General features: G+C 64.0%; 44 protein-coding genes and 1 pseudogene. 29 read left to right on the top strand and 16 right to left on the bottom strand.

Annotation, left to right across the window (positions count from 1 at the left end):
* Positions 1-76: 76 nt before the first annotated feature.
* Together BMW49_RS13050 and BMW49_RS13045 are read right to left on the bottom strand one after the other, a co-directional pair.
* On the bottom strand, positions 77-4,225 hold the full coding sequence (locus tag BMW49_RS13050) for a sensor domain-containing protein (RefSeq protein WP_069519916.1): 4,149 nt from the start codon (positions 4,223-4,225) through the stop codon (positions 77-79).
* 378 nt (positions 4,226-4,603) lie between these two features.
* Positions 4,604-5,560, bottom strand: coding sequence for a LysR substrate-binding domain-containing protein (locus BMW49_RS13045; RefSeq protein ID WP_069519866.1), 957 nt, complete (start codon positions 5,558-5,560; stop codon positions 4,604-4,606).
* Between the two features lie 243 nt (positions 5,561-5,803).
* Here BMW49_RS13045 and BMW49_RS13040 point away from each other — a divergent pair, with 243 nt between their 5' ends.
* From BMW49_RS13040 to siaD, 10 genes are all read left to right on the top strand, one after another.
* Complete coding sequence (locus tag BMW49_RS13040; protein WP_069519865.1) at positions 5,804-6,652, top strand: transporter substrate-binding domain-containing protein; 849 nt, start codon at positions 5,804-5,806, stop codon at positions 6,650-6,652.
* Between the two features lie 74 nt (positions 6,653-6,726).
* Positions 6,727-7,680, top strand: a complete 954-nt coding sequence (gene speB / locus BMW49_RS13035; protein ID WP_069519864.1) for an agmatinase — start codon at positions 6,727-6,729, stop codon at positions 7,678-7,680.
* Positions 7,681-7,682: 2 nt separating this feature from the next.
* Positions 7,683-8,333: an amino acid ABC transporter permease gene (locus BMW49_RS13030; protein WP_069519863.1), complete on the top strand. Its 651-nt coding sequence runs from the start codon at positions 7,683-7,685 to the stop codon at positions 8,331-8,333.
* Between the two features lie 9 nt (positions 8,334-8,342).
* A complete protein-coding gene (locus tag BMW49_RS13025) occupies positions 8,343-9,002 on the top strand; it encodes an amino acid ABC transporter permease (RefSeq protein ID WP_069519862.1) in 660 nt (219 codons plus the stop codon).
* 15 nt (positions 9,003-9,017) lie between these two features.
* Positions 9,018-9,812 (top strand): amino acid ABC transporter ATP-binding protein, encoded by a 795-nt coding sequence (locus tag BMW49_RS13020; RefSeq protein ID WP_069519861.1) that lies wholly within the window; start codon positions 9,018-9,020, stop codon positions 9,810-9,812.
* 201 nt (positions 9,813-10,013) lie between these two features.
* Complete coding sequence (gene ettA, locus BMW49_RS13015; protein ID WP_069519860.1) at positions 10,014-11,681, top strand: energy-dependent translational throttle protein EttA; 1,668 nt, start codon at positions 10,014-10,016, stop codon at positions 11,679-11,681.
* A gap of 164 nt (positions 11,682-11,845) precedes the next feature.
* Positions 11,846-13,837, top strand: coding sequence for a biofilm regulation protein phosphatase SiaA (gene siaA / locus BMW49_RS13010; RefSeq protein ID WP_069519859.1), 1,992 nt, complete (start codon positions 11,846-11,848; stop codon positions 13,835-13,837).
* 29 nt (positions 13,838-13,866) lie between these two features.
* Positions 13,867-14,409, top strand: a complete 543-nt coding sequence (gene siaB, locus BMW49_RS13005; protein ID WP_069519858.1) for a biofilm regulation protein kinase SiaB — start codon at positions 13,867-13,869, stop codon at positions 14,407-14,409.
* Positions 14,410-14,431: 22 nt separating this feature from the next.
* Complete coding sequence (gene siaC / locus BMW49_RS13000) at positions 14,432-14,809, top strand: biofilm regulation phosphoprotein SiaC (protein ID WP_069519857.1); 378 nt, start codon at positions 14,432-14,434, stop codon at positions 14,807-14,809.
* An 11-nt stretch (positions 14,810-14,820) separates the two neighbouring features.
* Positions 14,821-15,621, top strand: coding sequence for a biofilm regulation diguanylate cyclase SiaD (gene siaD / locus BMW49_RS12995; protein ID WP_090390965.1), 801 nt, complete (start codon positions 14,821-14,823; stop codon positions 15,619-15,621).
* A 153-nt stretch (positions 15,622-15,774) separates the two neighbouring features.
* On the opposite strand, the gene BMW49_RS12990 is transcribed toward siaD, so the two are convergent.
* Positions 15,775-17,631, bottom strand: coding sequence for an Lnb N-terminal periplasmic domain-containing protein (locus BMW49_RS12990; RefSeq protein ID WP_069519856.1), 1,857 nt, complete (start codon positions 17,629-17,631; stop codon positions 15,775-15,777).
* A 224-nt stretch (positions 17,632-17,855) separates the two neighbouring features.
* On the opposite strand from BMW49_RS12990, the gene BMW49_RS12985 reads away from it, so the two are divergent.
* The 7 genes from BMW49_RS12985 (at position 17,856) to bamJ (ending at position 24,427) form a co-directional block, all read left to right on the top strand.
* Positions 17,856-20,339: a Lon protease family protein gene (locus tag BMW49_RS12985; protein ID WP_069519855.1), complete on the top strand. Its 2,484-nt coding sequence runs from the start codon at positions 17,856-17,858 to the stop codon at positions 20,337-20,339.
* A 166-nt stretch (positions 20,340-20,505) separates the two neighbouring features.
* Positions 20,506-20,847: a PA4575 family protein gene (locus BMW49_RS12980; RefSeq protein WP_069519854.1), complete on the top strand. Its 342-nt coding sequence runs from the start codon at positions 20,506-20,508 to the stop codon at positions 20,845-20,847.
* A 91-nt stretch (positions 20,848-20,938) separates the two neighbouring features.
* Positions 20,939-21,430, top strand: coding sequence for a TIGR00645 family protein (locus BMW49_RS12975; RefSeq protein ID WP_069519853.1), 492 nt, complete (start codon positions 20,939-20,941; stop codon positions 21,428-21,430).
* Positions 21,431-21,565: 135 nt separating this feature from the next.
* Positions 21,566-21,871, top strand: a complete 306-nt coding sequence (locus BMW49_RS12970) for a DUF6482 family protein (protein ID WP_069519852.1) — start codon at positions 21,566-21,568, stop codon at positions 21,869-21,871.
* Positions 21,872-21,879: 8 nt separating this feature from the next.
* The gene (locus tag BMW49_RS12965) at positions 21,880-23,418 is read left to right on the top strand and encodes a cryptochrome/photolyase family protein (RefSeq protein ID WP_069519851.1); all 1,539 of its coding nucleotides are present in this window, start codon (positions 21,880-21,882) and stop codon (positions 23,416-23,418) included.
* Between the two features lie 185 nt (positions 23,419-23,603).
* Positions 23,604-23,750 carry a DUF2256 domain-containing protein gene (locus tag BMW49_RS12960; RefSeq protein WP_069519850.1) on the top strand — a complete coding sequence of 49 codons (147 nt, stop codon included), beginning with the start codon at positions 23,604-23,606 and terminating at the stop codon, positions 23,748-23,750.
* A gap of 59 nt (positions 23,751-23,809) precedes the next feature.
* Positions 23,810-24,427, top strand: coding sequence for a BamJ family beta-barrel-assembly machinery protein (bamJ, locus tag BMW49_RS12955; protein ID WP_069519849.1), 618 nt, complete (start codon positions 23,810-23,812; stop codon positions 24,425-24,427).
* Between the two features lie 797 nt (positions 24,428-25,224).
* Here the strand turns inward: bamJ and ahr are convergent.
* Complete coding sequence (gene ahr, locus BMW49_RS12950; protein ID WP_069519848.1) at positions 25,225-26,256, bottom strand: NADPH-dependent aldehyde reductase Ahr; 1,032 nt, start codon at positions 26,254-26,256, stop codon at positions 25,225-25,227.
* Between the two features lie 204 nt (positions 26,257-26,460).
* Between ahr and BMW49_RS12945 the strand changes: the two genes are divergently transcribed.
* Positions 26,461-27,027: a pseudouridine synthase gene (locus BMW49_RS12945; RefSeq protein WP_069519847.1), complete on the top strand. Its 567-nt coding sequence runs from the start codon at positions 26,461-26,463 to the stop codon at positions 27,025-27,027.
* An 11-nt stretch (positions 27,028-27,038) separates the two neighbouring features.
* Here the strand turns inward: BMW49_RS12945 and BMW49_RS12940 are convergent, their stop codons facing one another.
* From BMW49_RS12940 to BMW49_RS12925, 4 genes are all read right to left on the bottom strand, one after another.
* Positions 27,039-27,242 (bottom strand): DUF2788 domain-containing protein, encoded by a 204-nt coding sequence (locus BMW49_RS12940; RefSeq protein WP_069519846.1) that lies wholly within the window; start codon positions 27,240-27,242, stop codon positions 27,039-27,041.
* 134 nt (positions 27,243-27,376) lie between these two features.
* Positions 27,377-27,856, bottom strand: a complete 480-nt coding sequence (locus tag BMW49_RS12935) for an Lrp/AsnC family transcriptional regulator (protein WP_069519845.1) — start codon at positions 27,854-27,856, stop codon at positions 27,377-27,379.
* A 474-nt stretch (positions 27,857-28,330) separates the two neighbouring features.
* Positions 28,331-29,215 carry a cation diffusion facilitator family transporter gene (locus BMW49_RS12930; protein ID WP_069519844.1) on the bottom strand — a complete coding sequence of 295 codons (885 nt, stop codon included), beginning with the start codon at positions 29,213-29,215 and terminating at the stop codon, positions 28,331-28,333.
* Entirely contained in the window at positions 29,215-29,634 is a 420-nt protein-coding gene (locus BMW49_RS12925) for a polyribonucleotide nucleotidyltransferase (protein ID WP_069519843.1), read from the bottom strand. Before BMW49_RS12925 ends, BMW49_RS12930 begins: the two co-directional genes overlap by 1 nt.
* A gap of 132 nt (positions 29,635-29,766) precedes the next feature.
* On the opposite strand from BMW49_RS12925, the gene hrpB reads away from it, so the two are divergent.
* Positions 29,767-32,316 (top strand): ATP-dependent helicase HrpB, encoded by a 2,550-nt coding sequence (gene hrpB, locus BMW49_RS12920; RefSeq protein ID WP_069519842.1) that lies wholly within the window; start codon positions 29,767-29,769, stop codon positions 32,314-32,316.
* 163 nt (positions 32,317-32,479) lie between these two features.
* On the top strand, positions 32,480-33,412 hold the full coding sequence (locus tag BMW49_RS12915; protein WP_244168336.1) for an AraC family transcriptional regulator: 933 nt from the start codon (positions 32,480-32,482) through the stop codon (positions 33,410-33,412).
* 164 nt (positions 33,413-33,576) lie between these two features.
* On the opposite strand, the gene BMW49_RS12910 is transcribed toward BMW49_RS12915, so the two are convergent.
* From BMW49_RS12910 to BMW49_RS12900, 3 genes are all read right to left on the bottom strand, one after another.
* The gene (locus BMW49_RS12910; protein ID WP_069519841.1) at positions 33,577-33,768 is read right to left on the bottom strand and encodes a hypothetical protein; all 192 of its coding nucleotides are present in this window, start codon (positions 33,766-33,768) and stop codon (positions 33,577-33,579) included.
* A 144-nt stretch (positions 33,769-33,912) separates the two neighbouring features.
* A complete protein-coding gene (locus BMW49_RS12905) occupies positions 33,913-35,097 on the bottom strand; it encodes an alpha/beta hydrolase (RefSeq protein ID WP_083251781.1) in 1,185 nt (394 codons plus the stop codon).
* Between the two features lie 80 nt (positions 35,098-35,177).
* On the bottom strand, positions 35,178-36,434 hold the full coding sequence (locus BMW49_RS12900; protein WP_069519840.1) for an OprD family porin: 1,257 nt from the start codon (positions 36,432-36,434) through the stop codon (positions 35,178-35,180).
* Positions 36,435-36,809: 375 nt separating this feature from the next.
* Between BMW49_RS12900 and BMW49_RS12895 the strand changes: the two genes are divergently transcribed.
* The 7 genes from BMW49_RS12895 to BMW49_RS12865 all read left to right on the top strand — a co-directional run bounded on the left by BMW49_RS12895 (position 36,810) and on the right by BMW49_RS12865 (position 46,121).
* The gene (locus tag BMW49_RS12895; protein WP_069519839.1) at positions 36,810-37,517 is read left to right on the top strand and encodes a heavy metal response regulator transcription factor; all 708 of its coding nucleotides are present in this window, start codon (positions 36,810-36,812) and stop codon (positions 37,515-37,517) included.
* Positions 37,514-38,887 (top strand): heavy metal sensor histidine kinase, encoded by a 1,374-nt coding sequence (locus tag BMW49_RS12890; protein WP_069519838.1) that lies wholly within the window; start codon positions 37,514-37,516, stop codon positions 38,885-38,887. Before BMW49_RS12895 ends, BMW49_RS12890 begins: the two co-directional genes overlap by 4 nt.
* Positions 38,888-39,016: 129 nt before the next feature.
* Positions 39,017-40,192 carry an efflux RND transporter periplasmic adaptor subunit gene (locus BMW49_RS12885; protein ID WP_083251780.1) on the top strand — a complete coding sequence of 392 codons (1,176 nt, stop codon included), beginning with the start codon at positions 39,017-39,019 and terminating at the stop codon, positions 40,190-40,192.
* A complete protein-coding gene (locus tag BMW49_RS12880; RefSeq protein WP_069519837.1) occupies positions 40,192-43,290 on the top strand; it encodes a multidrug efflux RND transporter permease subunit in 3,099 nt (1,032 codons plus the stop codon). Before BMW49_RS12885 ends, BMW49_RS12880 begins: the two co-directional genes overlap by 1 nt.
* Positions 43,287-44,675 carry an efflux transporter outer membrane subunit gene (locus BMW49_RS12875; protein ID WP_083251779.1) on the top strand — a complete coding sequence of 463 codons (1,389 nt, stop codon included), beginning with the start codon at positions 43,287-43,289 and terminating at the stop codon, positions 44,673-44,675. Before BMW49_RS12880 ends, BMW49_RS12875 begins: the two co-directional genes overlap by 4 nt.
* 144 nt (positions 44,676-44,819) lie before the next feature.
* Positions 44,820-45,083, top strand: a complete 264-nt coding sequence (locus tag BMW49_RS12870) for a DUF2790 domain-containing protein (RefSeq protein WP_069519834.1) — start codon at positions 44,820-44,822, stop codon at positions 45,081-45,083.
* Between the two features lie 198 nt (positions 45,084-45,281).
* Positions 45,282-46,121, top strand: a complete 840-nt coding sequence (locus BMW49_RS12865) for an SDR family oxidoreductase (RefSeq protein WP_069519833.1) — start codon at positions 45,282-45,284, stop codon at positions 46,119-46,121.
* Positions 46,122-46,320: 199 nt separating this feature from the next.
* Here BMW49_RS12865 and BMW49_RS12860 read toward each other — a convergent pair whose 3' ends face one another.
* From BMW49_RS12860 to BMW49_RS12845, 4 genes and pseudogenes are all read right to left on the bottom strand, one after another.
* Positions 46,321-46,575, bottom strand: a complete 255-nt coding sequence (locus tag BMW49_RS12860; RefSeq protein ID WP_090390962.1) for a DUF2214 family protein — start codon at positions 46,573-46,575, stop codon at positions 46,321-46,323.
* 218 nt (positions 46,576-46,793) lie between these two features.
* Positions 46,794-47,054 (bottom strand): annotated as a pseudogene (locus BMW49_RS12855) (DUF2214 family protein); the annotation flags it as partial.
* 22 nt (positions 47,055-47,076) lie between these two features.
* The gene (locus BMW49_RS12850; RefSeq protein ID WP_069519273.1) at positions 47,077-48,117 is read right to left on the bottom strand and encodes a sensor domain-containing diguanylate cyclase; all 1,041 of its coding nucleotides are present in this window, start codon (positions 48,115-48,117) and stop codon (positions 47,077-47,079) included.
* The gene (locus BMW49_RS12845; protein WP_069519272.1) at positions 48,114-49,472 is read right to left on the bottom strand and encodes an MATE family efflux transporter; all 1,359 of its coding nucleotides are present in this window, start codon (positions 49,470-49,472) and stop codon (positions 48,114-48,116) included. The genes BMW49_RS12850 and BMW49_RS12845 overlap by 4 nt, the downstream gene beginning before the upstream one ends.
* 110 nt (positions 49,473-49,582) lie before the next feature.
* Here BMW49_RS12845 and BMW49_RS12840 point away from each other — a divergent pair, with 110 nt between their 5' ends.
* On the top strand, positions 49,583-54,487 hold the full coding sequence (locus BMW49_RS12840; protein WP_069519271.1) for an alpha-2-macroglobulin family protein: 4,905 nt from the start codon (positions 49,583-49,585) through the stop codon (positions 54,485-54,487).
* Positions 54,488-54,696: 209 nt separating this feature from the next.
* On the opposite strand, the gene BMW49_RS12835 is transcribed toward BMW49_RS12840, so the two are convergent.
* Positions 54,697-54,990 carry a hypothetical protein gene (locus BMW49_RS12835; protein WP_069519270.1) on the bottom strand — a complete coding sequence of 98 codons (294 nt, stop codon included), beginning with the start codon at positions 54,988-54,990 and terminating at the stop codon, positions 54,697-54,699.
* A gap of 195 nt (positions 54,991-55,185) precedes the next feature.
* Between BMW49_RS12835 and pbpC the strand changes: the two genes are divergently transcribed.
* Positions 55,186-57,501 carry a peptidoglycan glycosyltransferase PbpC gene (gene pbpC, locus BMW49_RS12830; protein WP_069519277.1) on the top strand — a complete coding sequence of 772 codons (2,316 nt, stop codon included), beginning with the start codon at positions 55,186-55,188 and terminating at the stop codon, positions 57,499-57,501.
* Positions 57,502-57,671: the final 170 nt, after the last annotated feature.

The raw sequence follows: 57,671 nt of genomic DNA, 5'->3' as shown, positions 1-57,671 counted from the left end.
GAAAGAGGGTGCGAATTCTAACGCATCCCGCGGCGACAGGCATATGAAGGTTGATCATGCGCTGCACGAGCGGGCTTCAGCTGAGCATGAACAGCGCGGCGCCACTGAACTGAGCGGCGAACTGGTGAGCAGGCATCGGCCGCCCGAGCAGGAAGCCCTGTACCTCGTCGCAGCCGTGTTCGCGCAGGAAGTCCAGTTGTGCCTGGGTTTCCACACCTTCGGCGATAACCGAAAGGTTCAGGCTATGGGCCATGGCGATGATCGCGCGGGCGATCTGGCCATCTTGTTCGCCGTGGGGCAGGCCATCGACGAAGCTGCGGTCGATCTTCAGTACGTCGATGGGGAACTGTTTGAGGTAGTTGAGCGAAGAGTAGCCGGTGCCGAAGTCGTCGATGGCCAGGCACAGCCCCAGGTCCTTGAAGCCATTGAGCATGTTCAGGGCGCTGGCGACATCTTGCATGAGAATGCTTTCGGTCAGCTCCAGTTCGAGGCCTGCCGGGTCGATTCGGGTCTGTCGAATGATGCTGGCAATACGTTCTGCGAGATCGCCTTCGGCGAACTGGCGGGCCGAGAGGTTGACCGAAATCTTCGGCACACGCACGCCGTCCTCCAGCCAGTCAGCCAGTTGCTGGCAGGCCTCACGCAATACCCAGTGACCGACTTCAACGACCAGGCCGAGCTCTTCGAGTACCGGGATAAATGCTTCAGGCGAGACCAGGCCGCGGTAGGGGTGCTGCCAGCGCAACAAGGCCTCGACACCGGTCAGGCGCTTGCCGTCGCCGGAGAATTGCGGCTGATAGTGCAGCACGAACTCGCCCTGCTCGAGGGCATGGCGCAGATCGCTTTCCAGCTCCAGGCGTTCCAGGGCGCTGGCGTTCATGTCCGCCTGGTAGAACTGGAAGTTGTTCTTGCCGCGTTCCTTGGCGTGGTACATGGCGGTGTCGGCGTTCTTCATCAGTTGGCTCAGCTCGTTGCCGTCCTGGGGCGCCAGGGCAATACCGATACTGGCGGTGACGAAGAACTCGCGGCCCTCGAGGATGAACGGGCGGGCCAGGCTGCTAAGAATCTGCTCAGCGACATGGATGGCCCGCGTCAAAGCGGCTTCGCGGGTGCTGCGCGATTGCAGCAACAAGGTGAACTCGTCACCGCCCATGCGCGCGACCGTGTCCTCCTCGGCAACGCAGGCCGCCAGGCGTACCGCCACGTCCTTGAGCATGCGGTCGCCGGCCGCATGGCCGAGGGAGTCGTTGATCGGCTTGAAGCGGTCGAGGTCGAGGAACATCAGCACCACCCATTCGTGGTGCCGCTCAGCGAGTTGCAAGGCCGTGTGCAGGCGGTCCTGGAACAGGGTGCGGTTGGGCAAATGGGTAAGGGCATCGTAATAGGCCAGGCGGTGAATGCGCTGCTCACTGGCCTTGCGCTCGCTGATATCGCTGAAGAAGCACACGTAGCTGACCAGGTCGCCTTCTTCGTCCTGTACCGCGGTGATGCCGACCCAGGCCGGGAAGTTCTCGCCACTGCGTCGTTTCAACCAGACCTCACCCTCCCAGCTGCCGCTCTGGTTGAGCTGGCCGACGATAAATTTCAGGTGCGTCGCCTGCTGACGATCGGCCGTGAGCAGGCCGGGACGCTGATCGAGGACCTCGGCGGCGCTGTAGCCGCTGACACGGCTGAATGCCTCGTTGACCTGCACGATATAGCCGGCCGGGTCGGTGACCAGAATTGCGGCGGTCGAGTGCTCGAATACCGTGGCGGCCATGCGCAGTTCTTTTTCGGCGCGGCGCTGCTGGCTGATGTCACGGCCAACGCCGAGCAACCCTTCGAAGCGACCGATATCGTCCCACATGGGGATCAGGCGCAGGTCGACAGGGATCTTGCGGTCATCGCCACGCATGCAGTCGAAGACGAACAGTTGCGGCTCCAGGCCCTCGCGCAGGGCGCGCATTTGCGCCGGGTTACCCAGCGCATGGCGGATGCGTTCGAGCAGGGCATACAGGCCGGTGAGTTGTGCGGGGTTGCTGGCCATGCCTGCGAAGCCATTGATCAGCACCCATTCAGGGGTGTAACCGAGGGCGCTTTCGACCGACGGGCTGACGTAGTTGAGGCGCAGCTCGGGGTCGGTGGAAAAGATCACGTCGCTGGTGCTTTCGGCGAGCAGGCGGTAGCGCTGTTCGCTGTCGCGCAACGATTCGCTGCGCTCGATCTGCTCGGTGATGTCCTTGGCCACGCCGATCAGGCGTTCGACCCGGCCATTGGCGTCGCGCGACAGGGCCTGTTCACGGATGCTGAACCAGCGCCATTCGCCGTTCCTGTGACGCCAGCGCAACACCGACTCGAGCAGGGTGCCGTTGCCGACGACTTTCTGCAGGTTGCGGATGCGCCAGTAATAGTCGCTGTCGTCCGGGTGCAGCAGTTTCTCCCAGAAACTGTTGCCCATCTGCTTGAGCTCAGTGCTGCTGTAGCCCAGCTGAAGGCCCAGGTGATGGTTGCTGAACAGCACGCGCTGGCCACTGATGTCGTGGACATAGAGGGTGTCGGGCACGGCGCGTACCACCTCGGCCCAGAAGCGTTCGCGCTCGGTCAGCGACAGTTCGATGCGCTTGCGGCTGGTGATGTCGCTGAGGCTCAGGGTCACTGCGCGCAGGTCGTGGGCACTTTCCGGCAGGCGCATGACCAGCCACAGATGGCGTTCCTGACCATGGGCGTTGCTGATCCGGGTCTCCAGTTCGATCTGACTATTGCCTTCCAGCAAGGCGTTCAGGACCTGGGCACGGAAACCGTTGCTGCGCAGTGAGCCGGCACGCAGCAAGTAGCGTTTGACCTGTTCGGCGTCGTGTACGCCCAGCAGGCGCAAGGCCATCTGGTTGGCCTCGGTGAAGACCATGCGCTGTACCAGTTCATCCTGGCCGTTGGGGTGAGTCTGCAGCCACTGACCCAGGTCTCTGCTGTCATAGATATCCTGTTCCTGGAGGTACTGGTGCAGGCTGCACAGGTCCAGTACGCACAAGGCTATCCCTGTGTCCTCGAAGATATTCTGATAGCGCCTCCGGGCTTCTTTCAGTACCTGGGTAGCGTGTTGCGCCTCGGTCACGTCGCGCAGCACCCAGACGAACCCCAGGCGCTGGGTGTCGCCCAGGTCGCTGCGGGTGATATCGAACAAGCGCGGCTGCCCGTCCTGGCGAATTTCAACCAGGTCGCTTTCCCCGCCGCCCCGCAGGGTGGCGGTGTGCAGCAGCAGCGGGTCGAGACGAGGCAGCAGTTGCAGCAGGTGCCAGCTCTGCAGGTTCTGGTTGCGCAGGCCGAACAATGCCTCGGCCTGAGGGTTGAGGTAGCTGAGTTGACCCCGTGTATCGGTGACCAGAACGCATTCTTCGATCACCCCCAGCGCGCTGGCGGCCTGGAGCAGTGAGTGACGTGAGGCCGCATTGAGCGCATGCAGGGCGCGCTGTTCACGCAGCAGGCAGTAGAGGGCCAGTAAGGTGAGCACTGTGCTGAGAATCACCAGCAAAAACTCGCCGGCCAACTCCGGGAGGATCTGCGCCCGCACCTTGCGCTCGTTGAACAGCGCGCGCAGTTGCCAGTCACTGCCTTGCAGCGGCAGGACCTGGATGGTTTCGGCGCTGTCCTGGGCAGTCAGTGGTGCAAAGACGCTGGACAGCGAAGGTGCGCCCACACCTTCGCCATTGCGCGGGCGGCTGACCACTCGTTGCGAAAAGCGGTCCTCAAGCAACCAGGGCTGCGCACCGCTGTAATGCTCGCTCAGCCACTGACGCAGGCTCTGGGCATCGAGACGCAGGAGCCAGTAAGCCGCAGGGGCTGTGCCGGAGGCGTGGAGAAGGACGTAGAGGCGACCTTTGTCATTGGCGCTGAAGGCATAGTGGAAGGGTTCGTCGCCGCTGCGCTGATAAAGTGCCGCGATATAACGGGCATCTTCTGCCTGCGTAAGTGTATCGGCCAATGCCCCGCCGCGCGGTCCGACCCAGACCAGGCTGTCGAGGGTTGGGTAAACGCTGCGCAGACGCTTGACCAGCCGCGTGGCGGCCTCACCCGTGAGAGGCTTAGGTGCCTCGGCCTCGAGGACCGTTCTCGCCAGGCTGGCCTTGAGGGCCATGAGCAAATTGAGCTGGCTAGCCAGTTGCCTGCTGAAGTCCAGGCTCAATTGACGCTGGTTGTCTTCTTGCTGGGTAACCTGCGCCTGCATCTGCCAGAGCAATAGCGCCAGCATGCCTAGAACCAGTACCACCAACGCGCCTTTGTAGGAGCCGCGCAGCAGGCCGGGGCGCGCGCGGTTTGACTCCTGTATGGGGGCAGATTGGGTAGTGCTCGGCACGGGTGATCCTGCGGCTACTGCAGCTGGGGCGCAGCGTTACGCTGGCCTAGTTTAGGGGGGCGCTAGCATGCCATAACCATGGCAAAGTGCTAGTGCAGCCGACGAGCGTCGTTTGCCATGCACCTTGCAGGGTTGCGGCACTCTGGGGTGAAGCGTGTTTTTGTGCTGTACAGGGCTGCCCTCGCTCTTGCCAAGGGCCGCGATTATCCGCCGGCCTCAACTGTTATATGACCACCATTTTGCCTACTCATCTGCTGCTCGCACGATGAGCCATCAGGCCTGGAGCTTGGGCGCCGGCGCCGGGTAAGCCATGGGTGCGCTGCCATCGTCACGCTCGAAGATCTGCGCCTGTTCTTCCAGCCAGGCACAAAACGCTTGCAGGGGCGGGCGCTGCGCGCTCTTCTTCAGAAACACCATATAGACGCCGTCTTCCTCGACGACATCGTCGAACAGCGCAAGCAAGTGTCCGCTCGCCACCTCGTCTGCAACCAGCACATGCCGGCCAAGGGCAACCCCGCGGTCGTTCAGGGCAGCCCCGACGATCAGGTCCGCCTGGTTGAAGCGATAACCCCCGCTGCAATCGAGGTGACGAATACCGCGCTCGCCCAGCCATTTCTGCCAGGAGGTGGCGAGCTTCGCCTGGGGCAGCGAGTCGTGCAGAAGCACGGCACGGCTCAGGTCTGCCGGCTCCTTCAGTTGCAGCTTGTGCTGCAGCGACGGGCTGACGACCGGGTAGACATAGTCGCGAAACAGCAGGCGTTGCTCCGTGGCCTGCTGGTCGGTGAAGCCATGGCAGATACCGATATCGACGATCTCGTTATGGAAGTTGGGCTCGCTGAATTCGGCAATCAGGTGCAGGTCGATGTGCGGGTGCTTGTTATGAAAGTCCTGCAGCCGTGGCATCAGCCAGCGATTGGCAAACGACGGCATGCAGTAGACAGTCAGTTTGCTGCGCTGGCCAAGGGTCTCGATTGCCCCCAGGGTTTCGCTGAGCAGGCCCAGGGCTGCGCGCACCGCTGGGTAGAGCTGTATGCCGGGTGTGGTCAGCAGCAGGTGGCGAGGGCGGCGCTCGAACAGTTTGCAGCCCAGGCGTTGCTCCAGCTGGATGACTTGCTGGCTCACGGCGCTTTGCGAGATGCACAGCTCGTCGGCGGCCAGGGTAAAGCTCAGGTGGCGCGCAGCGGCTTCGAAGTAGCGCAAGGATTCGAGCGGTGGAAGGCGAATGGACACACGAGCTCCTGGTTAATCCAAAAATGCGGCGGCCTGACAGACAAGGCATGCAGCGTGCCAAACGGCCAGGCCACGGCTTGTGGCAGGTTTGGGTGTGAGTCTGTGGCAGGGCGTGACTCGAAATGGTGCATTAGCACAGCTTATGTGCGCGGATTAGCAGATCACGTTTGTTGGACGACTCACCGCTGCGCCACGATGGAATCAGCCTTTTACCCATCAAGCGCGTCGCCGGAGAGTTCGAAGATGACCACTGCCCCCCTCGTTACCCTGAGAAAACTGCTGTGCATCGCTGGCGTGTTGCTGGCGACCCAGGCCCAGGCCGATCTGCTCGATGAGATCAAGGCGCGCGGTGAGATCGTGGTCGCCACCGAGGCGCGCTATGCCCCGTTCGAGATGCTCGAAGACGGCAAGATCGTCGGTTATGGCAAGGACATGCTCGACGAGATCCTCAAGGACCTGCCGGGGGTTCAGCTCAAGCAACTGGACCTGCCGTTCCAGAGCATCCTCGCCGGCCTGTCGGCCAAGCGTTACGACATTGTCGTCACCTCGCTAATGATCACGCGACAACGTCTGGATGCTTATGCCTTCACCAACCCGATTTCCGATGCGTCGGTGGCCATCCTCAAGCGCAAGAGTGATGACAGCATCAATAGCCCCGAGGACATGGCCGGCAAGGTCATCGGCGTGCAGGCCGGCTCGGCCCAGTACACGGCGGTGCGCAAGTTCGAGAGCGAGGTGCTCGCCGGCAAGGGGCAGGCGGTGAAGGAGATCAAGGAGTTCACCGACTACAACGAAGCCTACGCGGCACTGGCTTCGCGCCGCGTGGACATCGTGCCGCAGGCATTGCCCAACCTGTCCTCGGTGGTCAAGTCGCGCCCGGAGATGTTCGCCATCGTGCAACCGCCCTTCGGCGACAAGAGCTATTACGCCTGGGCCGCCCGCAAGGATGCAGAGTCGGCGTCCCTGGTGGCCTTCTTCAATGCCGGCATTCTCAAGCTGCAGCAGAGCGGCAAGCTCGCTGAACTGCAGATGAAGTGGTTCGGTTTCACCATGGAGGTGCCACAAGGCGTCTTGCCCGAGCCTGCCAACTAACCCCTGTTTAGCTGTGCCTGCGCCAGGCGCAGGCGTGCACTCGACTGCAATGCGGCAGCGCCGCTGGAGACATCATGCCCCAAGACCCCAAGACCCAGCCGCGCTACACCGGGATCGCCACCTTTATGCGTACTCCGTACAGCCCGACGTTGGCGGAGGTGGATATCGCCCTGGTCGGCATTCCTTTCGACGGCGGTGTGACCAACCGCCCAGGCGCGCGCCATGGCCCGCGTGAGGTGCGCAACCAGTCGAGCCTGATGCGCATCATCAACCAGGCCACTGGCGTTGCCCCCTTCGAGCTGTGCCGGGTGGCCGATGTCGGCGATGCGACCCCGGAAAGTCCGTTCGAGCTCACCGCAGCGCACAGCGCCATCCAGGCCTTTTACGAGCCGCTGTGCGCCGCGGGTATCGTGCCCTTGTCGGTGGGCGGCGATCATTCGGTGACCCTGCCGGTGCTGCGTGCCCTGGCCAAGGATGGCCCCGTGGCGCTGGTGCATTTCGATGCCCATTGCGATACCGGCGATTTCTACCTGGGCTCGCGTTTCCATCACGGCTCGCCGTTCAAGGTGGCGGCCGAGGAGGGCCTTATCGACCCGCTGAAGACCATTCAGATCGGCATCCGTGGCGGGGTCACCGACCGCGATATCTGGAAGTTCAGCTACGACAGCGGTATGCGCGTCATCAGCATCGAAGAGTTCTACCAACTGGGCCTCAGTGCGGTGATCGAGGAGATTCACCGGGTGGTGGGCGATGCTCCGGTCTATGTCACCTTCGATGTGGATGGGCTCGACCCCGCCTATGCGCCGGGTACGGGCACCCCGGAAATCGGTGGCTTCACGCCTTTCGAGGCGCAACAGATGATCCGCGCCCTGGGCGATCTGGACATCATTGGCGCCGACGTGGTGGAGGTGTCGCCGCCGTTCGACCCGAGCGGCAACACGGCCCTGGTCGGCGCCACCCTGCTGTTCGAGTTGCTCTGCGTCAGTGCCCTGGCCTGGCAGCGGCGGCAGACCTCACGCGAGGCCTAAGCATGTTCGACATGACGGTGGTGCTCGACTATCGCGGTGCCTTGCTGCACGGCCTGTGGATGACCGCCTGGATTTCCGCGCTGGCGATTGTTCTGGGCTTGGTCATCGGCGTGCTGGCGGCGATCGCGCGAGTCTCCTCCCATCGCCTGTGGCGCGCCTTGGCCGCTGTGTATATCAGTGCCCTGCGCGGTACGCCGCTGCTGGTACAGCTGGCGGTGATCTTCTTCATGTTGCCGCTGATCGGTGTGCAACTGCCGGCGCTGCTGGCCGCGATCATCGCCCTGGCGCTCAACAGCGGTGCCTCGCAGGCCGAGATTCTGCGTGGTGGCTTCGCCACTCTGCCGCCCGGGCAGACCGAGGCGGCCTGGGACATCGGCTACACGCGCTGGCAGGTGTTGCGTTATGTCCAGCTGCCGCAGGTGCTGCGGGCGACCATTCCAGCGCTGGTCAACGAGACCATCGACATCATCAAGAACTCCTCGCTGGTGTCCACCATCGCCGTCACCGAGTTGATGCGCGTGGCGCATACCTATTCGTCTACCACCTATCGGCCGATCGAGTTCTTTCTCGCGGCCGGGCTGCTCTACCTGCTGCTGACCCTGACGGTCAGCCAGGCGGGCCGGTACCTCGAACGGCGGCTGCGCCATGCATAGGGGCCAGCGATGAACCTACATCTATATGTGGACTACGGCCCCCTGCTGCTGCGCGGCCTGTTCTTCACCCTGGCGGTGAGCTTCGGCGCCCTGTTGATCGGTCTGCTCTGGGGGCTGCTGTTGTGCCTGTTGGGTCAGTTGAATAACCCGTTGAGCCGGGCGCTGTACCAGCTCTATATCACCCTGTTTCGCGGGACGCCGCTGCTGGTGCAGATCTACCTGGTGTTCTACGGCGGCCCCTTTGTCGGCATCGAGCTCAGCGCGTTGCAGGTTGGCGTGGTCGGTCTGGGCATGTATAGCGCAGCCTATTTTGCCGAGATCTATCGCAGTGGCTTTCTCAGCATCGCGCGGGGGCAGATCGAAGCTGCGCGCGACCTCGGGTTTTCCCGCTGGCAGATCCTCACCCAAGTGAAGTTGCCACAGATGCTGGGGCTGATCCTGCCTGCCGTGGTCAACCAGACCATTTTGCTGGTGAAGGAGTCGGCGATCCTGTCGGTGATTACCGTGCCGGAAATGCTGAGCGCCGCCAGCCGCATGTCTACCGAGACCTTCAGCTTTATCGAACCCTACCTGTTCCTGGGCCTGAGCTACTGGCTCATCACCTTTGCGTTGGCCCGTGCCGCGCGCCTGCTGGAACGGCGCACCAGCCGCTACAGCGCCCGACCCTGAGGAGCCCTGCGCAAGATGAACAACCCGATCATCAAGCTGATTGACGTGACCAAGCGCTTTGCCGACAACCTCGTGCTCAAGGGCATCAGCCTGGAGGTGAACGCGGGGGAGGTGGTGTGCATCATCGGCGGGTCCGGTTCGGGCAAGAGCACGCTGCTGCGCTGCATCGATTTTCTCGAGCACTACGACAGTGGTGAGGTGCTGGTGCAGGGGCGGATGATCGGCTACGGCGCCGACCCACACGGCAACTTTATCCGCCTGCCCGAACGGGTGGTGCAGCAGGACCTGGCCAATGTGGTCATGGTGTTCCAGCAGTTCAACCTGTGGCCGCACAAGACCGTGCTGGAAAACGTCATGGCACCCCTGCGCCTGGTCGCTGGCATGGACCGGGCGCAGGCCCGGGACAAGGCCCTGGCCGTTCTGGGCAAGGTCGGCATGGCGCACAAGGCCGACGCCTATCCCGCCACCCTGTCCGGTGGGCAGCAACAACGTGTGGCGATTGCCCGGGCCCTGGGGCGTGAACCGAAGATCATGCTGTTCGATGAGCCCACCTCGGCACTCGATCCGGAATTGGTGGGCGAGGTGCTCAAGGTCATGCGCGCCCTGGCGGATGAGGGTATGACCATGGTGGTGGTCACCCATGAAATGGGCTTCGCGGCCCAGGTCGCTGACAAGGTGGTCTTCCTGGCCAATGGCCTGATCGAAGAACAGGGGCCGCCCTCGGCGCTGTTTGGCGCACCGCAGTCGCCGCTGCTGCAGAGCTTTCTGGCGACCTGGACGGAGCGCAACGGCGGCGTTACCGGGGCGTAGGGTCTGCGCGCAGGCATCGGCTGACGTTTGCCCTGTGCAGCGCATTCCGGTAGCTTTGCCGGCATGCGCGCAAGGGTTTGCGCGCCTTGCGGCGGCGGGGCATTCCCGTTGCCTGCCCAGCGCCCTCGACTGCCTTTCGCACTGCATGTGCGACTGCCTGCGGCGCCTTCTCTCATACCCTGTCTAGAACCAAGGTTATCCATGGCTCAATACGTCTACACCATGCATCGGCTGAGCAAAGTAGTGCCGCCGAAGCGGGAAATCCTCAAGAACATCTCCCTGTCGTTCTTTCCGGGCGCCAAGATCGGCGTGCTCGGCCTCAACGGTTCGGGTAAATCCACCCTGCTGAAAATCATGGCCGGGGTCGATACCGAGTTCGACGGTGAAGCCCGTCCGATGCCGGAGCTGAATGTCGGCTACCTGCCCCAGGAGCCGCAGCTCGACCCGAACAAGACCGTGCGCGAAGTGGTGGAAGAAGCGGTCAGCGTGATCAAGGACGCCCAGGCGCGCCTCGACCAGGTCTACGCCGCCTACGCCGAGCCGGATGCCGATTTCGACAAGCTGGCTGCCGAGCAGGCCAAGCTTGAAGCCATCCTGCAGGCCAGCGATGGGCATAACCTGGAGCGCCAGCTGGAAGTGGCTGCCGACGCCCTGCGTCTGCCGGCCTGGGACGCCAAGGTGGCCGTGCTCTCCGGCGGTGAGAAACGCCGCGTGGCGCTGTGCCGTCTGCTGCTGTCGGCCCCCGACATGCTGCTGCTCGATGAGCCAACCAACCACCTGGATGCTGACTCCGTCGCCTGGCTGGAGCACTTCCTCCACGATTTCCCGGGCACCGTGGTCGCCATTACCCACGACCGTTACTTCTTGGATAACGTCGCCGGCTGGATACTCGAGCTCGACCGCGGTGCGGGTATCCCGTACGAGGGTAACTATTCCGGCTGGCTGGAAGCCAAGTCCGACCGTCTGGCCGCCGAATCCAAGCAACAGTCGGCCCACGAAAAGGCCATGAAGGAAGAACTGGAGTGGGTGCGCAAAGGCGCCAAGGCCCGCCAGTCGAAATCCAAGGCGCGCTTGCAGCGCTTCGAGGAAATGCAATCCCAGGAATTCCAGAAGCGTTCGGAAACCAACGAGATCTATATCCCGGCCGGCCCGCGTCTGGGTGATAAGGTCATCGAATTCAAGAACGTCTGCAAAGGCTATGGCGACCGTGTGCTGATCGACAACCTGTCGTTCGCCATGCCCAAGGGCGCCATCGTCGGCGTGATCGGCGGTAACGGTGCCGGTAAGTCGACCCTGTTCCGCATGCTGATGGGCAAGGAGCAGCCGGATTCGGGCAGCATCGAAGTCGGCGATACCGTGCAGCTTGCTTGCGTGGATCAGAGCCGTGACGACCTCGATGGCAACAAGACCGTGTTCGAGATGATTTCCGACGGTTCCGACCAGATCCGCATCGGCAACTATGAAATCCCCTCGCGCACCTATGTCGGTCGCTTCAACTTCAAGGGCGGTGACCAGCAGAAGTTCGTCAAGGACCTCTCCGGTGGTGAGCGCGGGCGTCTGCACCTGGCGCTGACCCTGAAAGAGGGCGCCAACGTGCTGCTGCTCGACGAACCGTCCAACGACCTCGACGTGGAAACCCTGCGCTCGCTTGAAGAAGCGTTGCTCGACTTCCCCGGCGCCGCCATTGTGATCTCTCACGATCGCTGGTTCCTCGACCGCGTGGCAACGCACATCCTGGCCTACGAAGATGATTCGCAGGCAGTGTTTTTCGAGGGCAACTACACCGAGTACGAAGCCGATCGCAAGAAACGTCTGGGCGAGGCAGCGGCCCAGCCACACCGGGTCCGCCACAAGAAACTGGCGCAGTAATAGCCGGGATGATCAGCGAAACGGGGCCAAAAGGCTCCGTTTTGTTGTATGTAGTGGTGGCTGTATGCTGGCAAGCTCGGTAATCTTGACAAAATGGTCAAAAAACAGACCTGTCGAGTTTCTATTCAAGACAGGCGCAGAGTTTTATTCGCTTGGGGAGCGCCATGGCAGCATTGGGTTTACGCGGCAAGTCACTGCTGGCGCTGCTGTTCACCTTCATCCTGGCGTTCGGGCTTGCGGCGCTGGTGGGGCGCGAAGCCTTGCAGGGGGTGCAGAATCGCTTCGGTGATGCCTATGCGCGCAATGAGGTCCAGCTCAACCGCGAGCGCTTGTTCGCCCCGGTCACCCGGGAATTGGCGCTGGCCCAGCGCCTGGCAGAATCGCAGCTCACCCTGGCCTGGCTGAACGACGAGCAGAACCCGCAAAAGCGCGCACTGTTCTTCCGCGAGGCCGACGGTTACCAGCGTGCCTTCACCGACCATGCCTACTTCGCCGCCTCGGCGCAAAGCCATGGCTACTACTCCAATAGCGCTGAGCAAGTGCCCAGCGATGCACCCCGTTATCAACTGAGCGCCGATACCGATCGCGATGAGTGGTTCTATGCCGTGCTCAACTCAGACGCGCCTTATCACCTGAACGTCGACCAGTCGGCGGTCACCGAGGACATCAAGGTCTGGTTCAACATCGCGGTGCGTGATGGTGAGCGGCGCATTGGCGTGGTGGGCTCGGGTATCAGCCTGAATGCCTTTATCAATGACTTCATCAAGGTCGACAAGGCCGGCGTCGAGTCCATGGTGCTGGACAGTACCGGCGCGATTCTGGTCCACCCGAACGCCAACCTGATCACCCTGAATGCCGAGACCCAGCAAGGCCGCTCACTGTCGACCAATATCCTGGGTCTGCTCGACGACATCGAACAGGCTACCGCGCTACGCCAGCGCATGGCGCAGAGCCGCGCCGAACCCGGCAGTGTGGCCACCTTGTCGGTGTTGCTGGACGGCGAGCCGCGCTTGTTGGCCTTGACCTGGATACCTGAGCTGCAGTGGTTCGTGGCCAGTGCGGTGGACCTGCGCACGGCCCAGGTGATCGAGTTCAAGTCGCTGCTGCCGGCGATTGTCTCGGTGATGTTGCTGTTCCTGCTGCTGATTATTGTCGGCGCCTGGCTGGTCGACCAGCGTGTCCTCAAGCCTCTGCGCCAGCTGCGCAAAAGTGCTCAGGCGATTGCTGCAGGCCAATATGGCGTGTCGCTGCCGACCGAGCGTGACGATGAGATCGGCGAGTTGAGTGCCGCCTTCGGCGTCATGGCGCAAAAGGTTCGCAACCATACCAGCGAGCTGGAAAACCGCGTCCGCGAGCGCACCCAGGCACTGGAACAGGCCAACAGCGAAATGGCGGCGGCGCACAAGAAGATCGACGACTCGATCGACTACGCCAGCCTGATCCAGCATGCCATATTGCCGCAGCGGCAACTGGTCAGCGCCCTGGGTGAGCGCCATGCGGTGCTCTGGCGCCCGCGCGATGTGGTCGGCGGCGATTTCTACGTCTACCGCGCCGGTGAGGGCGGCTGCCTGTTTGGCGTGGTCGACTGTGCCGGCCATGGCGTCCCGGGGGCGCTGATGACCATGCTTGCCCATGCCTCCATCGATCAGGCGATCAGCGAGGCGGGGCTGGCTGATCCGGCGGGCATTCTCAGCCGTACCGATCGTATTGTGCGGGCCATGTTGCGCGATGACAGTGAACGGCAGGCGTTGGCCACCAATATGGATGTGGGCCTGGTCTACGTCGATTTCGCGCGCCGCGATGTGACCTTTGCCGGTGCCAAGATTGCCCTCTACTACAGCGATGGCGACAGCGTCGAGGAGCTGCCGGGCGGGCGTCGGGCGATTGGCGACAAACGCGTGGGCGAGTACGTCAATGCTCAGGTCGCGCTGCAGGCCGGGCGTACCTTCTACCTCACCACCGACGGCTTTCTTGACCAGGCGGGCGGCGAGCTGGGTTATGGTTTTGGCAACAGCCGCTTTGCCGAGATGATTCGCCTGCACGCACGACGGCCGCTGGTCGAGCAGGGTGAGGCGTTCAGTGAGGTATTGGCGGCCTACCAGGGTGATTATGCCCAGCGCGATGACATTACGATGCTGTGTTTCCGTTTTGACTGACTACCGATTTCACCAACCTGGGAGCTGTGATGGAACCCCTTGACCTGTTCGGCATGCGCGAGAGCTACAACCGACAGCAGATCATGCTCTGCTTCAATGGCCCGATTTCCCGCAGCCTGATCGAAGAGATCGGCAATGCGCTGCGCAATTACCTGAGCTCCGAGAATGCGCCAGCATCCTCGGCGATGGATGTGTTCGCCGTGTATATCGAGATGACCCAGAATATCCGCCACTACACCCGGCAGAAGGACTGGACCGACCCGGAAGCGGGGGCCACTGTCGTGGTTGCCCGGGACGAGCAGGGCCGTTACGTGGTGTCGGCCGGCAACTTGATCGAATCGGCCGATGGCGAGCGCCTGCAGGCCGCGGTGCAGGCCCTGGCCGGGCTGGACAAGACCGAGCTCAAGGCGCGTTACAAGGAGCAGTTGCGCAAACCCCGCGATGAGCAAGCCAGCAGTGGCGCAGGCCTGGGCCTGATCGACATCGCCCGCAAGGCCAGCGAGCCGCTTGAAGCCACATTGCGCGAGGTCGATGCTTCGCGTTCGTTCATCAGCCTGCGTGCCGTTATCTGAATCACTCCACGAGTCATGACACATGAATGATTTTTCCATTGCCGGTACCCAGTCTTCCCCCGCCATTCGCGGTGACTGGGCGCAGGGGCTTCTTGCCATGCAGGGCGACTCCTATCCGGAGAACTCCTACGAGCTGTTCCATCAGGTTTTCACCTGGATCGAAGCCTACCTGGCCGATGCTGGCCGACCGCTGCACCTCGAGTTGCGTCTGCTGTACCTCAATACCAGCAGCATCAAGGCCATGATGGACATCTTCGACCTGCTCGAAGCCGCCCATCTGGCGGGCAAAGCCGTCTCGGTGAGCTGGCTTTACGACCAGCGCAATGAGCGGGTGGTCGAGCTGGCCGAGGAGTTCAAGGAAGACTGTACCTTCCCCTTCGATGTCGTCAGTCACGATTGAGCGAGCCTGCCATGATCCGCGACCGCACAGCCCTCGAAGAGCGCATCGCCAGCCTGCTGGAGGCCCCGGCGCAGGCTGAGAATCCGCTGTATGAGCCGCTAAGTCAGCTGTGGGAAGCGCACCACGACATGATGCGGCGTATCGACCGCATCAGTCGGATTTCCGACGCCTACCAGAGCATCGCCAAGCAGCGTGAGATGAGCCTGGCCGAGCGCCTGGAGAAACAGCTGCGGCAACTGGAAAAGGTGGCGCGTATCTCTGACCGCTACCAGCAGATGATGCATGACCTCAACAAGGCGCTGCGTCAGGCTTCCACCCACGACGCCTTGACCGGTATCGCCAACCGGCGGCTGCTGGGCGAGCGGCTCAAGGAGGAGGCCGACCGCAACAAGCGTTATGGTCGCTCGTTCAGCATTGCCATGCTCGACGTGGATCTGTTCAAGCGGATCAACGATCAGCATGGCCATGATGTGGGCGACCGCATGCTGGTTGAACTGGCGAGCGTGCTGGAAACCGAAGTGCGCGAGCAGGACCTGTGTGGCCGCTGGGGGGGCGAGGAATTTCTTATCCTGCTGCCGGAAACCGATCTGGATGCCGCCCAGCAGGTGATCGAGCGGGTACGTGAGCGCGTTCGTGAATTGACTGTGCGCGTCGATACCGAGCTGTTGATGGTCACGGTCAGCGCCGGCATTGCCCAGCAGATTCCCGGTGAGTCCTATTCGCGAACCATCAGCCGCGCTGACCTGGCCCTGCTGCAGGCCAAGCGCCTGGGCCGCGATCGCTGCGAGCTGGCGAGCGAGACGGCGGTCTAGGGTCTGTTGCCGTTTCGTTCGCGGCTGCGTTGCCGCGCAAAATCTGGCCAGACCAGCTGAAGTAGCAGGGTGTGCTGCGCGCACCGAGAGCCTGCAGGCTGCGCCGGTGTGCATGGCGCACCCTGCGGCCCAAGGCTGCGGCGCGGCCGCGAATCAGTAGTGATACCAGCGCAGCTCCAGTTGCAGGGTGTTTTCCACCTCGCCCAGTTGGCTGAAGTCCCGCTGTGCGCCCAGACGCAGCCCCAGGGCCGGAGTCAATTCCCACTGCTGAGCCACTGCCAGGCTGCGCCGCACTTCACCGTTATAGAAATAGTCGGCGCGCGCCTCGGCCAGCAGGTTACCGAGCGGATTGCGCCACAGCAGCCCGCCATTGAAGCCGACGGCAGGGGTGACAAAGGCGGCGAAGTCGGCGTTGTGCTCGACGCGCACGGTACCCAGGGTAAAGCCCAGTAAATCGTCGCCCAGCTGCCAAGTCGCCCCGGCCCCGCCGTTGATCTGGCTGACCAGCGTCGGTTCGCCATCGCTGCCCGGCACCCGTTCCAGGCCACCAGCGACCTGCCATGACCAGGGCTTGAGTAGCGCGGTGCGCGGGGTGAAGGAGCGGATGCTGGCGAGGTCGAAGCGCTGCACCTCCCAGTGATTGCCCTCGTACTGGCGCAGCTTCAGCTGGCCAATCTCGATCTGCGCGCCCAGGGGAAAGCCATAGGCGTTGTCGGCCAGGTCATGGTAGGCCATGCGCAGGCCGTACTCGGCGAACGCTTTACCGTCACGACTGCCCGCGCCGAGCTGCCAGGTGCGCGACGCGTGGCCTTGTTCCGGCAGGCCTGGGCGGTCGAGGGTCAGTGGTGGTGGAGGGTTACGGCTGATCGCGCTGAGCAGCTCGTAGCTGTTGCGCACGTCCTCGGGGTTACGTGCATCGCCCGTGGTGCGGTAGCGCAGCAGGCGGAAGGCGGTGTCCTGGATCAATGCCTGACGCGCTGCCGGGTAGGCCTGGAAGCCCGGTGCATCGCGCTGCTGCGGATCTTCGGCCAGGCGCTGGGCCCAGGTCTGCTCCTCGGCATCCAGGGTATCGGCACGGCCAAGCAGCTCGCGTTCGCGGGACGGGCGGTAGTCGATGCGCTCGACCAGCCCGGCGTCCTTGATTGCCCGCACGGTGTCGGTCGGTACCGCGGTCAGCGGGAACTGGTCAGTAAGTTCAAGCCCCGGGCGGGCAATTTCCAGCAGCTCCAGCAAACGGTAGGAGCAGTTTTCGTCGAAGAAGTAATAGTCGAAACGTACCTGCTTGAGCTCCCAGACATGGGTAACCATGCGCTGGGTTTCCGCCTCGCTGAGGTTCAGCCGGTATTCCCACAGGTCGCGGTTCTCCAGGCTGCGGTATTCGGCGAGCTTTTCGCGGTAGGGCACCAGGGCGAACAGCCCCGGGTAACCGCCCATCAGGCCTTTCCAGGCGTACAACATGCTGTTGTCGCTGCCCTCAATAAAGGCGCCGAAATTCAGCGCGTAGCTGAGCAGCGCGGTGTTGTGGCTGTCGACGTCGGCCTGGTCGATGCGCAGCAGGGTGTGGCCGAACATCGACGAGGGACTATTCAGGTAGGCCGCCGGGAAGATCAGCACGGTGCTGTGCGGGGCGATGTCGCGTAGCCAGGTGTCGAACTCGGCGCACACCGGCTGCGGCAGGTCGGTTAGCTCAAGCTGCTCGCGCAACCAGCGCGTGCGGGCCGGATAAACACACTGGGCATGGCGATCAGCCAGGTCTGCGCTCTGGTAGAGCGCGTTGAGGGTCGCTTGCAGCTCGGCCTTGGGGTTGTGTGCACCCTCGGCGGCGAGAAAAAATTTGTCATCGTCGACATAGCTGCGCCAGCCACCGAGCTTGCCGGTTTCGTAGTGGCCGAGGGCGATCCAGTAGGGCTGGTCGGCGAGGGCTTGCAGGCGCTGCTGGTCAAACGCTGGCGCGCTGGCGTGGGCGAGTGTGACGGCGCATGAAGCAAGGCAGGCGAAGATCCGTTTCACGTAGATTTTCTTGTAGGGAGGCGACGGCCGAGCTTTGGCGAAGCGCCGGCCCCTGTCAACCCATGCGGCGGCATGGGTGGGTGGTTACCGACGACGCGTAGAGTTCGGCGTTTTGCTTGGCCGCCCTGACGTTGTACTTTAGGCACATGCCAACGCAGCACTGCTGCGATCGTCCCGATTATGGCCTGATGTATACGGCCTTTGCCCTGTCCCAAGGATTTCCGATGCCCGATACCCTTGCTGCCCGTTTGCGGTTGGCTCCCGATGCACTGACCCGTCCCTTTGCCCCCGAGCAATTCGCGTTTACCAGTACCGATGACCTGGAACCCTTTCGCGGTGTGCTCGGCCAGGAACGCGCGGTCGACGCCCTGCAATTCGGCGTGGCCATGCCGCGGCCGGGCTACAACGTATTCGTCATGGGCGAGCCGGGTACCGGGCGCTTTTCTTTCGTGCGGCGCTACCTCAAGGCTGAAGCCAAGCGCCTGGCCACGCCGTCTGACCGGGTTTACGTCAACCACTTCGACGAACCGCGCGAACCCCGTGCGCTGGAGCTGCAGGCTGGTACGGCAGGCGCTTTTATCGCCGACATCAATGGCTTGATCGACAACCTGCTGGCGACCTTCCCAGCGGTGTTCGAGCACCCGTCCTTCCAGCAGAAGAAGAGCGCCATCGACCGCGCCTTCAACAAGCGTTACGACCAGGCCCTGGACATCATCGAGCGCCTGGCGCTGGAAAAGGACATTGCCCTGTACCGCGACAGCAACAACATCGCCTTTACCCCGATGCTTGAGGGCAAGGCGGTGGATGAAGCCGAGTTCGCCCAGCTTCCCGAGGCCGAGCGCGAGCGCTTTCATGCCGATATCGCGACCCTTGAGGAGCGCCTCAACGAAGAGTTGGCGAGCCTGCCGCAGTGGAAGCGCGAGTCGAGCAACCAGCTGCGCCAGTTGAATGAAGAAACCATCACCGTGGCGCTGCAACCGCTGCTCGCGCCCTTGTCGCAGAAGTACGCGGAAAACGCCGAAGTCTGCGCCTACCTGCAGGCGGTGCAGGTCAACCTGCTGAAAACCGTGGTCGACCAACTGGTCGATGCCGAGCGTGCCGATGCCCAGACCCGCAAGCTGCTCGAAGAGCAGTACTGCCCCAGCCTGGTGGTCGGCCACCATGCCCAGGGCGGCGCTCCGGTGGTGTTCGAACCCCACCCGACCTACGACAACCTGTTTGGCCGCATCGAGTACAACACCGATCAGGGCGCGCTCTCCACCAGCTACCGGCAACTGCGCCCCGGCGCGCTGCACCGCGCCAATGGTGGCTTCCTGATCCTCGAAGCAGACAAGATGCTCGGCGAACCCTTTGTCTGGGATGCGCTCAAGCGTGCCCTGCATTCGCGCCAGTTGAAGATGGAATCGCCCCTGGGCGACCTCGGCCGGATCGCCACCGTGACCCTCAATCCCCAGGTTATCGACCTGCAGGTCAAGCTGATCATCATTGGCGCGCGTCAGCTGTACTACGCGTTGCAGGACCATGATCCTGACTTCCAGGAGATGTTCCGCGTGCTGGTCGACTTCGACGAGGACATCCCCCTGGGCGAGGAAAGCCTGGAGCAGTTCGCCCAGTTGATGAAAACCCGCACCTCGGAAGAGGGCATGGCGCCGCTGACTGCTGCCGCCGTGGCGCGCCTGGCCACCTACAGTGCGCGCCTGGCCGAGCATCAGGGCCGACTCTCGGCGCGTATTGGCGATCTGTTCCAGCTGGTCAGCGAGGCGGATTTCATCCGCAGCCTGGCGGGTGAGACGCTCACTGACGTCGGCCATATCGAGCGTGCGCTCAAGGCCAAGGCCACCCGCACCGGCCGCGTATCGGCGCGAATCATCGACGACATGCTTGCCGGCATCATCCTGATCGACACCGCCGGTGCGGCGGTGGGCAAGTGCAACGGCCTGACCGTGCTGGAGGTTGGCGACTCGGCCTTCGGTGTGCCGGCGCGGATTTCCGCCACGGTCTACCCGGGCGGCAGCGGCATCGTCGACATCGAGCGTGAGGTCAACCTCGGTCAGCCGATTCACTCCAAGGGCGTGATGATCCTTACCGGCTACCTGGGCAGCCGTTATGCCCAGGAATTCCCCCTGGCGATTTCCGCGAGCATCGCTCTGGAGCAGTCCTACGGCTATGTGGATGGCGACAGCGCCTCGCTGGGTGAGGTCTGCACGCTGATTTCCGCGCTGTCACGCACGCCGCTTAAACAGTGTTTCGCCATCACCGGCTCGATCAACCAGTTCGGTGAGGTGCAGGCCGTCGGCGGGGTCAACGAGAAGATCGAGGGCTTCTTCCGTCTGTGCGAGGCGCGCGGCCTGACCGGCGAGCAGGGCGCGATCATCCCGCATTCCAACGTCACCACCCTGATGCTCGACGAGCGCGTGCTGCAGGCCGTGCGCGCCGGGCAGTTCCATGTCTATGCCGTGCGTCATGTTGATGAGGCGCTGAGCCTGCTGGTCGGCACCGATGCCGGCACGCCGGATGAGCAAGGGCAGTTTCCGGCGGGCAGCGTCAATGCCCGGGTGGTCGAGCGCTTGCGCGAGATTGCCGAGATCACCGAGATCGGCATGGACCAGGGCGACAAGGAAGAGGAAGTGGTCAAGGTCGAGGTGGTCGCGCCAGCGCCTGCGCCGGCCAAGAAGCCGCGCGGCAAGAAACCCGCCAGCGAGGCATAGGCTCAGTTGACGTTTCGTTCGCGGCAACGCGGCTTGCGACGAAACGTCAACAGACCCCAAAGGCGGCCATCCACAGGGTTATCCACAGCCATCCGACGTCCGGTCGCTTCCCCGCGTCGGCGTTGCGGGTGTAGGCTGCAAGCCTGTCCCTGTGAGGATCGCCGTGATGCCGCGTGCCCTCTACCTCACCCGCCAGTGCCTCGGCCTGGTCACACGTATCGAGTGTCTGGTTGCCCCTCTGGCCAGTGGCAACGGCCTGTGGACCCTGGTCTGCGCCGCCGGCATGGCTGGCGCCCAGCCGTCTGCGCTGCAGGCTCAAGGGCCTTTTCATGGCTCCGCTGAGGCCGAAGAGGTGCTCCAGGCGATTGCCCAGAGCCTGGCCCAGCAGGGCTATGAGCCGAGCGATGAAATCCCTATCTGGCGTCTGCACATTCAAAGTGAGCTACGCCGCCTCAACGGCACGCGCAGCCGGGCATGTGGAGCCGATCAACGCTGGCCGGAGCGCTAGGGTTATCCACAGCCGTTCGCCCTGTGTGCGGTGACCTGCGCAGGGCGCCTGGGTATACTTCGCGGCATCGTTATCCCACCTGCGAGACCCTATGGAACGCTTCATCGAAAACGCCATGTATGCTTCCCGTTGGCTGCTGGCACCGATCTATTTCGGCCTCTCCCTGGCGCTGCTGGCGCTGGCCCTGAAGTTTTTTCAGGAAGTCTTCCACATTCTGCCCAATGTCTTCGCCCTGGCCGAGGCGGACCTGATTCTGGTGCTGCTGTCGCTGATCGACATGGCGCTGGTGGGCGGTCTGCTGGTGATGGTGATGCTCTCGGGCTATGAGAACTTTGTCTCTCAACTGAACATCAACGAAGGCACCGAGAAGCTCAATTGGCTGGGCAAGATGGATTCCAGTTCGTTGAAAATGAAGGTGGCCGCCTCGATCGTGGCGATCTCCTCGATCCACCTGCTCAAGGTGTTTATGGATGCCAAGAACATCCCCGACAGCAAACTCATGTGGTACGTGATCATTCACCTGACCTTCGTCGGCTCGGCGTTCGCCATGGGCTACCTGGACAAACTGACCAAAAACGACTGACGCGCTCCCTGCGCGTCCACCAGCCGTCCGGCGATTACCGGACGGGTGGTGAATAGGGCACCTTGTATTCGCTGAATCTTGTACAAGAATTGAGTTTGTACATATTTTTGTATAGCTTGATCGGCGAGGTGCTCCATGAATCTGCACGACCTGTCTCAACACGCCCATGCGGGCCATATCGACGCGCTTAATCTGATCTCCATCGAAGGCGGCATTTACGTGCTCGAAGCCTATATGGACGGGCGTGCGCATCCGCTCAACAACACCCAGGGCAAGACCCTGCACCTGCGTTCGGTCGAGCATGCCCGCGACCTGCTGCGTGAGCTGCCGAGCCTGCCTTTTCATCTGGTGCATGCCGTGGTGCATGACGAAATGTGCGGCATGCAGGACGGCACCCAGGACACCTTGCGCGTCCCCATCTCCCTCAACTCTGCCTGGTAAACCACGCTGTGACGCAAAACTGCCAACTTGCCCTGGTGCTGGGTGATCAACTGTCGTTTGACCTGCCCAGCCTGAGCGCCCTTGACCCGGCGCGTGATTGGGTACTGATGGCCGAAGTGGCGGCGGAAACCGACTATGTGCCGCACCACCCGCAGAAGATCGCGCTGATCTTCAGTGCCATGCGTCACTTTGCCGAGGCCCTGGGCGAGCGTGGCTATCAGGTGCGCTATGTGCCGCTGGACCAGCCCGGTAACCCCGGCAGCCTGCCGGCCGTGCTTGAGCAGGCCGTGGCCGAGTTGTCGATCGACCAGGTCCATCTCACCGAATGTGGTGAGTGGCGCCTGGAGGCGGCCTTGCGCGCCTGTGCGTTGCCGATCACCTGGCATGCCGACACGCGCTTTCTCTGTGGCCGTGACGAATTCGCGCGCTGGGCCGAGGGCCGCAAGCAACTGCGCATGGAGTTCTTCTACCGCGAGATGCGCCGCAAGAGCGGCTTGCTGATGAATGGCGACGGCACCCCGGTGGGCGGCGCCTGGAACTTCGATGCGGAAAACCGCAAGGCCTTGCCCAAGCAGGTCAAGGCGCCGATGACCGCACGCTTCCCGGCGGATGCCGTGACGCAGGACGTGCTGGCGCTGGTGGCTGAACGCTTCAGCCACCACTACGGCAGCCTCGATGCCTTCGATTATCCGGTCACCCACGCCGAGGCCGAGGCGCTTTGGCAGCACTTTCTCGACTTCGCCCTGCCGGCGTTCGGCGACTTCCAGGACGCCATGGCTACGGGTGAGCCCTTTCTGTTCCATGCGCGCATCAGCGCCGCGCTGAACATTGGCCTGCTCGATCTGCGGCGCCTGTGTGCGGATGTCGAGGCAGCCTACTGGCAGGGGCGAGTACCGCTCAATGCGGCCGAGGGTTTTATCCGCCAGTTGATCGGTTGGCGCGAATACGTGCGCGGCATCTACTGGATGCACATGCCCGAGTACGCCGAGCGCAATGCCTTCGGCAATACCAGGCCGCTACCCGAGTTCTACTGGACCGGCAAAACCCGCATGAAGTGCATGAGCCAGGCCATCGGCCAGACCCTGGAGCACGCTTATGCGCACCATATTCAGCGGTTGATGGTCACCGGCAACTTCGCTTTGCTCGCCGGCATCCAGCCGAGCCAGGTGTGCGACTGGTACCTGGCGGTGTACATGGACGCCTTCGACTGGGTCGAACTGCCCAACACCCTGGGTATGGTCATGCATGCCGACGGTGGTTACCTGGGCTCCAAGCCCTATTGCGCCAGCGGGCAGTACATCAAGCGCATGTCCAACTATTGCGGCGACTGCGCCTACAAGGTCAGCGAGAGCACCAGCGAGCAAGCCTGCCCGTTCAACGCGCTGTACTGGCATTTTCTGATGCGCCACCGCGAGCAACTCGGCGGCAATCATCGCCTGGGCATGATCTACAAGGGCCTGGATAAGATGACAGAAGCCAAGCAGGACGCACTCTGGACGCGCGGCGAAGCGCTGCTGGCGCGCCTGGACGCTGGGCAGGCGCTGTGAAAAAAGCTATGTCCCAATTGAGTGTTGCATGGCGGACGAGCGGTACGAATAGCAGGGTAGGGTGCGCGGGGCCGCCCAGGCCGCGCACCAAGAGTCTTGCAGTCTACGGTGGTGCGCACGGCGCACCCTACGGCTCTAGCGTTAAGTTCCAGCACCTGAGCGCAACACAAAACTAGGACATAGCTGTGAAAAAGGCCGACCTGCCGTTCAAGACCTGTGCCGTCTGCCAATTGCCCTTCAACTGGCGCAAGAAGTGGGCGCGCTGCTGGGATGAGGTGCGCTACTGCTCCGAACGCTGCCGCCGTCATCGTTCAGGCACTGCCGAGCGTTAGAGCCGGCAGGGGCTTTGTGCTAGGCTGGCCGACCTTTTTTAGCCCTGCGGAGCCGTGACATGTCCGAACTCAATCTCTCCACTGACGAAACCCGCGTCAGCTACGGCATCGGTCGCCAGCTGGGCGGTCAACTGCGTGACAACCCGCCACCGGGCGTCAGCCTGGACGCCATCCTCGCCGGCCTGACCGACGCCTTTGGCGGCCTGCCAAGCCGCGTCAGCGAAGCCGAGTTGTCGGCCAGCTTCAAGGTGATCCGCGAAATTATGCAGGCCCAAGCCCAGGCTCAGGCCGAAGCTGCTGCCGGTGCTGGTGTAGCCTTCCTGGCCGACAACGCCAAGCGTGACGGCATCACCGTATTGGCCTCCGGCCTGCAGTACGAAGTGCTGAGTGCAGGCGAAGGCGCCAAGCCATCGCGCGAAGACACCGTACGCACCCACTACCACGGCACCCTGATCGACGGCACCGTGTTCGACAGCTCCTACGAGCGCGGCCAGCCGGCCGAATTCCCGGTAGGCGGCGTGATCGCCGGCTGGACCGAAGCCCTGCAACTGATGAACGCCGGCAGCAAATGGCGCCTCTACGTGCCGAGTGAGCTGGCTTACGGCGCCCAGGGCGTTGGCAGCATCCCGCCGCACAGCGTGCTGGTGTTTGACGTTGAGCTGCTCGAAGTGCTCTAACCGGCTGTAAGCGCCTGTTGCAGGCGCTGCGTACAAACGAAAACCGCCAGGCATTGCCTGGCGGTTTTTTTGTTCTTCGCATTTCTCTCGAAATGCTGGGCCTGGCACCGGACTGGCAAGTTTGTGTGCGTATCGACCGAAGGCTTGGCATGGCCCATTAACGCGCGTGCTGAACGTTTGGGTTGCGCCCCTCACGGGCGCCACACCTTTCTTGCTTGCCCAAGAAAGGTGTGCCAAAGAAGGGCACCCCGACATCCGGCCCTGGCTACGCCAGGGTTCCCTCGCTCCGGCGTTGCTCCGGGGGCCGGCGTACATGGGCCATCCCTGGCCCATTACGCCTCTCGCCGCATCCATGCGGCTCGTCCCCCTACGCAACACCTACGCTCGGCCTCCTGACGGGACCCGGTCGCGAGCTTGCAAGATTTCCACAAGATCAAGAACGGCGGCGTCTGGATTTTTGCTTTTGATCTCGAATCGCGATCGTGCAGACGACACCCAAAGCCCCTTCAGGAGGCCGAGTGGAGTCGCCGCGTAAGGGGTTGAGCGACATGGATGTCGCGAGAGCCACGCTGGGCCATGGATGGCCCTTCGTGGCGGACCCCTGGAGTGGTGATGGAAGGAGGGAACCCCGGCGCAGCCGGGGCCGGATGGTGGGGTGCCCTTCTCTTTGGTTACTTTCTCTTGGGCAAGCAAGAGAAAGTGACTCGCCCGTAAGGGGCGAAAACCGTCAGACCAGACAGCGCAGTAATGGATAGAGCCACGTCATCAGTCGCGCACACTTATTTGCCAGTCCGGTGTCAGCGACGGGCATCCAGCACCACGCGATAGCGCGCCTTGCCATCCCGCAGGTGCTGGATCGCCGCGTTGACCTGGCTCATCGGGAAATGCTCGACCTGCGGCAGAATCTGATGGCGTGCGCAGAACTCCAGCATCTTCGCCATGCTCGCCGGCGAACCCACTGGCGAGCCGGACAGGCTGCGCTGACGCGGGATCAGGTTGAATACATGCACCGGGATCGCGCTCGGTACGATACCGACAAAGTGCAGCCGACCCTTGCCACCCAGGGTGCCGATCAGGGCATTCCAGTCCAGGTCGGCGCTGGCGGTGATCAGCAGAAAATCCAGGCTGCCGGCGATGGCCTTGAGCGCCGCGCTGTCGGTGGAGGCGACCACCTTGTGTGCGCCCAGGCGCTTGGCTTCCTCCTGCTTGTTCAGCGATGAGGTAAATGCGGTGACCTCACAGCCCCAGGCATTGAGAAAGGCCAGGGCCAGGTGACCGAGGCCGCCAATACCGACCACGCCGACTTTGTCGGTGGGCTTCACATCGAACTCCAGCAGCGGGCTGAACACCGTCGACCCGGCGCAGAACAACGGGCCGACTAATGCCGGGTCGAGCCCCTCAGGTAGCGGCACGGCCCAGGCCCAGTGACTGCGCAGGCGATCGGCGAAGCCGCCGTGGCTGCCGACAATCGTCGGCTTCACCTTGCCGCACAGTTGGTGCGAGCCCTCCATGCAGGCGCTGCAGTGCATACAGCTGCCCTTGTTCCAGCCGATGCCCACGCGCTGGCCAAGCTTCAGCCCGCGCGCTTGCTCGCCCAGACGTACCACGGTGCCGACCACTTCGTGACCGGGGATAAAGGGGTAGCGCGCATTGCCCCACTCATTGTCGATCATCGACTGATCGGAGTGGCAGATGCCGCAGTATTCCACCGCCACTTCGACGTCTTCAGCGCCCAGCGGACCCGGGTCGTAGCTGTGCTGCTCAAGGGCCGCGCCCGGCGCCGTAGCAGCCCAGCCGGTAAAGGTATCGACGCTTGCTGGCGAACTCATGTACATGACCTCGAAGACGGGAACAGTGGCCAAAGAGCATAGCTGGCTGGTCGTGGCAGCTGGACCTGCATTCGCCAGAGTGATAACGCCAGCATGGCCTCGGTTACACTGTCGGGCCACGCGTCTTCACCCGGATTTGCCATGCCCCGTCCTCCTCGTCCCGCTGCGCCGCGTCGAGCGTCTGCCAAACCTGCCGTACGCCGAGTGGCCAAGGCGCCGCCGGCCGAGCCGCGCCTGCTGCTGCTGAACAAGCCCTTTGATGTGCTGACCCAGTTCAATGATGAGCAAGGCCGCGCCACGCTCAAGGATTTCGTCACGGTGCCGGGCGTCTACCCCGCCGGGCGCCTGGACCGTGACAGCGAGGGCTTGCTGCTGCTGACCAACGATGGCGGTTTGCAGGCGCGCATTGCCGACCCCAAACACAAGCTGTCGAAAACCTATTGGGTACAGGTGGAAGGCGAACCGAGCGAGGCGCAGCTGCAGCAGTTGCGCGACGGCGTGCAGCTCAATGACGGCCCGACGCTACCGGCCGAGGCACGGCTGCTGGAGGCGCCGCAGTTATGGGAGCGCCATCCGCCGGTGCGCTTTCGCAAGAGCATCCCAACAGCCTGGCTGGAGTTGGTGATTCGCGAGGGGCGTAACCGCCAAGTTCGGCGTATGACTGCGGCGGTGGGGTTGCCGACGTTGCGCCTGGTGCGGGTGGCTATCGGCCCCTGGCGCCTGGATGGCCTGGCGCCGGGGGCATGGCGCGAGGTAGAGGCGCGGCTGTAAGCCGACGGGCGTCAGACGCCTTCGAGGCCGGCGATCACGAAGGTCTTGATGACAAAACCGAGCACGCCCAGACCCAGGGCGAGAAACAGGATCATGGTGCCAAAGCGCCCGGCCTTGGACTTCTTCGCCAGGTCCCAGACGATAAATGCCATAAACAGAATCAGACCGCCGACCAGGGCAGTCATCATCAGCTCTTCAAATACTTCCGGTTCCATCATCACCTCGGTGGTTGGCTGATCGCTGCCGCGTCAGCGCAGGGTGGACGCGGCATTATACGCGGCCTTGGGCGGGGCGATGCCTGCGGCGCTATGGCGCACCCTGGCGTTGGATACACCCTCACCGCGGGGGTTCAACTGCGCAGATGCTGCAGCGGCAGTTGGGTGCTGGAGAGAATCTGCTGCAGAACGAAGCTCGAACGCACGCTTGATACCCCTTCAATGCGGGTCAGGGTGCCGAGCAGCAGCTTCTGGTAATGGTCCATATCCGGTACCACGACCTTGAGCTGATAGTCGGCGTCCATTCCCGTGACCAGGCAGCACTCCAGTACCTCGGGGCATTTGCGGATCTCCTCCTGAAAGTGCTCGAAACGCTCGGGCGTATGGCGGTCCATGCCGATCAGCACATAAGCGGTCAGGCTCAGGCCGAGTTTCTTGCGGTCCAGCAGGGCCACCTGGTGAGTGATATAGCCATCGTCCTGGAGTTGCTTGACCCGCCGGGAGCAAGGCGAGGGCGACAGGCCGATGCGCTCGGCGAGATCCTGGTTGGACAGGGTCGCATCGCGCTGCAGCTCAGCGAGAATATTCAGGTCGTAACGGTCGAGTTTGTTCATTTCTATGGGCTTTTGTATTTGGATTGCGTGTAATGCAGATTTATAGGCTATGAATTGCTCAATGGCTACCTAATTGAGCAATCTTTGCAATCTTCTGCTGCAGCCTGAGGCGTAAGCTTTACCTCAGTTTCAAGGCCCGGACACAGTGTCCAGGCGCGACGCCCAACCAGGTGACGCGCTGCCGCCGACCCCACCGGGTCGTAGCGGCCCCCGGGTCCGCACTGCCCAACCAGGCGGGCGACGAAAGCGGCGACAGAATTGCCAGCACAGGACAACGTTCCCCAGGGGAGGCCGCGAGGCCTCCCTTTTTTCTTGTCTCCCGCTCGCGGCTTTACCTCTGCCTGACTAAGTGGGGCGTGGGGACGAGCGAGTGATCTGGGCGGATGCACGGGGTTTCAGCGGGGCGTTATTCCCGGGTGTCGCTGCGCTCGACCCAGGCTACTTTTTTGGTAGGCGCCGAAACGTCAACAAGCCTTAGTGTGGGTCGGCGTGTACCAGTACTTCGGCGCGCGGGTAGGCCTGACGGATGCTTGCCTCAACCTGATCGCACAGGCTGTGGGCCTGGGCCAGGCTCAGGTCGCCGGGCAGGTCTAAGTGGATCTGCACGAACCAGCGGGTGCCGGATTTGCGTGTGCGCAAATCGTGGGCGTCGATGACCCCCGGTACGGCCCGCGCGTGGGCGTACATATCCTCGCTGATCGACACCGACAGCTCTTCATCCATCAGCACTGCCAGGGCTTCGCGCAGGATGCTCAGGGCGCTGTAGAGGATGTAGAAGGCGATCCCCAGGGCAAACAGCGGGTCGACCAACTGCCAGCCGAAACCTGCCAGCAGCAAGGCGAGCAGAATGCTGCCGTTGAGCAGCAGGTCGGAGCGGTAGTGCAGGGAGTCGGCGTGGATCGCCGTGGAGCCGGTGGTGCGCACCACATGGCGCTGAAACAGCAGCAGGGCGACGGTGAGCAGCAGTGACAGGACGATCACCGCAATACCCAGGGCGCCACTTTGCAGCGGTTCGGGTTCAAGCAGGCGTTGTGCGCCCTGAATGCCCACCAGTACCGCACTGGCGCCGATAAATAGCGCCTGGCCAAGGCCGGCGAGGGCTTCGGCCTTGCCATGGCCGTAGCGGTGGTCATCGTCGGCCGGGCGCAGCGCAACGTGCACGGCGATCAGATTGAGCAAGGAGGCGGCGCTGTCGAGCAGCGAGTCGGTCAGGCCAGCCAGCAGGCTGACCGAACCGCTCAGCCACCAGGCCACGGCCTTGCCAACCACCAATGTCAGGGCCACCGTCAGTGCCGCGACGGTGGCCAGACGCATCAGGCGCGCGTGCTGTTGCTCGACGCCCACCCGTGCGCTGTTCATCAGGCTGCGGGGCGCAGGCCGTAAGCGGCCATTTGCTCGACGCTGCCGCTGTGCTGGATCAGGCGCGGGTCGTCAAGCGGCAGGCTGTGGCCGGTCTGATTGTCGATCAGGGCCTTGAGTTTGGCCTGGTCGATGCGGCCGTCGGCATTCACGACATCCTTGAGCAACTGCGGGTCGACCTGAGCGGTCTGGCCGCCTGGCAGGTAGATAGCGCCGGTGGCGAAGTCGACGGCGAAGGCGATCAGGCCGGGGATCACAAAGAACAGAATGCCAACGGCATTCAGGCCGGCGATCAATGGGTCGATCTTGCCTTCGATCTGCCCACGGCGGTCCGGGTAGAAAATCGTGCCGCAGGCGGCCAGTTGGGTGAACAGGGCGACGGCGACAACACCGCCAATAACACGGGATTTCGTGCGCATGGGCACCTCCAGGGGAAAAGTGGCGCAACTATAGCAAGCCGATGATGGCAATACTGCTGCAGGCTCAGACCGCTGAGGGAGCCAAGCAGTTCGCCGCTATAATCGCCGCCTTTGCCTTTGCTGGAACACCCCATGAGTTCGTTGCCCATCGATGCCCTGTTGCCGGCCCTGCGCGAGGCCCTCGGCCTTCGCCATGAAGCGGTGCTGGAGGCGCCGCCCGGTGCCGGCAAGACCACCCGTGTGCCCCTGGCACTGCTCGACGAGCCCTGGCTGGCCGGGCAGCGCATCATCATGCTCGAGCCCCGACGCCTGGCCGCCCGTGCCGCCGCTGAGCGCCTGGCCAGTGAGCTGGGCGAGGCGGTGGGCGAGACGGTGGGTTACCGCATTAGGCTGGAGAGCAAGGTCGGCCCGCGCACGCGCATCGAGGTGGTCACCGAAGGCATTCTTGCCCGCCGCCTGCAGGACGACCCGGCGCTGGAAGGCGTCGGCCTGGTGATCTTCGACGAATACCACGAACGCAGCCTGGATGCCGATCTGGCCCTGGCCCTGACGCTTAACGGTCGCGCCATGTTTCGCGGGGCCGACAGCGGTGAGCCGGCGCTCAAGGTGCTGCTGATGTCGGCGACCCTGGAGGGCGAACGCCTGGCCGGCCTGCTCGAACAGGCGCCGGTGCTGCGCAGCGAGGGGCGCATGTTCCCGGTGGAGGTGCGCTGGGGCGCGCCTTACCAGGTGGGTGAATGGCTGGAGCCGCGGGTGCTGCAGACGGTGTTGCTGGCGCTGGATGAGGAGCCGGGCAGCGTTCTGGTGTTTCTGCCGGGGCAGGCGGAGATTCGCCGGGTTAACGAGCAACTGGCCGAAGCCCTGGGCACGCGCGCCGACATTCTGCTGTGCCCGCTGCATGGCGAGCTGGACCTCAGTGCCCAGCGCGCGGCCATCGAACCGGCCCCGGCCGGCATACGCAAGGTGGTGCTGGCGACCAACATCGCCGAGACCAGCCTGACCATCGACGGCGTGCGTGTGGTGGTCGACGCTGGCCTGGCGCGGGTGCCGCGCTTCGACCCCGGCAGCGGCATGACCCGGCTCGACACCCAACGCATTTCGCGCGCTTCGGCAACCCAGCGCGCCGGCCGCGCCGGGCGCTTGCAACCCGGCGCCTGTTACCGGCTTTGGTCCCAGGCGCAGCATGAGCAACTGGCGGCCTACAGCGCGGCAGAAATGCTCCAGGCCGATCTCGCCGGCCTGGCCCTGCAGCTGGCGCGCTGGGGTGTCGCGCCGGATGAGCTGGTCTGGCTCGACCCGCCGCCCGCCGCGCCTTACGCCCAGGCCCGCGACCTGCTGACGCGCCTCGGTGCCCTGGATGCACGCGGTCAGCTCAGCGAGCATGGTCGAGCGATGGCCGAGCTGCCGACTCACCCGCGCATCGCCCACCTGCTGCTGCGTGGCCAGGCCCTCGGGCTTGGCGCGCTGGCCTGCGACCTGGCGGCACTGCTTGGCGAGCGAGACATTCTGCGCGGCGGCCAGGGCGGTGCCGGCGCCGACCTGCATAGCCGTCTCGACCTGCTTAGCGGTGAGCGTCAGGCCGCCCGCGGCGCCGACCGGGGTGGTGTGCAGCGCGCGCGGCAACTGGCGCGGCAGTTTCACGGCTACCTGCGCCGCGCGGCCGTCAGCGACGCTGTGGCTGATCCCTCCCATCCGCGCTGGCAGGGCGCGCTGCTGGCGTTCGCCTACCCCGATCGCATCGCCCAGCAACGCCGCGCGGGTGGTGCCGACTACCGCCTGGCCAACGGTCGTGCCGCGCAGTTCGCTGAAGCCGATGGGCTGATGAAGCACAGCTGGCTGGTGGTCGCCGACCTGGGCAGCCGCCAGGGCCAGCGCGAGGAGCGCATCTACCTGGCCGCCGAGCTGGACGCTGCGCTGTTCGATGGCGTGCTGGCCGAGCTGGTCAGCGAGCAGGCGGTGATCGACTGGGATGAGCGCGAGGGCGTACTGCGTGCCGAGCGTCAGCGTAAGGTCGGTGAGCTGGTGCTGGCCCGCGAGGCGCTGCCTACGCTGGACGAGCACAGCCGTGGCCGCGCCCTGGTCGGCCTGGTGCGGCGCAAGGGCCTGGAACTGCTGCCCTGGACGCCTGAGCTGCGCCAGTGGCAAGCGCGTATTGCGCTGTTGCGCGGTCTGGACCTGAGTGCCGCGGGCAGCAGCGAATGGCCGGATGTCAGCGATGCGGCCTTGCTCGCTACCCTGGAGGACTGGCTGGCGCCCTACCTGGGCAAGGTCAACCGCCTCAGCCATTTCGCCAACCTGGATCTGTCCAGCATCCTCCACAACCTGCTGCCCTGGCCGCTGCCCCAGCGCCTCGACGAGCTGGCGCCGCGCAGCCTTGCCGTGCCCTCCGGCTCGCGCATCGGCCTGGACTACAGCGAACAGCCGCCGGTGCTCGCCGTGCGCCTGCAGGAGTTGTTCGGCCTGGCTGCAACGCCGCGCATCGCCGGCGGACGTATCGGTCTCAAGCTGCACCTGCTGTCGCCGGCACGCCGGCCGGTGCAGGTGACCCAGGACCTGGCCAACTTCTGGGCCAGCACCTACGCCGAGGTGAAGAAGGACTTGAAGGGCCGCTACCCCAAGCATTACTGGCCCGATGACCCGCTGATCGCCGAGCCCACGGCGCGGGCCAAGCCGCGCAAGTAACACCTTGCAAATAAGACCGGTGGGCGGCTGTTCGTACCTGACAGAGTTGTCAGGGAGCGGTCAGCCTTGGGACACCTGGCCTTCGTAGACTGCAGCCTTCGACCTGACTGGGGTGGCTGAAATGCTAGCCCCTCGTTGCGGGGCTTTGTTGAAGGAGGCTGCGGTGAGCCAATCCCGTTATGACCTGTCTGCTGTGACCGATGAACAGTCCGACTCGCTGTTGGAGATGACGGATATCTTGTCGCGGTTTGCGCCAAGCGATGGTGCGCACCAGACGGCAATTGCACCGTTGCAACTGATCAGGAGTGGTGCGCTCGTCGAGACCTTTCAGGCCGACCAGAAGCCGGCTCTGTATGTCGTGGTTCAGGGGCACCAGGAGGTTCGTGTACGCGAGGAGCGCCACCGTTTCGGCTCCATGGAATGCCTGCTCGTGACACTGACGCTGCCGTTGATCTTCCGTGCCGAGGGCGTATCCCAGAGTCGACCGCTCCTGCTCATTCGGCTCGACATCGAGCCAAGGACCATTAGCCAGTTAATCTTCGATGCCGATCTCAAGCACTTGCTGAAGAAGAAATCCTCTTGCGGGCTGCATGTCGATTCGCTTGAGCTGCCATTGCTGGAGGCCATGCTGCGTCTGTTGCGCTTGCTGGATACGCCGCAGGACATCGCCATGCTGGCGCCTTTGGCCTACAAGGAAATTCTCTATCGGTTGCTGCGTGGCCGGCTGGGGCATCAGTTGCGCGATGTAGTCATGGTCAACTCCCAGACCCATCGGGTGGGGCAGGCTGTAGATTGGCTGGACGTGAACTTTCGGCAGCCCTTGCGCATTGAGGAGTTGGCTCAGCGGATCAACCTCTGCACGTCCAGCCTGCACCATCGGTTCAAGGACATGACGGGCATGAGTCCGTTGCAATACCAGAAAAAGCTCCGTCTTGAGGAAGCGCATCGGCTGATGCTGCAAGAGGGGGTTGAGGCCGCGGTTGCCTGTTACCAAGTCGGGTACGAAAGTCCTTCGCAGTTCAGTCGCGAATACAGCCGTTTCTTCGGTGCGTCACCGCGTAGCAATATTGCAATGTTGCGCCGCGAACAGTCTTGATTGAAGTTTGCGCTATTGCTTGTCGGCTCGTCTTGCTCGGCCTATTTATAATCCGGGCAATATAAATCGTCGTGAATAAAAAAGGCCGCTTAAACTAAAGCGGCCGGAATATGGCACCGATTTCAGGAGCAATCAGGTCTCGGGCCATGTAAAGAAAACTATCTTCAGCACTCTTTATCTTTGCGTGACTTGCCTGCCGAGCTGCTGTCCGCGATGGTCTGCGTCTGCGTGCTGGAAAGGGATTTTTGTTGCAGCGCTTCTGTGCGGGCCACGAAGGCTGCAGACTCTTCGGCAATACTGGTCTGGGCGATGGACAGAAATACTATGCTGGTTATAAATAATGTATGCAGTTTCATATAGGCATCCAGTTGTTTGGTTCTGGGTCAGTATGAAGGCTTGCTGCATGACTGGTTAGCTCGTTACTGCAGAGTACTTGCCTGATTCTATTAAATGCATTTGGCTTGATATGCGGCGGGAGGCCAGTGCTTACAGGTGTGCGGTCAAGGGGCTTTTGTGTGTGCTGCGCTATTGAATACGTCAAGCATGACGGCGTTCTGCCATTCAAAGTAAGGGTTGTAAGTGAGCCGCGCATGGTACTTACCCGTTTCCCGGTAGCCCCAGTCCGAATACCAGACCGCATCACCCGCCTCGCATGCCGCTCTGCCCAGGTCGTCCTGGCCGTTCCAGCAAATGCGTTGTGTGCCGCGCTCTCCATAAAGCGGATTTTGAGGTGAGAACAGCACGCCCATATGCGAGAACTGACTGATCCGCCGCTCTGGAAGCGCATCGCTGCGGGTCAGTATGCGTTGCTCCAGCGGTGTATCCGTAACGGGTGTGCCATACCACACGAGGCGGCTGGCAGGATGTGTAAAGCGTTGGCTGAACGTCTTGCGGATGTGTGCGGTATCCAGCACCGAGTCGTGCTGTGCCGTAACGATGAGGACCGGTTTGTCGTAACTTTGACTGCTGAGTTTGGCGCGTACTGCAACGCTGCTCCGGTAGAACTGGGCGAAAGCGTTGGTCGGTACGTTCAGGTAGCGCACCGGGGTCTGTGATGGCCTGTCGGGGCCTGGGGCACGCAACCAGGGCCTGGCCCAGGCGATGAGCGAGGGCAGCCAGTCATAGGCGGTGTCAGACTTGAATGCCGGGGAGAAGAGCAACAGGCCTTCTACATTCGGGTGCTCGTAGGCGTAATCCAATACCAGATTCGCGCCGGTCGAGAAGCCGCCGAGGTAAAGCTGTGGCACCTCTGCCCCCAGCAGGTCGGCCTGCTCGCGCAGCAATTGGCGCCATTCATCGATACTGGTTTTCAGCAGATCGGCAGGTTTGCTGCCGTGGCCGGGGAGGAGCAGGGTACGCACCAGGTAGCCTTGTTTTGCCAGGTTCGGCCCAAGATCGCTGAATGACCAGGGGGAGTCGCCAAGGCCGTGAACCAGCAGGATGCCGCGGCTGGCGGGCTGTTCCGGACGCCACTCCTGGGGCGCGTTCCAGTCCAGTTCGGCGCGGTGGTCAGGGCTTTGGAAGTCACGCGCCTGTTGCAGCCATTGGCGGGCTTCGTCCTGGTACGCGGCAAAGCTGGCCTGGCCTAATGGCAGTGACGGGCTATGGCCATGGGCCCCGTCGGTCTGCGTTAGCGCCAGAACGGCAAGGGTCAAAGAGATACCTGGAATCAGCGAGTTGCTCATAGCATTCAGGGGCAGCGTATGGGGGCGTGGGAGAGCCCAGGGTCTGCTTGGCAGTATGCCCTGGGCTGCCTGGCTATGGGTTAGAGGATGCTCAGCGGGTATTCGACGAAAGCACGGATTTCATTGAGATCAGGGCCAACGGTGTTATCCGCCCGGTAGATGGAGTTGCGTAGGCTCAAGGATAGATCTTTGGCAGAGCCGTTCTGCACCACATATTTGATCTGGTTGAAAATTTCCCGTTCGGTACCGTCGCTGGCGGCGCCTGTGTCGATGTTGTCCCCGCGCACATAGGCGAACTTGTAGCTTAAACCTGGAATGCCGTAAGTGGCGAAGTCCAGCTCATAGCTGCCCTGCCAGGAGCGCTCGTCCTTGAGGTTGAAGTCGGAGTAGTACGAGTTGGCCAGGTAGATGCTGCTGCCGCCGTCGCCGTAGTCGTAGGCATAACCCGCATCGCCGCTGCTGCGCTGATGGGCGACGATGAAGGCGTGGGCGCCGATGCTGTATTTGGCTGCCAGGCTCCAGATCGTGTTCTGATCATTGTTGCCGTCACCACCGAAATCCAGGGCCGCCTCGGCGCCGTCGTCATAGTCGGTGCGATAGATATTGAAATCGAAATTCAGAGCCTGCTCAGCCGACAGGGGAATGGTGTAGTTGGCATTGGCGTAGAGCTTCTCGAACGTGTCTTCGACATCGGAGCGATACAGCGCGACGCTGAGGTTGTCCGTGACCTGGTAATCGCCGCCGATCACGTCAATGCTCTTGAGGCGATTGGGATCGCGGGCCGGGTCGCCCATCGGGCTGTCGGCAGTGAACCGACCAACGTTCAGTGCAAGCCCCTCTATCTCGTTACTGGTCACCAGGGTGCCGGTGAATGCTTGCGGCAGCAGGCGGCTGTCGTCATAAGCCAGTACGGGCAGGGACGGGAACTGGTTACCGTACTTGATCACGGTGTTGGAAATGCGCAGCTTGACTGCGGCGCCTGCTTCGGAGAGCTCGTCCACCGGGCGACCGTCGCTGTCTGTGTCGAAAAACGCGCCGTAGTTGCGGCCTCGGCCACTATCGAGCTTGATACCGAGCAGGCCATAGGCATCGACCCCAAAGCCGACGGTGCCCTGGGTGAAGCCGGATTCGAAGGTGCCGATAAACCCCTGGCCCCAGGTCTTGGCGTCGGCGGCGCCATCCTTGAAGTCACGGTTGTAGTAGGCATTGCGTAGCAGCACACCCAGGCTGCTGTCGGCGACGAAGCCATTGGATTCGGACTGCGCGCTGGCAAGCGCGAAGGGCGTGCTGCCAGCGGCAAGGACAAATGTCAGTGTGCGGCGCGTGAGTGCATGCATGTGTGGGTCCTTGGTTGAGAATGCGTGGGGGGTTCGCGGCAGCTTCAGGTGTGTCGAGCCCGTGCTTGGACAGGCTTAATGGGCCACTCTTTTGGCGGCTTGCGCGGTACGATTTTCATCTTTCGATTTCGTCCGTGACAGCGCAAAACTCCGAGATACTTGCCTGATTCTGTGGAATACAGGTCCTTTGTGCCCTTGTGCTGGCTGAGTATCTGGAGGCGGTGTAAATAGAGAAGTGAGGCTTTTCTGACAGAAATGTCAGGGAGCGGTCAGCCTCCAGACAACCAGTGCTGTATAGGCTGAGGGGTGATGTGGGCAACAGGTCGTCAAGCACCTTGTTTGTTGACCTGCGCCGTAATTTAGAGGAGGTGCCGAATGCGTTTGCTCATCGTCGAGGATGAAGAAAAGACCTCCTCCTATGTGCACCGAGGCCTGAGCGAGCTCGGCTATATCGTCGATGTCGCCCGTAACGGCATCGACGGCCTGCATTGCGCGCTCGAAATGGATTACGACGTCGTGGTCCTCGATGTGATGTTGCCGGGCAAGGACGGTTACGGCGTGCTCCAAGGCCTGCGCCTGCAGAAGAAAACCCCGGTCATCATGCTCTCGGCCCGTGGCACGGTTGACGACCGCGTGCGCGGGTTGCGCGAGGGCGCCGATGACTACCTGGGCAAACCCTTCTCGTTTGCCGAACTGGTCGCGCGGATCCAGGCGCTGATCCGCCGCCGCGCCAGCGATACTGCCGATCTCACGCACTTGTGCATCGACGATCTGGAGATGGACCTGCAAGCGCGCAAGGTCACCCGGGCCGGGTTGCGCTTGGACCTCACCGCCAAGGAGTTCTCCCTGCTAAGCCTGCTGGCGCGGCACCAGGGCGAAATTCTCTCCAAGTTGATGATCGCCGAACAGGTCTGGGACATGAATTTCGACAGTGACGCCAACGTGGTTGAGGTGGCGATCAAACGTGTCCGCGCCAAGGTGGATGCCCCCTATGCGCGCAAGCTGCTGCACACCGTGCGCGGCATGGGTTATGTGCTGGAAAGCCGCGAAGAAAGTGGCCGGCAAGGCAGCAGCGCGGGATGAGGGGATCAATCGCCAGGCGGCTGGCCCTGATGTTCGCGTTGGCAGCCATTCTGATCACCTCGACCAGCGCGGTGCTGTTGCGCTGCTCGTTGAAGCAGTCGTTGGAAACGCAGATGCACAACGAGCTTACCCTGCGCCATTCGGTGCTCGATCCGTTGCTCGCGAAGTACGAATCGCCGGCGATGTGGGTCGTGGTGCACGAGAAGTTGGACAGCCTGACGCCCACGGACGAGCGGGTGCGCTACTGGGTATTGAGCGACAACGCGGACTACAGCTACGGCGGCGCGATGCCCGATGGCCTGGATCGCTCGAAGCATGCCGATGGCTTTTCGATCATGGAAGTACCCGACCAACACTGCCCGATGGTGCTGCTGAGCAAGACGATCCCCGCCATGGGAAGCCGCCCGGAGCTGCGCTTTATCGTCGGTCTGGATTCGACGCCTTTCATGGGCACGCTGAGCACGTTCACCAAAACCCTGATCCTTACCTCGGCGCTGGGTATCGCCCTGGCGGCACTGCTCGGTTACTGGGTGTCGCGGTTTGGCCTGGAGCCGGTTCGGCGTCTGAGCAACCAGGCCAACAGCCTGCCCCCCGGCGACTCGAAACAGCGCCTGGATACCGAGGCGCTACCTGATGAGTTGCAGGAACTGGCGGTGTCGTTCAACGGTGCGCTTGCTCGCCAGGAAAAGGCCTGGTGTCAGCTCGAAGGTTTCAATGCCAACGTCGCCCATGAGTTGCGTACGCCTCTGACCAACCTGATCGGTCAGACTCAGGTGGCACTGGCCCACGAGCGTGATCTGAGCGAGCTGCAGGACCTGCTGCAGTCGAATCTGGAAGAGCTGGAGCGCATGGGCACCATCGTCAACGACATGTTGTTCCTGGCAGGTGCAGAAAGCGGGCAGCGCGCCACTGAGCTGAGTGATGTCTCGCTGTGTGAGGAGGCGTCCAAGACCGTGGAATACCTGGAGCCCGTCTTGCTCGACAAGCAACTGAACGTGGTTATCCAGGGCGACATGCGGGTACGCATCGACCGGCGCCTGTTTCATCGTTCTCTGGCTAACCTGTTGCAGAATGCGGCGCGCTATGCGGCGCCGGCAAGCACCATCACGGTCAGTCTGGTGAGCAACGGCCTGCAGGCCGAGGTGAGCGTTTCCAACGTCGGTGAGCCTATCGACAGCGTGCATCTGGAACACCTGTTCGAGCGCTTCTATCGCGCCGACGCGGCCAGGGCGCGCAGCGACGCGCACCATGGTCTGGGCCTCTCCATTGTGCGGGCCGTGGCGTCCATGCATGGCGGCCGGGTGTTTGCCCGCAGTGCAGAGGGGCTCAATACCTTCGGATTTTCCCTGACCAGCGAAACGCTCCGCTAATGCTCGCCATCCGCTTCGGCGGATGGCGCCTGTGCACAGGCGTTTGACATCTTCCTGTCAGTCAGCGGTCACCTTGACGTCAGTCTCCCCGCCCTAGAGTGCGACAACTATTTAGGGGGAGGGAGTGTCATGGTGACGCCCAATGCGTTCAGGAAATGGCTTGGTTCGGCTCTGCTCACAGGCTGTGCGGCAGTTGCCGGTGGTCTCTACTTCTGGCCTTCACCCTCCGCTGCTACGGCTGCTGCAACGGTGCCGGCAGTACCTGTGCGGGTCAGCACGGTGGAGCAGCGCTCGGTGCCGGTACTGATCAGCGCATTGGGCACCGTGCGTTCCCAGCGCAGCGTGGAGATCAGGCCGCAGGTCGATGGTCTGCTGGTCGAGCTGCCGGTCAAGGAAGGGCAGTTCGTCAAGCGCGGCGATCTGCTCGCGCGTATCGATGATCGCAGCATCGTGGCCGCGCTGGATCAGGCCAAGGCCCAGCTGGCCGTGGCCCAGGCCCAGTTGGCGTCAGCCAGCCTGGACCTCAGTCGCTATCAATCCCTGGTCAAGACCCAAGCCATTTCAACCCAGACCCTGGACCAGCAGCGTGCCCTGGTGGCCCAGTTACAGGCCACCGTACGCACTGAGCAAGCCAGCGTGGCGGCCAATCAGGTACAGCTCTCCCATACCCGTATCCATGCGCCGAACGATGGCCGGGTCGGTATCCATAATGTGCATGAAGGCAGTTTTCTAAGGGTCAGCGAGGCGCTGGGGTTGTTCTCCGTGGTGCAACTGGACCCGATCAGTGTCGAGGTGGCGCTGCCCCAGGGGATGTTGCCGCAATTGCAGGCGCTGCTGTCCGGCCGTGAGGACAACCCGGCGCCGCTGCAGGCGTATGCCGGGGACGGCGGTGAGCTGCTTGGCGAGGGACGCCTGGCGCTGATCGACAACCGGGTTTCGAGCCAGAGCGGGACGATCAGGGTCAAGGCTGATTTTGCCAACGCCGACGGGCGCTTGTGGCCGGATCAGTCGGTGACGGTGAACCTGCAGGTTCAGACCTTGCCCGACGCCCTGGTGGTGCCGCAGCGGGCGCTGCGCCAAGGGGTCGACCAGGTGATGGTCTGGCGGGTGGTGGATGGCAGCGTCGCGCCGCAACCGGTACAGGTACGCCACAGCGATAATCAGATTGCCGTGGTCAGCGGCCTGGCCGCTGGCGATACCGTGGTGGTTGACGGGCACTCACGGCTGCGTCCGGGGGTTGCCGTGCGCATTCTCGACGAGGGCCCGGCCCAGGCGGCTGCGGTTGCCGGGCGGAGGGTGTTCTGATGGCCGGTCGCAACCTGTACGCCTGGTTTATGGATCACCCGGTCGGCACCATCCTGCTGACCGTCGCCCTGGTGCTGCTGGGGGTTCTGGCTTTTCCACGGCTATCGATCGCGCCCCTGCCCGAGGCGGATTTCCCGACCATCCAGATTACCGCCAGCCTGCCGGGGGCCAGCGCCGAGACCATGGCCTCATCGGTGGCGACACCGCTGGAGGTGCAGCTCAGCACGATCTCCGGGATCACCGAGATGACCTCGTCCAGCTCCCTCGGCATGCTCACCCTCAACCTGCAGTTCAGCCTGGAAAAAGACATCGACAGCGCGGCCCAGGAAGTCCAGGCCGCGATCAATACCGCCTCGGCGCGGCTACCCGAAGACATGCCAAGCCTGCCGACCTGGCGCAAGGTCAACCCGGCGGACAGCCCGATTCTGATCCTCAGCGTCAACTCCGACAGCCTGTCGATGATTGAGCTGAGCGACCAGGCCGAAACCGTCCTGGCCCGCCAGTTGAGTCAGGTCCAGGGGGTTGGCCTGATCGATGTGGTGGGTCAGCACCGGCCGGCCATACGCATTCAGGCGCGCCCGGAAGTCCTGGCCGGCGCCGGTGTGACATTGGCCGATATCCGCGAGGCCGTGCAGCGCGCCAGCGTCAACCTGCCAAAGGGGGCGCTGTTCGGCAACAACCGTATATCCACCTTGGCGGTCAACGATCAACTGTTCGAGGCCCATGAGTACGCAGACATCATCGTCACTTACCGCAATGGCTCGGCGGTGCGGATCAAGGACCTCGCCACGGTGCAGGTCGGCGCAGAAAACGACTACACCCAGTACTGGCCAAACGGCCGGCCCGGTGTGGCCTTGGTGATTCGGCGCCAGCCGGGGGCCAATATTGTGGCCACCGCCGAGCGTATCCAGGCTGCCCTGCCGGCCTTGCGCGCGGCGTTGCCGGCGGCCATGGAGGTCGAGGTGCTCAACGACCGTACTCGCACCATTCGCTCCTCGCTGCACGAAGTCATGCTGACCCTGGTGATCGCCATTGTGCTGGTCGTCGGGGTGATGGCGCTGTTTCTGCGCCAGTGGTCGGCCACCCTGATCGTCTCAGCCGTACTGGGGGTTTCCCTGATCGCGACCTGTGCGGTGATGTACCTGGCCGGTTTCAGCCTGAACAACCTGACCCTGGTCGCCATCGTGATTGCCGTGGGGTTTATCGTCGACGATGCCATCGTGGTGGTCGAGAACATCCACCGTCACCTGGAGGCAGGCGAAAGCCGCTACGACGCAGCGCTCAAGGGCGTGCGCGAAATCGGTTTTACCGTGGTCTCGATCAGCGTCTCGCTGGTCGCAGCGTTCATCCCGCTGTTGTTCATGGGCGGGGTGATCGGCCGTTTGTTTCGCGAATTCGCGCTGACGGCGACGGCGGCCATCCTGATCTCCGTGGTGGTCTGCCTGACCTTGGTGCCGACGCTGGCGGCGTTGTTTATGCAGGCTCCTAAACACCGCGAGGCCAACGCGTCGGATTTCACCAGCAGGCTGGTCAGTGGCTACGACCGCGCACTCTGTTGGGCGCTCGACCATCAACGCAGCATGCTGGGCATCTTCATGCTCAGTGTGGTGATGAGCGTGACCAGCTTCGTGATGATTCCCAAGGGTTTCTTCCCGCTGCAGGACACCGCTTTCATCATGGGCTTTACCCAGGCCGCACCGGATATTTCCTATGACGAGATGGTCGCCAAGCACAAGCAACTGGAGGCGATCATCAGTCAGGATCCGGCGATCATCAGCTACAACCATGGGGTCGGTGGCGCCGCCAGCGACTCGATCGGCAATGGGCGCATGTGGCTGGTGTTGAATGATCCTGGGCAGCGTGATGAGGATGTCAGTGAAGTCATCGATCGCCTGCGCCCGCAACTGGCCCAGGTGCCGGGGATTCAGGTGTTCCTGCGGGCCGCCCAGGACATCAATATCGGCGCTGGGGTACCGCGTGCCCAGTACCAGTATGTGCTGCGCGCGCAGAGCAGTGCCGAGCTGGGGGAGTGGACCCGGACGCTGACCGAGCGGCTGCGGCAGATGCCTGCGTTCCAGGATGTTTCCCATGACCTGCAGCAGGACGCCAACATCACCCGCCTGACCATCGACCGGGATGAAGCGGCCCGCTACGGTTTCTCGGCCGCGGATGTCGACAACGCACTGTATGACGCCTTCGGCCAACGGCAGATCAACGAGTATCAGACCGAGACCAACCAGTATCAGGTCGTGCTGGAGTTGAGCACGGCGCAGCGCGGTAACGCCGAGAGCCTGGCCTTTTTCCACCTGCGTTCGCCGACCACCGGCGAGATGGTGCCGCTGCGTACCTTCGCTCGCCTCGAGCCTCAGGAAAGCGGCCCACAGGTCATCGCCCACAATGGCATGCTGCCGGCGGCCAATATCTCGTTCAACCTGAGTGAAGGTGTGGCCCTGGGTGATGCGGTGGCGCAACTCAACGCGCTGCAATTGGAGATCGGTATGCCGGCCTCGGTGACCGGCACCTTCCAGGGAGCGGCCCAGGCGTTCCAGGCATCGCTGGCCAGCCAGCCGTTGCTGATCCTTACCGCATTGCTGGCGGTTTACATCATCCTCGGCGTGCTCTACGAGAGCTTTGTCCACCCGCTGACCATTTTGTCGACGCTGCCTTCGGCTGGCATCGGCGCCATCCTGCTGTTGTGGGCCTGGCAGCTGGACTTCTCGATCATGGCGCTGATCGGGCTGATTCTGCTGATCGGCATCGTCAAGAAGAACGGCATCCTGCTGATCGATTTCGCCCTGCATGCCCAGCGCGTCGAGGGCTTGTCGCCACGGGAGGCGATCCACCAGGCCTGCCTGACACGCTTTCGCCCGATCCTGATGACCACTCTGGCCGCACTGCTCGGTGCGGTGCCCCTGATGATGGCATTCGGTACCGGGGCCGAGCTGCGTGAGCCGCTGGGCGTGGCCATCGTCGGCGGGCTGCTGCTCAGCCAGGTGCTGACGATGCTGACGACCCCCGTGATCTACCTGGCGCTGGATCGCCTGTCGCGGCGTGCCAGTAAACCCGTCGCGGCGCAGCCAGCGGGAGGTGCGCTATGAGGCGGCCCCTGTACAGGCGAGCATCGCTCACGCTGATGGCGGTGCTCGGCCTGGCCGGTTGCGCGAGCCAGGAGCCCGCCCACGAGGCATTCGTGACGCCATCAGCCACGACGCCATCCGCTTTGGCTGCCCTGTCGCCACGCTGGTGGGAGAGCTTCGAGGATCAGTCGTTCGAGCGCCTTATTGACCTGGCGCTGCGTGACAACCTGGACCTGCTGAGCGCCAGCGAGCGGGTCCGCGAGCAGCGCGCCCAGCGCAGCCAGGCAGCGGCTGCACTGCTGCCTGATATCGCCATCGGCGCTAATTACGAGCGTTCTCGCAACGCCTTGGACGGCCTTACGAACGCGCATTTCTATGGCCTGGATCTGGCCTGGGAGCTGGATGTGTCTGGGCGGCTGCGCGCCTTGCGCAATGCCAGCGATGCTGAGCTGCGGGCAGCCGCCGAGGACTATCGCAGCTTGCGCATCGGACTGATGGCGGAAGTTGCCAACACCTACCTGAGCTATCGCCTGGCGCAACAGCAACTGGCCATCGCCACTCGCGCCAGCGTGACACAGCGGGAAACGGCCCGGGTTACCCGTGAGCGCTTTGCCCAGGGCACGGTGAATCGCCTGGATGTCGAGCGCATCGAAGCCCAGGTGCAGGTAACCGAGGCGGAAATACCGGTAGCCCGGCAGCAACAGGTCGATGCGCGTTACGCGCTGGCTTATCTGCTGGCGGCCGAGCAGCAGGCCGTCGATGCGATCCTGGCGCAGGGCGCTGAGACTCTCAGCCAGCCGAGCGAGGATGCGCTGGCGGCGTTGCTTGAAGTGCCTGTGGAGATCCTGCGCGAACGGCCGGATGTCCGTGCGGCCAGTGAGCGTCTGCAAGCGGCGGGTGAGGAGCTGGCGGCCAGCCGAGCGGCGCGTTACCCACAGCTGACTCTGGGCGCCCTGGGCGGTTTCGAGCGTGGGGCCAGTGCTCCTGCCTGGTCATTGACTGCAGGGCTGCTGCAGCCATTGTTCGACTTTGGCCGCATTCGCGCCGGCATCGAAGCCAGTGATGCACGCCGGGCTCAGGCGTTCCTGGCCTACGAGACGTCGCTGCGCCAGGCGCTGCGGGAAACCCAGAGCGCCCTCCATGCCTATGGCCAGGGCTGGCAACGGCAGCAGCGTCTGGAGCAGGCCACTGCTGCCGCCACCCGCGCCGTCGAGTTGGCGCGCAACCAGTACGAGGTGGGCACCGTATCACTTTTGGAGGTGCTGGACGCCGAACGCAGCCTGTTCGACATCCAGCGCAGCCAGGTGCAGGCCAGCACCGATGTATCGCTGCGCTGGGTCGAGTTGCATCGGACGATGGGCATTGCCCCGCAGGCCGTTACCGAGGCACTCGCCTCGCGTGAGTGATCAGGCTTAGCCCTATATGGGCTGCTTGGCGCCGGCAGGCAATGTCCAGCGGCAGTCGCTATTCACCGGCTCAGGAGCGCTCAGCGATCCGGGCCTTATGCGGGACCGTTCAGGCTGCGGATCATCAGCCTTTGGGAGTTCACCATGACGCGTTACAACCTGTCGCTCGCCAGCCTGATGGCCATCTGCGTGCTTAGTAGCTCGCCGCTTTTGGCTGACGAAAACGCCGAGTCCACGGCCTATACCTACGGCATGAACCTGAATATCGCCAAGGTCATTCGCACCGAGGAACCGCAACCACAGGTTTGCGAGGTGGTGCAGGTGAAAATGACTTACCTGAGCACCCAGGGGACGACGGAAACCGTCAGCTATCTGAAGCTGGCTGATGTCTGTGTCAGCAATGGTTGAGTGAGCGTCACTGCGGTGTTGGCGACTGCCTACCAAGGGCGCGGTTCAGCGGCATGATTCCCCTGACGATGAGTCGCAATTCCTGACGCGGATAGCGGCAGTAGTCGACGGTGATGGTAGATTCGGTACTGTGCGCTGTAGAGGGTATCGCCCTCGCAACCCAGAAGACCGTGACTGTGCCGAGAGTGGGGATAACGTATGTATCGCAAGGTTTTCGCCAACAAGGTATTCGACCGTAAGGTGGTGCTGATCAGCGGAGGCTGCGCGGGCATTGGCCGTGCTCTGGCCATGCGCCTGGCTCAGGCCGGGGCGCGGTTGGTGATTCTCGATCTTGACCAGCAGGCCCTCGACAGCCTGGTGCAGCACCTGGCTGACCATCACAACGCCGAGGCCATGGGCGTGCAGTGCGATGTGGCCGATGCCGAGGCGGTGGCGCGCGCGGTGGCCCTGGCGGTGGAGCGTTTTGGTGGCATCGATGTGCTGGTCAACAACGCCGGCATCACCCACCGCAGCAGCTTTGCCGAAACCGAGTTGGCGGTGTTCCAGCGGATCATGGCGGTCAATTACTTCGGCGCCCTGCATTGCACTCGCGCGGCTTTGCCCAGCTTGATCGCCCGGAGCGGGCAGATCATCGTGCTCAGCTCGCTCTCCGGCTTCGCCCCGCTGCTCTACCGCAGCGCCTACAACGCCAGCAAACATGCCTTGCACGGTTTGTTCGAGACCCTGCGCTACGAGCTCAAGGGCTCGGGCGTCAATGTGATGCTGGTATGCCCCGGCTTTACCGCCACCGACCTGCGCAAGAACGCCCTGGTCGGCGACGGCTCGGTGGCCGCGCAGCCGCCCCTGGCCATGGGCAAGGTGGCCTCGCCGCAGGATGTTGCCGAAGCCATTTATGCCGGTGCGCTGCGCCGCCGGCGTTTGCTGGTGCTGTCCAACGTCGACTGGCGCGCGCGGTTGCTGGCGCGTTTCTTCCCGCAGATATTCGAGCGTGTGCTATTGCCGCGGTTGTCCGGGCTCAAGCCGTCGGGGCGGCATTAAGACGATGCCCGAAAAAACCTGTGCCAGCCCTAACGCAGCATCTGGGTGAACCACAGAACGCGCGTAGGAGCCCCGCCTCGGGGCGAATTGATTGCCGCCATTCAGTTATTTCGGCGTTGCCCATGGCATTCGCCGCGGGGCGCGGCTCCTACGAAAAAGCATCGTCGCCGTGCAACACCGCACTGGGACATCGCTGTCATTAAGCGGCGCCGATGCCGCGGGCCATCATGGTTGCCAACAACGGGATCACCAGTAGCAGCGCCAATTCCAGGCGGATAACCGTGGTCACCAAGCGGGCCTGGCCGGCGCTGATGTTCGGCATTCGCCCGGCCTTGAGGTCGTTGCGCCAGCTCAGGTAGACCCAGGTCGGCACCACTGAGATCAGCCCGACTAGGGTCTGTTCCCGTTTCGTTCGCGGCCGCGCCGGAGCCAGTTTTAGCGCGAGGCAAGGCACGAGATGCGAAGTTTAGCCGGCTAAATGAGCCATCGAGAAACGCAGCATCGCGCTAAAACTGGCCCGGCCCTTCGGGTGGGGCCGCCTAGGTTGCGCGCAAAATCTCGCCATGCGTTGTTGGAGGACTTGGCAAGGGAACAACCATTCCCTGCGTCCTCCGCCTAGCCTGGCGAGATTTTTCGCGGCAACGCGGCTCGCGACGAAACGGGAACAGACCCTAAAATAAACAGCCCTACTTTGGCGTGAAACAGCCCGTTGCCCAGGTAGTACGCCAGCCCCTTGCCGAACCACAGCACGCGCGCCAGTCCGGTGACCAGCACCAGGCCGGCACAGACGCCATAGGCGATATCCAGGCGGATCAGCGAACGCGCCGTTTCGACCGTTATCTCGCGGCTGAACAGTCGATGCTCCAGGGTCAACAGGGCGAAGAGTACGAAGATCGACAGGTAGTGAGCGTAAGCGGCGAGGGCATTGGCCATGGCGGTTCTCGTGAGGGCGTGATCAGTGTGGCGCAGCCAGCTCGACGCGGTCGCGGCCATTCGCTTTGGCGTAGTACAGCGCCTGGTCTGCGCGCTTGAGGGTGTTGCCCAGGACCTCGGATTCCTCATGCACGGCGGCACCAATGCTGATGGTCACGTCCAGCGCTAGCTGCTCGGCCTGGACCGGCGTGCTGCGCACCGCCTGGCGAATGCGCTCGGCCACCTGCAGCAGTTCATGGGCATCGCGTACCTGCAGGAGCACCACGAACTCCTCGCCACCACTGCGTGTGACCACGTCCTGCGGGCGCACGGCTGCGCTGATATGCCGGGCGGTCTGCCAGAGGGTATGGTCGCCGACATCATGACCGTGACGGTCATTGACCGACTTGAAGTGGTCCAGGTCGCAATAGAGCACGCCCAGCAGCGTGCCATGTGCCTGGGCACTGGCTTGCTCCAGCACGAGGAAGTGATTGAGGCCGGCGCGGTTCCACAGCTGGGTCAGCGGGTCGAGCATGACCTTGCGCTCCTCGCGGCTCAGGGCCGCACGCAATTGCGCGGTTTGCTCGCTGAGGCTGAGTAGCTTGAGGTAGCCCTCGGCAAGGGTGGCCATGTCCTTCAACTGGCGCAGTTGCCGGTCATCCAGGTGCATGGGGGTGGTGTGCATGATGCACAGCGTCCCCAGGGCCTGCCCCTCGGCCGAGAACAACGGCTGGCCGGCGTAGAAACGGTAGAACGGCTCGCCGATTACCACGGCGGCGCTGCACACGCTGGTGTCCAGGTGGGTGTCTTCGATGACATAGGGTTCGGTGCCGAGAATGGCCTGCCCACAGAAGCTCGGGGTGCGCGGTATTTCCGCTACCGGCGCGCCGACCCGCGCCTTGAACCAGTGGCGCTCGCAGTCGATCAGGCTGACCAGTACGGTGCGCACGCCGAACAGGTCCTGGGTGAGGCGCACCAGGGTATCGAGCAGCGGATCGGCGGGCGTGTCGAGCAGCTCCTGGTTGTCCAGGGATTGCTGGCGGCGGGCTTCAGCTTCGGCATCGAGTGATTCGGGGAAGGTCATGGGGCAGGCTCCTGAAACCAGCGATCACGGCGTGTCAGGCGGTAAGCATAGACACCCAGGGTGGCGCTGCGCAGGCTCATAAACAGCAAAAAGGCCAGCCACAGCCCATGGTTGCCCAGCGGGCGCATCAGCCAGCCGAGCGGCAAGGCGAGCAGCAGGGCAATGAGCATCGCATCGCGCATCTCGCGGGCACGGGTGGCGCCGATAAACAGCCCATCGAGCAGGTAGCTCCACACCGCGATCAGCGGCAGCGCGGCCAGGTACGGCAGGTAGCTGGCGGCCGTGGCGCGCACGCTGGGGATATTGGTTTGCAGGGCGATAAAGGCGCTACCCGCGAACAGGAAGAACAGCGCAAACGCGAGGCTGGCAAGCAGCGACCAGGCGCCGGCCACCAGCAGGTTGCGCCGTAGCGCCAGGCGGTCGCGGGCGCCCAGGGCATGGCCGCAAAGCGCCTCAACGGCATGGGCCAGGCCGTCGAGGGCGTGGGCGGTGAGCAGCAGGCCATTGAGCAGCAGGGCGTTGGCCGCCACCGTGGTATCGCCCAGGCGAGTGCCCTGCACAGTGATCAGAAAAAACACGCTCTGCAACGCCAGGGTGCGGATAAAAATATCGCGGTTTACCGCCAGCAGCGGGCGCCAGTTCTGCCAGCGGCGCAGGGCGCTGCGGTCGATCTGCCCGGGGTAAGCGCGCAGGCTGCGCAGGGCCAGCGCCAGGCCGAGCAGGGCGCCACTCCATTCGGCGATCACCGAAGCCCAGGCGGCGCCGGCCACACCCCAGTCTAGGCCGAGCACGAAGAGCAGGTCGAGGCCGACGTTGAGCAGGTTGGTGGTCAGCAGAATGGCCAGCGGCCCGCGCGCATTCTGGGTGCCCAGTAGCCAGCCGATCAGCGCATAGGTGGCCAGGGCGGCGGGCAGACCGAACAGACGAATCTGAAAGTACTGGCTGGCCAGTTCATCCAGCGCCGCCGACGGCTGCATCAACCCCAGCGCCAGTTGGCTGAACGGCAGCGCCAGGGCGATCAATACAATGGCCAGGCCGCCACCAAGCAGCAGGCCTTGGCTCAGCACCTGGCGCAGTGCGCTGCCGTCGGCGCGCCCACTGGCCTGGGCGGCGAAGCCGGTGGTGCCCATGCGCAGAAAACCCACAGCCCAGGTCAGCAGGGTATAGAGGCTGCCGCCAATGGCCACGGCGGCCAACTGATGGGCATGGGGCAAATGGCCGACCACGGCGCTGTCGACCAGCGCCACCAGGGGCACGGACAGGTTGGAGAGAATCATCGGCGCGGCCAGCGCCCAGACGCGGTTGTGGGTCGGGCGGTGGCGCCAGGCGTCACGCAAGGTAGCGAAGTGGCTCATGGGGCTTCCGTCGGATAACTGCTGCTGGCTGCGAATGTGTCGAGCGCATCTGGCATAGGGCTCGACTATAGTGTCGGGCGTCTGCTCATACCACCTCGTCGGAGCCTGTAATGCCGAACAAAGGACTGCTTCTGGCACTTGCCCTGAGCCTGCTCAGCGCCTGTGATTCATCCACTCCCGAGCCGGTGGCCAGCGTGCCGAGCGCGGCGCCCGAAGCACGCCAGGCGGACCCGGTTGCGGCCGACCCCGAGGCGCTGCGCGCCCGTTATGCCGGCCGTGAACTGACGGTGGTAGATGTATCCGAGGTGCAGATCGACGGCGCCAGCGCGCTGTCCGTGAGCCTGTCGGTGCCCCTCGACCCGGAGCAGAATTTCGCCGAGCGCCTGCACCTGGTCGACAGCAAAAGCGGCAAGGTCGACGGCGCCTGGGAGCTCAGCGACAACCTGATGGAACTGCGCCTGCGCCCGTTGGAGCCGCAGCGCAAGCTGGTGCTGACCGTCGATGCCGGCCTGCGCAGCCTGACCGACGCGACGCTGGCCGCCGAGTACGTCAGCCGCCTGGAAACCCGCGACCTGCAAGCCAGCGTTGGCTTTGCCAGCCGCGGTTCGCTACTGCCCACGCGCCTGGCCGATGGCCTGCCGGTGATCGCCCTGAATGTCGAACGGATCAACGTCGAGTTCTTCCGCATCAAACCCGAAGCGCTACCGCGCTTTCTCGCCCGCTGGGGCCGCAGCAGTAACCTGGATACCTGGGATGCCGAGCAACTGCTGCCGATGGCCGAGCTGGTCTACGGTGGGCGCTTCGACCTCAACCCGGCGCGTAATACCCGCGAAACCCTGCTGCTGCCGATTGCCGACCTGCCGCCGTTCAAGGAGCCAGGCGTGTACCTGGCGGTGATGCGCGAGGCCGGGCGCTACAGCTACTCCCAGCCGGCGACGCTGTTCAGCCTGAGCGACATCGGTCTGTCGCTGCACCGATACCGTAACCGCCTCGATGTGTTCACCCAGGCCCTGGCTGGCGGCAAGGCGCTGGAGGGCGTGAGCCTGGAAGTGCTCGATGCTGAAGGCAAGCTGCTGGCCGAAGGCCGCACCGACAAAGCCGGGCATGCCGAGCTGCCGCTGCCTGAAAAAGCCAACCTGCTCTTGGCCCACCAAGGCGCCCAGACCAGCCTGCTGCGCCTGGACGGCCCGGCCCTGGATCTGGCCGAGTTCGACATTGCCGGCGCACCGGCGCACCCGCTGCAGTTCTTCGTGTTTGGCCCGCGTGATCTGTATCGGCCGGGCGAGACCGTGCTGCTCAATGCGCTGCTGCGCGATGGCGACGGTCGTGCGCTCAAGGCCCGGCCGGTAAAGGTTGAAGTACGCCGCCCGGATGAGCAGGTCAGCCGCACCTTCGTCTGGCAAGGTGACGACAGCGGCCTGTTCCAATATGCGCTGGAGTTGGCCGACGAAGCGCCGACCGGGCGCTGGCAACTGCTGTTCGACCTCGGTGACGGCGTGCCGCAGCTGTATGAATTCTCCGTCGAAGACTTCCTCCCCGAGCGCCTGGCCCTGGACCTCGAAGGCCAGGACGCGCCCTTCGCCCCGGCCGACAACGCCCGTTTCACGGTCAACGGCCGTTACCTGTACGGCGCCCCGGCGGCGGGCAACCGGCTCAGCGGCCAGCTTTACGTGCGACCGCTGCGCGAGGCGCTGGATAACCTGCCGGGTTACCAGTTCGGCTCGATCACCGAGGAGGAATTGAACCAGGACATCGAGCTGGAAGAGCTCAGCCTGGATGATCAGGGCCATGCCGAGATCGACCTGGAAAGCCGCTGGAGCGAGGCCCGCTCGCCGTTACGGCTGATTCTCCAGGCCAGCCTGCAGGAGTCGGGCGGTCGCCCGGTGACGCGCCGGTTGGTCCAGCCGGTATGGCCGGCAGAACGCCTGCCCGGTGTGCGCGGGTTGTTCGACGGCGAGGCGGTAGATGCCGACAGCCTGGCGGAATTCGAAGTGCTGGTGGCCGATGCCGAGGGCAACAAGCTGGCCGCCGATAACCTCAGCGTGCGCCTGGTGCGCGAGCGCCGCGACTACTACTGGAACTTCTCCGACAGTGACGGCTGGAGCCACAACTACAACGAGAAATACCTGACCCTCAGCGAGCAGACCCTGGCCGTCAGCGCCGGCGGTACCGCCAAGGTCAGTTTCCCGGTGGAGTGGGGGCCGTATCGCATTGAGGTGATCGACGCCCAGACCGGCCTGCTCAGCAGCCTGCGTTTCTGGGCCGGCTACCGCTGGCAGGACAACGCCGATGGCGGCGCGGTGCGCCCCGACCAGGTCAAACTGGCGCTGGATAAACCGGCCTACGCCGAGGGCGAGGTGGCGCAAGTCACCGTCACCCCGCCGGCAGCCGGCAGCGGCTACCTGCTGGTCGAGTCCAGCGATGGCCCGCTGTGGTGGCAGGCGATTGAGGTCGGCGCCGCAGGCGAAACCTTCGAGATTCCCATCGAGGCGGCCTGGGCGCGGCATGATCTGTACGTCAGCGCCCTGGTGATTCGCCCTGGCGAGCGCAAGACCCAGGCCACGCCCAAACGTGCGGTCGGCCTGCTGCACCTGCCGCTGCAACGCGCACCCCGGCAATTGGCCCTGAGCCTGGAGGCGCCGGCGAATATGCGGCCGAACCAGCCGCTGGCGGTCAAGGTGCGTGCGCGCAACGCCGATGGCAGTGTGCCGACCCAGGTGCGCGTGCTGTTGGCGGCGGTGGATGTCGGCATCCTCAATATCACCGACTACGCTACGCCGGACCCCTTCGCCGCCTTCTTCGGGCGCAAGGCTTACGGCGCCGACCAGTTGGATGTGTATGGGCAACTGATCGAAGCGGGGCAGGGCCGCCTGGCCAAGCTGGCCTTTGGTGGTGACGCGGCCCTGGCGGCTGGCGGCAAGCGCCCGGATACCAGCGTGCTGATCGTCGCCGAGCAGAGCCAGGTGCTCGTCCTCGATGACGCGGGCGAGGGCAGTCTCAGCCTGAATATTCCCGACTTTAACGGCGAGCTGCGGCTGATGGCCCAGGCCTGGACCGATGAGCGCTACGGCATGGCCGAGGGCAAGGTTGTGGTGGCGGCGCCGCTCATCGCCGAATTGTCGGCGCCGCGCTTCCTGGCCGGTGGCGACGAGACCAGCCTGGCCCTGGACCTGAGCAACCGCTCCGGCGCCGCGCAACAGTTGAGCGTCACCCTGCAGGCCGACGGCCTGCTGCAGCTGGCCGACGCCAGCCAGAGCAACCTCAAGGTTGAGCTGGCCGATGGTGCGCGGCAGATCCTGCGCATTCCGGTGCGCGCCCTGGGCGGCTTTGGTCAGGGCCAGTTGCGCGTGAGTGTCGAGGGCCTGCAATTGCCGGGCGAAAACCTGCCGGTCTTGCAGCGCAACTGGGACCTTGGCGTGCGCCCGGCCTACCCGGCGCAGGTGCGCCAGTTCCGCTCGGTACTCGACGGCCAGCCCTGGCTGTTGCCGGCCGGTGCCCTGGCGGGGTTCGAGCCGGCAGGGCTGGAGGCACGCCTGGCGGTTTCCAGCCGTCCGCCGCTGAACCTCGGCGAGCAGATTCGCGCGCTCAAGGCTTACCCTTATGGCTGTCTGGAGCAAACCACCAGCGGCCTGTACCCGTCGCTGTATGCTGACGCGGTGACGCTCAAGCGCCTGGGTATCGAGGGCGAGCCTGAGGCGCAGCGTAAGCGTGCCATCGAACTGGGCATCGAGCGCCTGCTGAGCATGCAGCGTTACAACGGCAGCTTCGGCCTGTGGGGCCGCGACGGCGAGGAGGAATACTGGCTGACCGCCTATGTCACTGACTTCCTCCTGCGCGCCCGTGACCTGGGCTTCAGCGTGCCGGCCGAGGCCTTGAGCAAGGCTAGCGAGCGCCTGCTGCGCTACGTGCAGGAGCGCAACCTGATCGAAGTGGGTTACAGCGAAGACCTCAACCACACCCGTTTTGCCGTGCAGGCCTACGCCGGCTACGTGCTTGCGCGCAGCCAGCAGGCGCCGCTGGGCGCCCTGCGCAGCCTGTTCGAGCGCCGCGCCGACGCCCGCTCCGGGCTGCCGCTGGTGCACCTGGCCGTGGCCCTGGCGAAGATGGGCGATCAGCCGCGCGCCGATCAGGCCCTGGATGCTGGCCTGGCGCAGCCGCGCGATGCCAAACCCTGGCTGGCCGATTACGGCAGCCCGCTGCGCGACCAGGCGCTGATTCTGGCGCTGCTCGAAGAGCATGACCTGGCCGCCGAGCGCCGCGCGCCACGGCTGTTCAGCCTGGCCGATGAGGTGGCGAGCAACAGCTGGCTGTCGACCCAGGAGCGTAATGCCCTGTACCTGGCCGGGCGCTACCTGCTCGGCCAGCCCGAGCGCAGCTGGCAGACCGCGCTGAACAGCGGTGCGTTCGCCTTTACCCTGAGCAACGCGCAGCCGGGCATCCGCCTGGATAACACGCAACTGGCAGAGCCCCTGAGCCTGACCCCGGCGGGCGATGAGACGCTGTACCAGCAACTGACGCTGTCCGGTTATCCACGCCAGGCGCCGCCGGCCGGCGGCGATACCCTGAGCATCAGCCGCGAGTACTTGCGCCCCGATGGCGAGCCGCTGGATTTGAACGGCCTCGACAGTGGCGAGCTGGTGCTGGTGCACCTGACCGTGTCGGCGAGCCAGCGCGTGCCTGATGCCCTGGTGGTCGACTTGCTGCCGGCCGGGCTGGAGCTGGAAAACCAGAACCTGGCCAACAGCGCTGCCAGCCTCGACGATGCCAGCGCCGCCGTGCAGGAGTGGCGTCAGAGCATGCAGAACGCCGGTATTCGTCACCAGGAGTTCCGCGGTGATCGCTATGTGGCGGCGGTGGAGGTCAACGGTTACGGCGCCACTCACTTGCTGTATCTGGCGCGGGCGGTGACGCCGGGCACTTATCGCGTGCCACCGCCCCAGGTGGAGTCCATGTACCGGCCAAGCTGGCAGGCCCTAGGCGAAACCCCAGCGCAGTTGGTGGTCAAGCCGCGTTGAGGTGAGGGAGAGATGGGATTCGGGGCCGCAAGGCCCCGCAATCGCATGTCACGACACCCTGCAATTTGTAGGAGCGAATTTATTCGCGATAGACCTTGAAAGCGCCACGGCTAAAGCGGGTAGCCACTCGGTCCCCCGCGCTCCTGGCTTGACTGACATGTGTTGTGTGACACGGAACTGGCCTTTATTCGCGATTGCTTTAGAAAATGCTAGCGAATCAACGCACTCAACAACCACAACCCCAGCAACAGCCAGATAATCCCGCTGATAATCGAGCCACGCAGGAACGAACGCAGGGCGGTGTACAGCAGCATGATGCCGATCACCACCACGGCGATGGTCAGCAGTGACGGCGTGACGCCCAGCGCGCTGGACATACCGTCGATAAAACCGCCAATGGCGTTGCCGAGGATGCCGAAGAAGCCACTGAGCGCCTCGACGATAAAGCGGATAAATGCGCCGAACGCCTGGCCGAGGGATTCGAAAAAGCCTTCTACATACATAAGTGGGATTTCCTGAGTCGCGGCCTTATGCCGCGCGATGGGTCGTGGCTATTGGGCTGTTGGCGACGAACGGAGTTCCATTAACCCACATTTGCCTGAGCCACGCATCCGCGCTACAAGGCAGGCCAGCACTAGGTACGAGGGGACGGTCGGGTGGTTGAGTCATTGGCGCGTGGGCGCGCCCTGTTACGGGCGTTGCGTCGGCCCTGGTTGGGCGGGCCGCTGCTGGCGGTGTTGGTGCTGTGGAGCGCCGACCGGCTGTTCCCCTTGCCACTGCCGGCCGATGACCTGGCCCGCGTAGTGCTGGCCGAGGATGGCACGCCGCTATGGCGCTTCGCCGATGCCGAGGGCATCTGGCGCTACCCGGTGACGCCGGATGGGGTGTCGCCCTATTACCTCGACGCGCTGCTGACCTACGAGGACCGCTGGTTCTACGCCCATCCGGGCATCAACCCCCTGGCCCTGGGCCGTGCTGCCTGGCAGAACCTGCGCAGCGGGCGCGTGCTGTCGGGTGGCAGCACCCTGTCGATGCAGGTGGCGCGCCTACTCGACCCCCATGCGCGCAGTTACAGCGGCAAGCTCAAGCAGTTGTGGCGCACGCTGCAGTTGGAATGGCACCTGTCCAAGGAGGAGATCCTCACCCTGTACCTCAACCGCGCGCCGTTCGGCGGCACCCTGCAGGGCGTGGCCGCGGCCAGCTGGGCCTACCTGGGCAAATCGCCGGCCCAGCTGACCCGCGCCGAGGCGGCGCTGCTTGCGGTCTTGCCCCAGGCGCCCAGCCGCCTGCGCCCGGACCGTCACCCGCAACGCGCCCAGGCCGCGCGGGACAAGGTGCTCGCGCGGCTGGCCGAGTTTCAGGTCTGGCCCCAGGCGGCGGTGACCGATGCGCGGCAGGAACCGGTGCTGCTGGCGCCCCGTCAGGAACCGCGCCTGGCGCCACTGTTAGCGCGTCGGCTGAACACCCCGGGCAGCCCGGCGCTGATCCGCACCACCCTGGACGCCGCCTTGCAGCGACGCCTGGAAGACCTGTTGCTGGGCTGGCGTGCGCGCTTGCCCGAGCGCACCTCGGCGGCGATTCTGGTGGTCGAGCAGCCGAGCATGGCGGTACGCGCCTATGTCGGCTCGGTGGACCTGGGCGATGCGCGGCGCTTCGGCCATGTCGACATGGTCCGCGCGCAGCGCTCGCCGGGTTCCACCCTGAAACCCTTCCTCTACGGCCTGGCTTTGGACGCCGGGTTGATCCATGCCGAGTCGCTGCTGCAGGACGTGCCGCGCCGCTATGGCGACTACCGGCCGGGCAATTTTGCTGCCGGTTTCAGCGGCCCGGTCTCGGCCAGCGAGGCCCTGGCACGCTCGCTCAACCTGCCGGCAGTGCAGTTGCTCGAAGCCTACGGGCCGAAGCGCTTTGCCGGCGAGCTGCGCGGCGCCGGTGTGCCGCTTGCCTTGCCGCCGCTGGCCGAACCGAACCTGGCGGTGATTCTCGGCGGCGCCGGCAGCCGCCTGGAAGAGCTGGTGGTCGGCTACAGCGCCCTGGCCCGTGGCGGCATGACGGCGCGGCTGCGCTATCAGCCGCAGGACCCATTGGTCGAGCGGCGCCTGCTGTCGCCGGGGGCGGCCTGGATCGTGCGGCGTATCCTCGCCGGCCAGGCACGCCCCGACCGTGACCCACGGGCGCAGCTCACGGCACGCCCGGCGCTGGCCTGGAAGACCGGCACCAGCTACGGCTTTCGCGATGCTTGGGCCTTGGGCGTGGCGCCGCGCTATGTGCTCGGGGTGTGGATCGGTCGGCCCGATGGCACGCCGGTGCCGGGGCAATTCGGCCTGGCCTCGGCGGCGCCGCTGCTGTTGCAGGTGCATGACCTGCTGAGCAACCGCGATCAGCAGCGTGGCGTGCCATTACCGGCCGATCCGCAGCCGGCCAGTGTTGGCGTGGCGGCGATCTGCTGGCCGCTGGGTCAGCCCTTGCGGCGCGATGACGCCAATTGCCGGCAACAGCGCTTTACCTGGACCCTGGATGGCACCACACCACCAACCCTGCTGGCGCGCGACCAGCCCCTCGGTCTGGGTTTGCGCGAAACGCTCTGGCTCAACCCCCAGGGCCTGCGCGTGGCGCCGGGCTGCCCCGGCGCCCATGTCGAGGAGATCGCGCTCTGGCCGGCGCCGCTGGAACCCTGGCTGCCGCGCCGCGAACGGCGCAGTGCGCGCCTGCCGGCCGCCGATAGCGCCTGCCCGCCGACGGCCACGGCGGTCAGCGCGCCCTTGTCGATTGTCGGCGTGCGCGAGGGCGACCGCCTGCGCCGCCCGACGGCCAGCAGCACGCCGTTGCGCCTACGCCTGTCAGCCCTGGGCGGTAGCGGCACGCGCTGGTGGTTCGTCAATGGTCAGCCAATGGGCCAGAGCACCGTCGACGAGGTCTGGCAACAGACGTTCGACAAACCCGGCAGCTACCAGCTCAGCGTGCTCGACGAAAGCGGCCAGACCGCGCAGGTGGGGTTCGCCATCGAGCTTTGAACCTGGCCAGGTGGGCTGTGCCCCCGGATTATTAGAGGCCGCATGTAGGGTGAGCCGCGCGCACCAGTGGGCACAACAAATCGCGGTGCGCATGGCGCACCCTACGGTTTTTAGCCCGTAGCCTGGGTCGAGCGCAGCGACACCCGGGCGAGTGTGTCCCGGGTATCGCG

The organism is Pseudomonas cuatrocienegasensis (genome assembly GCF_900110925.1).
Lineage (GTDB): Bacteria > Pseudomonadota > Gammaproteobacteria > Pseudomonadales > Pseudomonadaceae > Aquipseudomonas > Aquipseudomonas cuatrocienegasensis.
This window is presented reverse-complemented; position numbering and strand designations above follow the sequence as displayed.

Excerpts from the sequence above, each read along its gene's own strand:
- BMW49_RS12875 (WP_083251779.1), top strand. The coding sequence starts at position 43,287 with ATGAGGCGGCCCCTGTACAGGCGAGCATCGCTCACGCTGATGGCGGTG.
- BMW49_RS13050 (WP_069519916.1), bottom strand. The coding sequence starts at position 4,225 with ATGCTGGCGCTATTGCTCTGGCAGATGCAGGCGCAGGTTACCCAGCAA.
- BMW49_RS13040 (WP_069519865.1), top strand. The coding sequence starts at position 5,804 with ATGACCACTGCCCCCCTCGTTACCCTGAGAAAACTGCTGTGCATCGCT.
- ettA (WP_069519860.1), top strand. The coding sequence starts at position 10,014 with ATGGCTCAATACGTCTACACCATGCATCGGCTGAGCAAAGTAGTGCCG.
- BMW49_RS13030 (WP_069519863.1), top strand. The coding sequence starts at position 7,683 with ATGTTCGACATGACGGTGGTGCTCGACTATCGCGGTGCCTTGCTGCAC.
- BMW49_RS12935 (WP_069519845.1), bottom strand. The coding sequence starts at position 27,856 with ATGAACAAACTCGACCGTTACGACCTGAATATTCTCGCTGAGCTGCAG.
- BMW49_RS12840 (WP_069519271.1), top strand. The coding sequence starts at position 49,583 with ATGCCGAACAAAGGACTGCTTCTGGCACTTGCCCTGAGCCTGCTCAGC.
- BMW49_RS12835 (WP_069519270.1), bottom strand. The coding sequence starts at position 54,990 with ATGTATGTAGAAGGCTTTTTCGAATCCCTCGGCCAGGCGTTCGGCGCA.
- hrpB (WP_069519842.1), top strand. The coding sequence starts at position 29,767 with ATGAGTTCGTTGCCCATCGATGCCCTGTTGCCGGCCCTGCGCGAGGCC.
- BMW49_RS12850 (WP_069519273.1), bottom strand. The coding sequence starts at position 48,117 with ATGACCTTCCCCGAATCACTCGATGCCGAAGCTGAAGCCCGCCGCCAG.
- bamJ (WP_069519849.1), top strand. The coding sequence starts at position 23,810 with ATGTCCGAACTCAATCTCTCCACTGACGAAACCCGCGTCAGCTACGGC.
- BMW49_RS13025 (WP_069519862.1), top strand. The coding sequence starts at position 8,343 with ATGAACCTACATCTATATGTGGACTACGGCCCCCTGCTGCTGCGCGGC.
- BMW49_RS12970 (WP_069519852.1), top strand. The coding sequence starts at position 21,566 with ATGAATCTGCACGACCTGTCTCAACACGCCCATGCGGGCCATATCGAC.
- siaA (WP_069519859.1), top strand. The coding sequence starts at position 11,846 with ATGGCAGCATTGGGTTTACGCGGCAAGTCACTGCTGGCGCTGCTGTTC.
- siaB (WP_069519858.1), top strand. The coding sequence starts at position 13,867 with ATGGAACCCCTTGACCTGTTCGGCATGCGCGAGAGCTACAACCGACAG.
- BMW49_RS12980 (WP_069519854.1), top strand. The coding sequence starts at position 20,506 with ATGCCGCGTGCCCTCTACCTCACCCGCCAGTGCCTCGGCCTGGTCACA.
- BMW49_RS12865 (WP_069519833.1), top strand. The coding sequence starts at position 45,282 with ATGTATCGCAAGGTTTTCGCCAACAAGGTATTCGACCGTAAGGTGGTG.
- BMW49_RS12905 (WP_083251781.1), bottom strand. The coding sequence starts at position 35,097 with ATGAGCAACTCGCTGATTCCAGGTATCTCTTTGACCCTTGCCGTTCTG.
- BMW49_RS12985 (WP_069519855.1), top strand. The coding sequence starts at position 17,856 with ATGCCCGATACCCTTGCTGCCCGTTTGCGGTTGGCTCCCGATGCACTG.
- ahr (WP_069519848.1), bottom strand. The coding sequence starts at position 26,256 with ATGAGTTCGCCAGCAAGCGTCGATACCTTTACCGGCTGGGCTGCTACG.
- BMW49_RS12910 (WP_069519841.1), bottom strand. The coding sequence starts at position 33,768 with ATGAAACTGCATACATTATTTATAACCAGCATAGTATTTCTGTCCATC.
- siaD (WP_090390965.1), top strand. The coding sequence starts at position 14,821 with ATGATCCGCGACCGCACAGCCCTCGAAGAGCGCATCGCCAGCCTGCTG.
- siaC (WP_069519857.1), top strand. The coding sequence starts at position 14,432 with ATGAATGATTTTTCCATTGCCGGTACCCAGTCTTCCCCCGCCATTCGC.
- BMW49_RS12885 (WP_083251780.1), top strand. The coding sequence starts at position 39,017 with ATGGTGACGCCCAATGCGTTCAGGAAATGGCTTGGTTCGGCTCTGCTC.
- BMW49_RS12900 (WP_069519840.1), bottom strand. The coding sequence starts at position 36,434 with ATGCATGCACTCACGCGCCGCACACTGACATTTGTCCTTGCCGCTGGC.
- BMW49_RS12870 (WP_069519834.1), top strand. The coding sequence starts at position 44,820 with ATGACGCGTTACAACCTGTCGCTCGCCAGCCTGATGGCCATCTGCGTG.
- BMW49_RS12845 (WP_069519272.1), bottom strand. The coding sequence starts at position 49,472 with ATGAGCCACTTCGCTACCTTGCGTGACGCCTGGCGCCACCGCCCGACC.
- BMW49_RS12895 (WP_069519839.1), top strand. The coding sequence starts at position 36,810 with ATGCGTTTGCTCATCGTCGAGGATGAAGAAAAGACCTCCTCCTATGTG.
- BMW49_RS12930 (WP_069519844.1), bottom strand. The coding sequence starts at position 29,215 with ATGAACAGCGCACGGGTGGGCGTCGAGCAACAGCACGCGCGCCTGATG.
- BMW49_RS12890 (WP_069519838.1), top strand. The coding sequence starts at position 37,514 with ATGAGGGGATCAATCGCCAGGCGGCTGGCCCTGATGTTCGCGTTGGCA.
- speB (WP_069519864.1), top strand. The coding sequence starts at position 6,727 with ATGCCCCAAGACCCCAAGACCCAGCCGCGCTACACCGGGATCGCCACC.
- BMW49_RS13020 (WP_069519861.1), top strand. The coding sequence starts at position 9,018 with ATGAACAACCCGATCATCAAGCTGATTGACGTGACCAAGCGCTTTGCC.
- BMW49_RS12880 (WP_069519837.1), top strand. The coding sequence starts at position 40,192 with ATGGCCGGTCGCAACCTGTACGCCTGGTTTATGGATCACCCGGTCGGC.
- BMW49_RS12940 (WP_069519846.1), bottom strand. The coding sequence starts at position 27,242 with ATGGAACCGGAAGTATTTGAAGAGCTGATGATGACTGCCCTGGTCGGC.
- BMW49_RS12925 (WP_069519843.1), bottom strand. The coding sequence starts at position 29,634 with ATGCGCACGAAATCCCGTGTTATTGGCGGTGTTGTCGCCGTCGCCCTG.
- BMW49_RS12975 (WP_069519853.1), top strand. The coding sequence starts at position 20,939 with ATGGAACGCTTCATCGAAAACGCCATGTATGCTTCCCGTTGGCTGCTG.